The organism is Streptomyces sp. NPDC096046 (assembly GCF_040303285.1).
In the GTDB taxonomy this organism is placed as follows: Bacteria; Actinomycetota; Actinomycetes; order Streptomycetales; family Streptomycetaceae; genus Streptomyces.
The window spans coordinates 1-55,280 of sequence record NZ_JBEOSZ010000046.1 but is presented as its reverse complement, the minus strand read 5'-3'; the positions used below and the strand labels follow the sequence as shown (position 1 = coordinate 55,280).

The 55,280-nt window shown below is 70.7% G+C and carries 57 protein-coding genes, 1 tRNA gene, 2 pseudogenes and 1 riboswitch (1 of these 61 running past the window's edge); of the genes and pseudogenes, 37 read left to right on the top strand and 23 right to left on the bottom strand.

The genetic code is table 11. The features are described 5' to 3' along the window. The 5 genes from ABTX62_RS30310 to ABTX62_RS30290 all read left to right on the top strand — a co-directional run. Positions 1-1,156 carry the 3' portion of a xanthine dehydrogenase family protein molybdopterin-binding subunit gene (locus ABTX62_RS30310; protein ID WP_352119168.1) on the top strand. The gene continues 1,154 nt to the left of window position 1, outside the view, so the window shows 1,156 of its 2,310 coding nt (coding positions 1,155-2,310); the start codon falls outside the window, past its left edge; it ends in the stop codon at positions 1,154-1,156. A 410-nt stretch (positions 1,157-1,566) separates the two neighbouring features. Further along, a complete protein-coding gene (locus ABTX62_RS30305; protein ID WP_352119167.1) occupies positions 1,567-2,733 on the top strand; it encodes an SUKH-4 family immunity protein in 1,167 nt (388 codons plus the stop codon). Between the two features lie 373 nt (positions 2,734-3,106). Then, positions 3,107-4,906 carry a DEAD/DEAH box helicase gene (locus tag ABTX62_RS30300; protein ID WP_352119166.1) on the top strand — a complete coding sequence of 600 codons (1,800 nt, stop codon included), beginning with the start codon at positions 3,107-3,109 and terminating at the stop codon, positions 4,904-4,906. A 336-nt stretch (positions 4,907-5,242) separates the two neighbouring features. Next, positions 5,243-5,884: an IclR family transcriptional regulator gene (locus ABTX62_RS30295; protein WP_283972987.1), complete on the top strand. Its 642-nt coding sequence runs from the start codon at positions 5,243-5,245 to the stop codon at positions 5,882-5,884. A gap of 92 nt (positions 5,885-5,976) precedes the next feature. After that, the gene (locus ABTX62_RS30290) at positions 5,977-6,768 is read left to right on the top strand and encodes a S16 family serine protease (protein WP_352119165.1); all 792 of its coding nucleotides are present in this window, start codon (positions 5,977-5,979) and stop codon (positions 6,766-6,768) included. A 180-nt stretch (positions 6,769-6,948) separates the two neighbouring features. Here ABTX62_RS30290 and ABTX62_RS30285 read toward each other — a convergent pair whose 3' ends face one another. The 6 genes from ABTX62_RS30285 to ABTX62_RS30260 are packed head-to-tail and all read right to left on the bottom strand — an operon-like array spanning position 6,949 to position 11,729. Next, the gene (locus ABTX62_RS30285; RefSeq protein ID WP_352119164.1) at positions 6,949-7,524 is read right to left on the bottom strand and encodes an ArsR/SmtB family transcription factor; all 576 of its coding nucleotides are present in this window, start codon (positions 7,522-7,524) and stop codon (positions 6,949-6,951) included. A 51-nt stretch (positions 7,525-7,575) separates the two neighbouring features. Then, positions 7,576-8,541, bottom strand: coding sequence for a glycine betaine ABC transporter substrate-binding protein (locus ABTX62_RS30280; RefSeq protein WP_352119163.1), 966 nt, complete (start codon positions 8,539-8,541; stop codon positions 7,576-7,578). Next, on the bottom strand, positions 8,538-9,344 hold the full coding sequence (locus ABTX62_RS30275; RefSeq protein WP_502998038.1) for an ABC transporter permease: 807 nt from the start codon (positions 9,342-9,344) through the stop codon (positions 8,538-8,540). Before ABTX62_RS30275 ends, ABTX62_RS30280 begins: the two co-directional genes overlap by 4 nt. Beyond that, entirely contained in the window at positions 9,341-10,600 is a 1,260-nt protein-coding gene (locus ABTX62_RS30270) for a betaine/proline/choline family ABC transporter ATP-binding protein (RefSeq protein ID WP_352119162.1), read from the bottom strand. Before ABTX62_RS30270 ends, ABTX62_RS30275 begins: the two co-directional genes overlap by 4 nt. Further along, positions 10,593-11,240, bottom strand: a complete 648-nt coding sequence (locus ABTX62_RS30265; RefSeq protein WP_352119161.1) for an ABC transporter permease — start codon at positions 11,238-11,240, stop codon at positions 10,593-10,595. Before ABTX62_RS30265 ends, ABTX62_RS30270 begins: the two co-directional genes overlap by 8 nt. Positions 11,241-11,258: 18 nt before the next feature. Next, entirely contained in the window at positions 11,259-11,729 is a 471-nt protein-coding gene (locus ABTX62_RS30260; protein WP_352119160.1) for an Lrp/AsnC family transcriptional regulator, read from the bottom strand. Between the two features lie 123 nt (positions 11,730-11,852). On the opposite strand from ABTX62_RS30260, the gene hppD reads away from it, so the two are divergent. Next, positions 11,853-12,998: a 4-hydroxyphenylpyruvate dioxygenase gene (hppD, locus tag ABTX62_RS30255; protein ID WP_352119159.1), complete on the top strand. Its 1,146-nt coding sequence runs from the start codon at positions 11,853-11,855 to the stop codon at positions 12,996-12,998. Positions 12,999-13,049: 51 nt separating this feature from the next. Here the strand turns inward: hppD and ABTX62_RS30250 are convergent, their stop codons facing one another. Further along, complete coding sequence (locus ABTX62_RS30250; RefSeq protein WP_352119158.1) at positions 13,050-14,480, bottom strand: tetratricopeptide repeat protein; 1,431 nt, start codon at positions 14,478-14,480, stop codon at positions 13,050-13,052. Positions 14,481-14,572: 92 nt separating this feature from the next. Between ABTX62_RS30250 and ABTX62_RS30245 the strand changes: the two genes are divergently transcribed. Continuing rightward, positions 14,573-15,979, top strand: coding sequence for an FAD-binding oxidoreductase (locus ABTX62_RS30245; protein WP_502998037.1), 1,407 nt, complete (start codon positions 14,573-14,575; stop codon positions 15,977-15,979). A gap of 11 nt (positions 15,980-15,990) precedes the next feature. On the opposite strand, the gene ABTX62_RS30240 is transcribed toward ABTX62_RS30245, so the two are convergent. Then, positions 15,991-16,401 (bottom strand): SsgA family sporulation/cell division regulator, encoded by a 411-nt coding sequence (locus ABTX62_RS30240; protein WP_352119156.1) that lies wholly within the window; start codon positions 16,399-16,401, stop codon positions 15,991-15,993. Positions 16,402-16,644: 243 nt separating this feature from the next. Between ABTX62_RS30240 and ABTX62_RS30235 the strand changes: the two genes are divergently transcribed. Together ABTX62_RS30235 and ABTX62_RS30230 are read left to right on the top strand one after the other, a co-directional pair. Next, a complete protein-coding gene (locus ABTX62_RS30235; RefSeq protein WP_352119155.1) occupies positions 16,645-18,456 on the top strand; it encodes an RDD family protein in 1,812 nt (603 codons plus the stop codon). Positions 18,457-18,622: 166 nt separating this feature from the next. After that, complete coding sequence (locus tag ABTX62_RS30230) at positions 18,623-19,327, top strand: RDD family protein (RefSeq protein ID WP_352119154.1); 705 nt, start codon at positions 18,623-18,625, stop codon at positions 19,325-19,327. 39 nt (positions 19,328-19,366) lie between these two features. Here the strand turns inward: ABTX62_RS30230 and ABTX62_RS30225 are convergent, their stop codons facing one another. Next, positions 19,367-19,645: a hypothetical protein gene (locus ABTX62_RS30225; RefSeq protein ID WP_352119176.1), complete on the bottom strand. Its 279-nt coding sequence runs from the start codon at positions 19,643-19,645 to the stop codon at positions 19,367-19,369. Positions 19,646-20,048: 403 nt separating this feature from the next. Between ABTX62_RS30225 and ABTX62_RS30220 the strand changes: the two genes are divergently transcribed. Both ABTX62_RS30220 and ABTX62_RS30215 read left to right on the top strand, forming a co-directional pair. After that, complete coding sequence (locus tag ABTX62_RS30220) at positions 20,049-22,403, top strand: immune inhibitor A domain-containing protein (RefSeq protein WP_352119153.1); 2,355 nt, start codon at positions 20,049-20,051, stop codon at positions 22,401-22,403. Between the two features lie 122 nt (positions 22,404-22,525). Then, a complete protein-coding gene (locus ABTX62_RS30215) occupies positions 22,526-22,870 on the top strand; it encodes a hypothetical protein (protein ID WP_352119152.1) in 345 nt (114 codons plus the stop codon). A 98-nt stretch (positions 22,871-22,968) separates the two neighbouring features. On the opposite strand, the gene ABTX62_RS30210 is transcribed toward ABTX62_RS30215, so the two are convergent. Continuing rightward, positions 22,969-23,757: a hypothetical protein gene (locus tag ABTX62_RS30210; RefSeq protein WP_352119151.1), complete on the bottom strand. Its 789-nt coding sequence runs from the start codon at positions 23,755-23,757 to the stop codon at positions 22,969-22,971. Between the two features lie 18 nt (positions 23,758-23,775). Continuing rightward, positions 23,776-24,387 (bottom strand): zinc metalloprotease, encoded by a 612-nt coding sequence (locus ABTX62_RS30205; protein WP_352119150.1) that lies wholly within the window; start codon positions 24,385-24,387, stop codon positions 23,776-23,778. A 480-nt stretch (positions 24,388-24,867) separates the two neighbouring features. Between ABTX62_RS30205 and ABTX62_RS30200 the strand changes: the two are divergent. Beyond that, positions 24,868-25,494 (top strand): annotated as a pseudogene (locus tag ABTX62_RS30200) (transposase); the annotation flags it as partial. On the opposite strand, the gene ABTX62_RS30195 reads toward ABTX62_RS30200, so the two are convergent. Further along, positions 25,481-26,068, bottom strand: a complete 588-nt coding sequence (locus tag ABTX62_RS30195) for an isochorismatase family protein (RefSeq protein WP_352119149.1) — start codon at positions 26,066-26,068, stop codon at positions 25,481-25,483. The pseudogene ABTX62_RS30200 and the gene ABTX62_RS30195 overlap by 14 nt on opposite strands. 115 nt (positions 26,069-26,183) lie before the next feature. Next, positions 26,184-27,530 carry a nicotinate phosphoribosyltransferase gene (locus tag ABTX62_RS30190; protein ID WP_352119148.1) on the bottom strand — a complete coding sequence of 449 codons (1,347 nt, stop codon included), beginning with the start codon at positions 27,528-27,530 and terminating at the stop codon, positions 26,184-26,186. A 194-nt stretch (positions 27,531-27,724) separates the two neighbouring features. Here ABTX62_RS30190 and clpS point away from each other — a divergent pair, with 194 nt between their 5' ends. The 6 genes from clpS (at position 27,725) to ABTX62_RS30160 (ending at position 31,276) form a co-directional block, all read left to right on the top strand. Next, on the top strand, positions 27,725-28,042 hold the full coding sequence (gene clpS, locus ABTX62_RS30185; RefSeq protein ID WP_283973073.1) for an ATP-dependent Clp protease adapter ClpS: 318 nt from the start codon (positions 27,725-27,727) through the stop codon (positions 28,040-28,042). 32 nt (positions 28,043-28,074) lie between these two features. Beyond that, positions 28,075-28,683: a DUF2017 domain-containing protein gene (locus tag ABTX62_RS30180; RefSeq protein WP_352119147.1), complete on the top strand. Its 609-nt coding sequence runs from the start codon at positions 28,075-28,077 to the stop codon at positions 28,681-28,683. A 570-nt stretch (positions 28,684-29,253) separates the two neighbouring features. Next, positions 29,254-29,676 carry a M67 family metallopeptidase gene (locus ABTX62_RS30175; protein WP_352119146.1) on the top strand — a complete coding sequence of 141 codons (423 nt, stop codon included), beginning with the start codon at positions 29,254-29,256 and terminating at the stop codon, positions 29,674-29,676. Between the two features lie 98 nt (positions 29,677-29,774). Continuing rightward, positions 29,775-29,870: a putative leader peptide gene (locus ABTX62_RS30170; protein WP_311688247.1), complete on the top strand. Its 96-nt coding sequence runs from the start codon at positions 29,775-29,777 to the stop codon at positions 29,868-29,870. 116 nt (positions 29,871-29,986) lie between these two features. After that, positions 29,987-30,319, top strand: coding sequence for a MoaD/ThiS family protein (locus tag ABTX62_RS30165; RefSeq protein WP_352119145.1), 333 nt, complete (start codon positions 29,987-29,989; stop codon positions 30,317-30,319). Between the two features lie 6 nt (positions 30,320-30,325). Further along, positions 30,326-31,276 (top strand): PLP-dependent cysteine synthase family protein, encoded by a 951-nt coding sequence (locus ABTX62_RS30160; RefSeq protein WP_352119144.1) that lies wholly within the window; start codon positions 30,326-30,328, stop codon positions 31,274-31,276. 61 nt (positions 31,277-31,337) lie between these two features. Here the strand turns inward: ABTX62_RS30160 and ABTX62_RS30155 are convergent, their stop codons facing one another. After that, positions 31,338-31,844 (bottom strand): type II toxin-antitoxin system PemK/MazF family toxin, encoded by a 507-nt coding sequence (locus ABTX62_RS30155; protein ID WP_352119143.1) that lies wholly within the window; start codon positions 31,842-31,844, stop codon positions 31,338-31,340. A 212-nt stretch (positions 31,845-32,056) separates the two neighbouring features. Between ABTX62_RS30155 and ABTX62_RS30150 the strand changes: the two genes are divergently transcribed. Further along, on the top strand, positions 32,057-32,809 hold the full coding sequence (locus ABTX62_RS30150) for an MBL fold metallo-hydrolase (RefSeq protein WP_352119142.1): 753 nt from the start codon (positions 32,057-32,059) through the stop codon (positions 32,807-32,809). A gap of 88 nt (positions 32,810-32,897) precedes the next feature. Here the strand turns inward: ABTX62_RS30150 and ABTX62_RS30145 are convergent, their stop codons facing one another. Together ABTX62_RS30145 and ABTX62_RS37995 are read right to left on the bottom strand one after the other, a co-directional pair. Beyond that, the gene (locus tag ABTX62_RS30145; RefSeq protein ID WP_352119141.1) at positions 32,898-34,160 is read right to left on the bottom strand and encodes a PTS transporter subunit EIIC; all 1,263 of its coding nucleotides are present in this window, start codon (positions 34,158-34,160) and stop codon (positions 32,898-32,900) included. Between the two features lie 242 nt (positions 34,161-34,402). After that, positions 34,403-34,573, bottom strand: a pseudogene (locus ABTX62_RS37995) (PTS transporter subunit EIIC); the annotation flags it as partial. A 101-nt stretch (positions 34,574-34,674) separates the two neighbouring features. Between ABTX62_RS37995 and ABTX62_RS30140 the strand changes: the two are divergent. The 4 genes from ABTX62_RS30140 to rdgB all read left to right on the top strand — a co-directional run bounded on the left by ABTX62_RS30140 (position 34,675) and on the right by rdgB (position 37,028). After that, positions 34,675-34,908: a PTS sugar transporter subunit IIB gene (locus ABTX62_RS30140; protein WP_086602225.1), complete on the top strand. Its 234-nt coding sequence runs from the start codon at positions 34,675-34,677 to the stop codon at positions 34,906-34,908. A gap of 105 nt (positions 34,909-35,013) precedes the next feature. After that, a complete protein-coding gene (rph, locus tag ABTX62_RS30135; RefSeq protein ID WP_352119140.1) occupies positions 35,014-35,751 on the top strand; it encodes a ribonuclease PH in 738 nt (245 codons plus the stop codon). A 144-nt stretch (positions 35,752-35,895) separates the two neighbouring features. After that, positions 35,896-36,294, top strand: a complete 399-nt coding sequence (locus ABTX62_RS30130; protein ID WP_352119139.1) for a hypothetical protein — start codon at positions 35,896-35,898, stop codon at positions 36,292-36,294. A 131-nt stretch (positions 36,295-36,425) separates the two neighbouring features. After that, positions 36,426-37,028: an RdgB/HAM1 family non-canonical purine NTP pyrophosphatase gene (rdgB, locus tag ABTX62_RS30125; RefSeq protein ID WP_352119138.1), complete on the top strand. Its 603-nt coding sequence runs from the start codon at positions 36,426-36,428 to the stop codon at positions 37,026-37,028. Positions 37,029-37,064: 36 nt separating this feature from the next. Here the strand turns inward: rdgB and ABTX62_RS30120 are convergent. From ABTX62_RS30120 to bcp, 4 genes are all read right to left on the bottom strand, one after another. Next, a tRNA-Leu gene (locus ABTX62_RS30120) sits at positions 37,065-37,147 on the bottom strand. Beyond that, the gene (locus tag ABTX62_RS30115; protein ID WP_352119137.1) at positions 37,112-37,663 is read right to left on the bottom strand and encodes an HNH endonuclease; all 552 of its coding nucleotides are present in this window, start codon (positions 37,661-37,663) and stop codon (positions 37,112-37,114) included. Before ABTX62_RS30115 ends, ABTX62_RS30120 begins: the two co-directional genes overlap by 36 nt. Further along, positions 37,660-38,322: an HNH endonuclease signature motif containing protein gene (locus ABTX62_RS30110; protein ID WP_352119136.1), complete on the bottom strand. Its 663-nt coding sequence runs from the start codon at positions 38,320-38,322 to the stop codon at positions 37,660-37,662. The genes ABTX62_RS30115 and ABTX62_RS30110 overlap by 4 nt, the downstream gene beginning before the upstream one ends. A gap of 143 nt (positions 38,323-38,465) precedes the next feature. After that, positions 38,466-38,933, bottom strand: coding sequence for a thioredoxin-dependent thiol peroxidase (gene bcp, locus ABTX62_RS30105; protein ID WP_352119135.1), 468 nt, complete (start codon positions 38,931-38,933; stop codon positions 38,466-38,468). A gap of 95 nt (positions 38,934-39,028) precedes the next feature. On the opposite strand from bcp, the gene ABTX62_RS30100 reads away from it, so the two are divergent. Together ABTX62_RS30100 and ABTX62_RS30095 are read left to right on the top strand one after the other, a co-directional pair. Then, on the top strand, positions 39,029-39,358 hold the full coding sequence (locus ABTX62_RS30100; protein ID WP_352119134.1) for a DUF3618 domain-containing protein: 330 nt from the start codon (positions 39,029-39,031) through the stop codon (positions 39,356-39,358). A 44-nt stretch (positions 39,359-39,402) separates the two neighbouring features. Next, positions 39,403-39,759: a GroES family chaperonin gene (locus ABTX62_RS30095; protein ID WP_031140106.1), complete on the top strand. Its 357-nt coding sequence runs from the start codon at positions 39,403-39,405 to the stop codon at positions 39,757-39,759. Between the two features lie 72 nt (positions 39,760-39,831). Further along, a riboswitch (guanidine-III (ykkC-III) riboswitch) is annotated at positions 39,832-39,894 on the top strand. A gap of 40 nt (positions 39,895-39,934) precedes the next feature. Here ABTX62_RS30095 and ABTX62_RS30090 read toward each other — a convergent pair. Further along, on the bottom strand, positions 39,935-42,346 hold the full coding sequence (locus ABTX62_RS30090; protein ID WP_352119133.1) for a transglycosylase domain-containing protein: 2,412 nt from the start codon (positions 42,344-42,346) through the stop codon (positions 39,935-39,937). Between the two features lie 478 nt (positions 42,347-42,824). Between ABTX62_RS30090 and ABTX62_RS30085 the strand changes: the two genes are divergently transcribed. The 4 genes from ABTX62_RS30085 to ABTX62_RS30070 are packed head-to-tail and all read left to right on the top strand — an operon-like array spanning position 42,825 to position 46,186. Beyond that, positions 42,825-43,625, top strand: a complete 801-nt coding sequence (locus ABTX62_RS30085) for an ABC transporter permease (RefSeq protein ID WP_352119175.1) — start codon at positions 42,825-42,827, stop codon at positions 43,623-43,625. Then, entirely contained in the window at positions 43,618-44,439 is an 822-nt protein-coding gene (locus ABTX62_RS30080) for an ABC transporter permease (RefSeq protein ID WP_352119132.1), read from the top strand. Before ABTX62_RS30085 ends, ABTX62_RS30080 begins: the two co-directional genes overlap by 8 nt. Before the next feature lies 1 nt (position 44,440). Beyond that, on the top strand, positions 44,441-45,427 hold the full coding sequence (locus ABTX62_RS30075; protein WP_352119131.1) for an ABC transporter ATP-binding protein: 987 nt from the start codon (positions 44,441-44,443) through the stop codon (positions 45,425-45,427). Positions 45,428-45,460: 33 nt separating this feature from the next. Beyond that, entirely contained in the window at positions 45,461-46,186 is a 726-nt protein-coding gene (locus tag ABTX62_RS30070; RefSeq protein ID WP_352119130.1) for a DUF1707 SHOCT-like domain-containing protein, read from the top strand. Between the two features lie 74 nt (positions 46,187-46,260). Here ABTX62_RS30070 and ABTX62_RS30065 read toward each other — a convergent pair whose 3' ends face one another. Then, positions 46,261-47,595: an SGNH/GDSL hydrolase family protein gene (locus tag ABTX62_RS30065; protein WP_352119129.1), complete on the bottom strand. Its 1,335-nt coding sequence runs from the start codon at positions 47,593-47,595 to the stop codon at positions 46,261-46,263. Between the two features lie 164 nt (positions 47,596-47,759). Between ABTX62_RS30065 and ABTX62_RS30060 the strand changes: the two genes are divergently transcribed. Together ABTX62_RS30060 and ABTX62_RS30055 are read left to right on the top strand one after the other, a co-directional pair. Beyond that, the gene (locus tag ABTX62_RS30060) at positions 47,760-49,133 is read left to right on the top strand and encodes a DUF445 domain-containing protein (RefSeq protein ID WP_352119128.1); all 1,374 of its coding nucleotides are present in this window, start codon (positions 47,760-47,762) and stop codon (positions 49,131-49,133) included. Between the two features lie 73 nt (positions 49,134-49,206). Continuing rightward, entirely contained in the window at positions 49,207-50,688 is a 1,482-nt protein-coding gene (locus ABTX62_RS30055; RefSeq protein WP_352119127.1) for an MFS transporter, read from the top strand. Positions 50,689-51,060: 372 nt separating this feature from the next. On the opposite strand, the gene ABTX62_RS30050 is transcribed toward ABTX62_RS30055, so the two are convergent. Next, complete coding sequence (locus ABTX62_RS30050; RefSeq protein WP_283973096.1) at positions 51,061-51,369, bottom strand: hypothetical protein; 309 nt, start codon at positions 51,367-51,369, stop codon at positions 51,061-51,063. Between the two features lie 225 nt (positions 51,370-51,594). On the opposite strand from ABTX62_RS30050, the gene ABTX62_RS30045 reads away from it, so the two are divergent. The 6 genes from ABTX62_RS30045 (at position 51,595) to ABTX62_RS30020 (ending at position 55,123) form a co-directional block, all read left to right on the top strand. Further along, positions 51,595-52,017 (top strand): Hsp20/alpha crystallin family protein, encoded by a 423-nt coding sequence (locus ABTX62_RS30045; protein ID WP_352119126.1) that lies wholly within the window; start codon positions 51,595-51,597, stop codon positions 52,015-52,017. Positions 52,018-52,162: 145 nt separating this feature from the next. Continuing rightward, entirely contained in the window at positions 52,163-52,621 is a 459-nt protein-coding gene (locus ABTX62_RS30040; RefSeq protein ID WP_352119125.1) for a DUF2267 domain-containing protein, read from the top strand. Positions 52,622-52,748: 127 nt separating this feature from the next. Next, on the top strand, positions 52,749-53,552 hold the full coding sequence (locus tag ABTX62_RS30035) for an alpha/beta fold hydrolase (protein WP_352119124.1): 804 nt from the start codon (positions 52,749-52,751) through the stop codon (positions 53,550-53,552). An 18-nt stretch (positions 53,553-53,570) separates the two neighbouring features. Beyond that, on the top strand, positions 53,571-54,056 hold the full coding sequence (locus ABTX62_RS30030) for a winged helix DNA-binding protein (RefSeq protein ID WP_352119123.1): 486 nt from the start codon (positions 53,571-53,573) through the stop codon (positions 54,054-54,056). A 72-nt stretch (positions 54,057-54,128) separates the two neighbouring features. Further along, the gene (locus ABTX62_RS30025) at positions 54,129-54,515 is read left to right on the top strand and encodes a VOC family protein (RefSeq protein WP_352119122.1); all 387 of its coding nucleotides are present in this window, start codon (positions 54,129-54,131) and stop codon (positions 54,513-54,515) included. 254 nt (positions 54,516-54,769) lie between these two features. After that, complete coding sequence (locus ABTX62_RS30020; protein ID WP_352119121.1) at positions 54,770-55,123, top strand: hypothetical protein; 354 nt, start codon at positions 54,770-54,772, stop codon at positions 55,121-55,123. Positions 55,124-55,280: the final 157 nt, after the last annotated feature.

Sequence of the window (55,280 nt, the reverse complement as noted above, 5' to 3'; positions counted from 1 at the left end):
CATCGACCCCGCCGAGGTGCGGCTGCGCAACGCCCTGGCGACGGGCGACGTGCTGCCGACCGGCCAGACGGTGACCTGCCCCGCCCCCGTGGCCGAACTGCTCCAGGCCGTACGGGACTACCCGCTGCCGCCGCTGCCCAAGGACACGCCCGAGGACGAGTGGCTGCTGCCCGGCGGCCCCGAGGGCGCGGGCGAACCGGGTGCCGTGCGCCGGGGAGTGGGCTACGGCGTGGGTATGGTGCACATGCTCGGCGCGGAGGGCGCGGACGAGGTCTCCACGGCCACCGTGAAGGTCCACGACGGTGTCGCGACGGTCCTGTGCGCGGCCGTCGAGACCGGCCAGGGCTTCACCACCCTGGCCCGGCAGATCGTCCAGGAGACCCTCGGCATCGACGAGGTGCACGTGGCGCCGGTCGACACCGACCAGCCCCCGGCGGGCGCGGGCTGCCGCGGCCGGCACACCTGGGTCTCGGGCGGGGCGGTGGAGCGCGCGGCCAAGATGGTCCGCACCCAGCTCCTCCAGCCGCTCGCCCACAAGTTCGGCATGTCGACGGAGCTGCTCCAGATCACCGACGGCAAGATCACGTCGTACGACGGGGTGCTCTCCACGACCGTCACGGAGGCGCTGGACGGCAAGGAACTGTGGGCCACCGCCCAGTGCCGCCCGCACCCGACCGAGCCGCTGAACGAGACCGGCCAGGGCGACGCCTTCGTGGGCATGGCCTTCTGCGCGATCCGCGCGGTGGTGGACGTCGACATCGAGATCGGTTCCGTGCGGGTCGTGGAGCTGGCCGTCGCCCAGGACGTGGGCCGCGTCCTGAACCCGGCTCAGCTCACCGCCCGGATCGAGGGGGGCGTGACCCAGGGCGTGGGCATCGCGCTCACGGAGAACCTCCGCACGCCACGCGGTCTGATCCGGCACCCCGACCTGACCGGTTACGCCCTCCCGACCGCCCTCGACGCGCCCGACATCCGCATCGTCCGGCTGGTCGAGGAACGGGACGTGGTCGCTCCCTTCGGGGCGAAGGCGGTCAGCGCGGTGCCGGTGGTGACGTCCCCGGCGGCCGTGGCGTCCGCCGTCCGCGCCGCGACGGGCCGCCCGGTGAACCGCCTCCCGATCCGCCCCCAGGCCGCGGTGGTCACGGAACGGGTCTGAGGCCGCTTCGCCGCCGCCGGGCTGCCCGGAGCCGGACCGGCCGGGTTGCCCGGAGCCGGACCGGCCGGGTTGCCTGGAGCCGGACCGGCCGGGTTGCCCGGACCGGACCGTGCCCCGCCCCCCGGGGCGCCCGCAGGCCCACACCCCGCGCACCGGGCTCCGCTCCGCCCGCGTGGAACCGACGCGACGCCGGGGATGAAAGCGATTTCGGCGGAAAGGGAACGCGCGGGGGTGCTCTGAGCGTCTTGTGAGGTGACGCGGCGTGGTCGTCGGGCGCGCGTCGCTGTTCCGGGGCGTTGTCAGTGGTGGGGCGTACTGTTCTGGGCAGTGGGGAACGGCTGCCCAGGCTGGGCCGGGCGGTCTGCCGTGCTCCGTCAGGGGGCGGTGAGCAAGCACATGCGGGGGAGCCCATGAGTATGACCGACGCCGGTTGCGCGGTGATCACCCTGACCGAGTCCGAGCTGGACCCGTGGGTGACGCACGCGTCCACGCGGCACTGGCTGACCGGCCCCGGACTGCCCTGCGACAGCGGTGTGCTGAGCTTCGCGGAGCTGAGCCGCGAAGGCCTGCGCACGGTCGCCGACTCCACGGCCGGCCCGGACGACCGTCTCTCGGCGGAGTTGCGCGAGCAGTTGGTGATAGGCGGACTGCTCGGCCCCGGCGGCCTGGAGACGGAGTCGCTCCTGCTCGACGGCGCGACGGGCGAGATCTCGACGGCGTACGTCCTGCACGACCGCCCCGGTGTGATGGACCGCCGCCCCCTGGCCCCCTCCTTGCGGACGCTGGTCCGCTTCGCGGAGGCCACGGACGAACTGGCGGGCCTGCGTGGCCAGTTCGCCTCCTACGCGGGCCGCTACGGCCCCAAGGCGGTGGCGGAGGCCTCTCAGCACCTGCTGGCGGTGTTCCGCGACGGCGCGGACGGCGAACCGGCCCCGTTCTGGAAGATGGCCGCACTGATCCGCCCCCTGTCCCTGGTGGCGGGCCGTGGCGGCACGTCCGGCCTCTCCCTGGACCTCCCGCACCGCCTCCTGGGCCAGGAGTTCGGCCCCGGCAAGGTGGCGCGCTTCGAGGACGTCGACTTCCCCGCGACCCTCACGCACGAGCCGACCCGCCGGTTCCTGCGCGAGGTGGGCCTCCCGGAGGACGCCCACGTCTTCTCCCTGGACACGGACGTCCCCCTGGCGACCCTCGCCGAGTACTACGCCGACAGCGGGATCCCGGTCCGACTCCCCGCCGGAGCCCACCGCCTGATCCGCCTGGGTCACCTGGTCGAGGACAACAGCCTGGTCGTCGACGGCGCGACGGGCGCGGTCCTCAACTGGAGCGAACCCGAGGCGACGCTGTACCCGCTCAACACGGACGTGTCGACCCTCGCCTTCACGCTCTGGCTCCTGCACCGCGAGCGCGCGATAGACGCCCAGTCGTCCCACGAGCTGACGACCGACACCTACGACCAGCTCGCCATGACGATGCTTCAGGTCCTGTCGACGGTCGACCCGACGGGTGTGACCGCGGCCGGAACGGTCCGCCACTACTGGACGGTCGCGTTCCAGGACGAGGCAGGCGGGGTGCTCTGACGGCTCTGCCGTCAGGCGTCCTGGAGCAGGTCCGGGGCGGACGGCGGACGGCGGACGGCGTACGGCGTACGGCAGGCGGTGGACGGCACACGACGGCGGACGGGCCGTAGCCTCTGCGCAACGGCGTCGACCCGGCCGAGGTGGACCAGGAGGCGGCCTTCGCGCTGGTCGTCGACGTGGCCTCCGGGGCCGAGGCGGAGGTCGGGAGGATCGCGGGGCGCTTGCGGAGGCTGTGACGTCGGTCCCACACACCGGTGACCCGGCCCGGTCCGCGCATGGGTGGGCTCGGGGCGCCGGTAGGGTGGCCCGGTTGTCATACGTAGCCGAGCCGTCAGGCTCCCTCGAACGAGCCGCCCGACCCCCAACGGAGACCGTGACTACCACCGCCGGCACCAGCACTGCCTCGCACCACCTCTCCCCGGCGTTCCCCGGCCGCGCCCCCTGGGGTACCGCCGGCAAGCTCCGCGCCTGGCAGCAGGGTGCGATGGAGAGGTACATCCAGGAGCAGCCGCGGGACTTCCTGGCGGTCGCCACCCCCGGCGCCGGCAAGACGACCTTCGCGCTGACGCTGGCCTCCTGGCTGCTCCACCACCACGTCGTGCAGCAGGTGACCGTGGTGGCCCCGACCGAGCACCTGAAGAAGCAGTGGGCCGAGGCCGCCGCCCGGATAGGGATCAAGCTCGACCCGGAGTACAGCGCCGGGCCGCTCGGCCGGGAGTACCACGGGGTCGCCGTGACGTACGCCGGTGTCGGCGTCCGGCCCATGCTGCACCGCAACCGCGTCGAGCAGCGCAAGACCCTCGTCATCCTCGACGAGATCCACCACGCCGGTGACAGCAAGTCCTGGGGCGAAGCCTGCCTGGAGGCGTTCGAGCCCGCCACCCGCCGGCTCGCGCTGACCGGTACACCCTTCCGGTCCGACACCAACCCCATCCCCTTCGTCTCGTATGAGGAGGGCAACGACGGCATCCGGCGGTCGGCGGCCGACTACACCTACGGCTACGGCAACGCGCTCGCCGACAACGTCGTCCGGCCGGTCATCTTCCTGTCCTACAGCGGCAACATGCGCTGGCGCACCAAGGCCGGTGACGAGATCGCCGCCCGGCTCGGCGAACCCATGACCAAGGACGCCGTCAGCCAGGCCTGGCGGACCGCCCTCGACCCGCGCGGTGAGTGGATGCCCTCCGTGCTGCGGGCGGCCGACCAGCGGCTGACCGAGGTCAGGAAGGCCATCCCGGACGCCGGCGCCCTCGTCATCGCCTCCGACCAGGACTCGGCGCGCGCCTATGCCAAGCTCATCCGGGACATCACCGGCAGCAAGGCCACCCTCGTGCTGTCCGACGACTCCGGCGCCTCCGAGCGAATCGACGAATTCAGCGCGAACAACGACCGGTGGATGGTCGCGGTGCGGATGGTGTCCGAGGGCGTCGACGTACCGCGCCTGGCGGTGGGCGTGTACGCCACCACCATCTCCACACCGCTCTTCTTCGCGCAGGCCGTCGGGCGTTTCGTGCGGTCCCGGCGGCGCGGCGAGACCGCCTCGGTGTTCCTGCCGACCGTGCCCGACCTGCTCTCCTTCGCCAACGAGATGGAACGCGAGCGCGACCACGTCCTCGACAAGCCCAAGAAGGGGGGCGAGGAGGACCCGTACGCCGAGTCCGAGAAGGAGATGGACGAGGCGAACCGGGAGCAGGACGAGGACACCGGCGAGCAGGAGCAGTTCTCCTTCGAGGCCCTGGAGTCCGAGGCCGTCTTCGACCGGGTCATGTACAACGGCGCCGAGTTCGGCATGCAGGCCCACCCGGGCAGTGAGGAGGAGCAGGACTACCTCGGCATCCCGGGACTGCTGGAGCCCGACCAGGTGCAGCTGCTGCTGCAGAAGCGGCAGGCCCGGCAGATCGCGCACAGCCGCAAGAAGCCGGACGAGGAAGCCGACCTGCTCGAAGTGCCGGCCGAACGGCGACCGGTGGTCTCCCACAAGGAGATGATGGAGCTGCGGCGGCAGCTCAACACAATGGTCGGCGCGTACGTCCACCAGAGCGGCAAGCCGCACGGCGTGATCCACACCGAGCTGCGGCGCGTGTGCGGGGGGCCGCCGGCGGCGGAGGCGACGGCGGGGCAGTTGAAACAGCGGATCGCCAAGGTGCAGGAGTGGGCGACCCGGATGAAGTGACGCCCCTGTGGTGTCGTCCGCGGGTTGTGTGTGGCTGGTCGCGCAGTTCCCCGCGCCCCTTCGGGGCGCGCATACCGCCCCAAACAGAAGCACTCCACACCGGGCCGTGCCCGGATTCTGGACGGAGGCTTCCGCTGAGCGAACCTGCTTCGCTACTGTCCGGCTACGCACACGCCCCGTGGCAGCGCCGCCGCGGAGCGCAGCCGTGAAGCGACGGGGTCCGGACAGGCCGGGCCGCCGGCCGATCGGCGGCCTCTGAAGCGCGTGACCGACGGGACTCGGTGACGCATCCGCTGACCGAGGGGCTGCCGACCTCACCACTAAGGAGTGGGCGTCGTGACCGCGGAGACCTCTCAGACGCTCGACCGGGGACTGCGTGTCCTCAAGCTGCTCGCCGACACGGATCACGGGCTCACCGTGACCGAGCTCTCGCTCCGGCTCGGGGTGAACCGGACCGTCGTGTACCGGTTGCTCGCCACGCTGGAACAGCACGCCCTCATACGCCGTGACCTCGGAGGACGTGCCCGGGTCGGCCTCGGGGTGCTGCGGCTGGGGCGGCAGGTTCATCCGCTGGTGCGCGAAGCCGCGATGCCGGCGCTGCGATCGCTGGCCGAGGACATCGGCGCGACGGCGCATCTGACCCTGGTCGACGGCGCGGACGCGCTCGCGGTGGCCGTCGTGGAACCGACCTGGACGGACTATCACGTCGCCTACCGGGCCGGGTTCCGCCACCCGCTGGACCGGGGCGCCGCCGGCAAGGCGATCCTCGGGGCCCGGCAGCACCCGATGGCCGGCCCCGGTTACACCCTGACCCACGGGGAGCTGGAGGCGGGCGCGTGCGGGGCGGCGGCGCCGCTGCTGGGCGTGACGGGCGTCGAGGGCAGTGTGGGCGTGGTGATGCTGGCGGAGGCGGTGCCGGAGCGGGTGGGACCGCGGGTCGTCGACGCGGCCCGGGAGGTCGCGGAGGCGCTGCGCTGACGGACGCCGCTCGGCCGCCTGGCCGGGTCGCGGAAGAGGGCCTCCGACGCCCTGACCCCGGGCGTACCGCACGCCCGCGTTAGATTGATCCTGTGTTCTCTCGCCTCACGCGCCCCCGGGCCGTCGCCGTCTGCGCCCTGCCCGTCGTGGCCCTGTTCGCCACGGCGGTGTTGGCGCCGCTGCCGTTCTCGGTGGCGCAGCCGGGGCTGACGGCGAACGTGCTGGGCGAGAACAAGGGCACGGAGGTGATCACCATCTCCGGGGCGCCGGTCCGGGACACCCGGGGCCAGCTGCGGATGACCACCATCGAGGCGACCTCCCCGGGCACCCGCGTCTCGCTCCTCGACGTCGTCGACGGCTGGTTCCGCACCGACCAGGCGGTCATGCCGCGCGACTCCGTCTACCCGAGCGGGAACAGCGTCAAGGAGATCGAGCGGTACAACGAGAAGCAGATGAAGGAGTCCCAGGACGCGGCGACGCGGGCCGCGCTGGGGTACCTCGGTCTCGACGGCAAGGACATCGAGGTCAGCCTGAAGCTCGCGGACGTGGGCGGGCCCAGTGCGGGGTTGCTGTTCTCCCTCGGGATCATCGACAAGCTCGACGGCGACGGCACGGGCGGCGATCTCACGGGCGGCCGGGTCATCGCCGGTACGGGCACGATCGACGCGACCGGCCGGGTCGGTGCGGTGGGGGGCGTCGCCCTCAAGACGCAGGCCGCGAAGCGGGACGGTGCGACGGTGTTCCTGGTGCCGAAGGCGGAGTGCGGGGACGCGCGCGCCGAGCTGCCGAAGGGCCTGCGGCTGATTCCGGTGACCACCCTCAAGGGCACGGTGAGTTCCCTGGTGGCCCTGGAGACGGGCAAGGGTTCCGTGCCGAGTTGTTAGTGGGCGGTGGCCGTTCCGGGCCGGGCGGCGAGTCTTAACCCCATTTCCACGAGGGTCCAGCCCAGACGCGTACGAAGATCGGGACGGCGCGCCGGACGGGGTCCGGCCTCGGCGCGGAGTTCGGCGGCGCGGGCGTGGTGCAGGGTGAGGTGGATGTCCGGGTGCATGGGTGATGGCCTTTCACAACGTCGTCTGACTGGGGAAGACGTGCGTGTGGACGCGTACCGTTTCGGCGTCCGGTGTGCCTTCGGGCAGAGGGCGGTAGCTCTGGATGAGGTCGTGCATCTTGCCGACCAGCTCACGTGCGAGTTCGGGAGTGAGCCGCAGACTGAAGTCGCTGAGGTCCGTGGCGCCGTCCCATTCCTCGCCCCAGTCACTCGTGTTGCCGAGCCAGGTTGCGACCTCCCGGGTGTGCACGTTGGCGAGCTCGTACCGGAACAGGGCGACGGCTCCCCGCACGGCCGGGTCCGGGTCCTTGATCAGGGTCTCGTCGAGTTGCACGCCCTGGTCGACCGCCTTCCACCATCGCTCCCGCCCCTTGCCCCGCTCCGGGTCGTCGGCGACGAAACCGTGCGCGGCGAGTTGCCGTAGGTGGTAGCTGGTCGCACCGCTCGACTCGCCGAGTTTCTCCGCCAGGCCGGAGGCCGTGGCGGGACCGCCACGGCGCAGTGCGATCAGCAGCTGCATCCGCAGGGGATGAGCCAGGCCGCGCAGGGAGCGGGCGTCGAGGAGGCGGGGAGCCGGTTCGTCGGGCATGCATGCAAAGGTAGCGTTGCAAAGCTCTCTTTGCAACTACTTCTTTGTAACTCACCCCTCCCTGACGAACCCCTCCTCCACCAGCCAGTCCAGTGCCACCTGATGGGGGTCCTCCCCGTCCACGTCCACCTTCGCGTTCAGCGTCCGCGCCACGGAGTTGTTCAGCCTCGCCGTCACCGGGTTCAGCACGTCCGCGATCGCCGGCCACTCCTTCAGCGACTTGGCGTTGATCATCGGGGCGGCGTTGTAGTTGGGGAAGAACTTCTCGTCGTCGTCCATCACCACCAGGTTCATGGACTTGATCCGCCCGTCGGTGGTGAACACCTCCCCGAACGTGCAGTTGCCCTTCGCGGTCTGGGTGTAGATGATCCCGGTGTCCATCTGCGTGATGTTCCGGGCCGGCACGTTCATGCCGTAGGCCTTCTGCATGCCCGGCAACCCGTCCGCCCGGTTCGCGAACTCGACCTCCACGCACAGCTTCACGGCCTCCGGGTCGGACTTCGCCAGCTTCGCCACGTCGGACATGGTCTTCACGTCGTACTTCTTCGCGTTCCGCTGGTTCGTCGCCAGCGCGTACGTGTTGTCCAGTTCCGAGGGCGGCAGCCAGACCAGCCCGTTGCCCGCGTCCTCCTTCTTCACGGCCTCCCACTGCGCCTGCGGGTCGGCGATCGGCTCGCTGTGCCCGAGGTAGGTGATCCAGGCCGTGCCCGTGTACTCGTATCCGGCGTCCGCGTCGCCCTTGCGCACCGCCTCGCGACTGCCGAGGGAACCCTGGATACCGGTGCGGTCGATCACGTCGGCGCCGGCCGCCTCGAACGCGATGCCCATGATCGAGCCGAGGATGAGCTGCTCGGTGAACGACTTCGACGTCACCGTCAGCTGTGCGCCCTTCAGCGGCTCACCCCGGCCGATCGAGCCCGGCTCCACGTCGTCGGTCAGCGGAGACCCGCTGGTCAGGCCGCAGCCGGCCGCCGCCAGCAGCAGACCGGCCGCCGCCAGGCACGTACGCCACCTCATGGCCGCAGCCCGCGCGGCCGCAGCAACAGTTCGGCGATCGACGCCAGCCAGTCCACCAGCAGTGCCAGCACCACCGTGAGGACCGATCCCAGCACGAGCACCGGCATCCGCTGGTTGGTGATGCCGGTCGTGATCAGGACGCCGAGGCCGCCGCCCCCGCCGAAGACCGCCAGGGTCGCCGTACCGACGTTCAGGACGAGGGCCGTGCGCACACCCGCGAGGATCAGCGGGACGGCCAGGGGGAGTTCCACCCGTGCCAGCACGCCCAGCGGGGACATGCCGATGCCCCGGGCCGCCTCCAGCAGGGTCGGGTCGTTCGCCTTCAGGCCGGTGATCGTGTTGGAGAGCACGGGCAGGATGGCGTAGGCGATGATGCCGATCAGGGCGGCCCTGCGGCCGATGCCCAGCCAGATCACCAGGAGGGCCAGCAGGCCGATCGCCGGGGTCGCCTGACCCGTGTTGGCGAAGGCCATCGCCACCGGGGTGGCCCTGCTCACCGCCGCGCGGGTCAGCAGGATGCCCAGCGGGATCGCGATGACCAGCACGAAGAACGTGGAGATCACGGTCAGTTGAACGTGCTGCCAGAGCGCCTTGCTCACCTGGCCGCCCGACAGGGCGTTGCGGGTGAGCGCGTCCAGGTCGGCCTGCTGGAACCACAGCCAGGTGGCGAGCAGCACGGCGATCAGCACGACCGGCAGGAACGTCAGCTTCTGCCAGGTGAGGCGGGCGGGCCGGCGCTCCGGTGGGGGCGCCTCAGCCTCCTTTGGAGGCTCGGAGGTCTCCACGACCTCCGTGGCGGTCACCGTTCTCCTCCCGGGCCGCTCAAGGCCGCCGGGCCCGGGGCCCCCTCCTGCTCCGCGTGCGTCTGCGAGGCCCGCAGCGACTCCAGCTCGTGCTGGTGCTCCATCGCGTCGAGCCGGTCGGCCTCCAGCATCTCGTGCACGGAGTTCATGAGGGTCTCCATGTCGACGACGCCCGTGTACTCGCCGCGCCGCCCGGTCACCGCCACCCGCCCGGCGTTGTCGGTGAGCACGGCCTCCAGGGCGTCCCGCAGGGTCGCGTCCCGGGTGACGGTGTCGTGCACCAGGGTCCCGGCGCGGGCCAGCGAGCCCCGGGCCCGCACCAGATCCCCGCGCCGCAGCCACTTGTAGGGGCGTCCGCGCCGGTCGAGCAGCAGGATCTCGTTGGTGCCGCTGGTGCGCAGCCGGTTGAAGATCTGCTGCAACGGGTCGTCGACCGTGACCGTCGGATAGTCGGTGATCTCCACGTCCCGTACCCGGGTCAGGTTCAGCCGCTTCAGCGCCGCCCCGGCCCCCACGAACCCGGACACGAAGTCGTCCGCCGGGTTGGTCAGGATCGCCTCGGGGGTGTCGAACTGCGCGATGTGCGACCGCTCGCGCAGTACGGCGATCCGGTCGCCGATCTTGATCGCCTCGTCGAAGTCGTGGGTGACGAAGACGATCGTCTTGTGCAGCTCGTGCTGCAGCCGGATCAGCTCGTCCTGGAGGTGCTCCCGGGTGATGGGGTCCACCGCCCCGAACGGCTCGTCCATCAGCAGCACCGGGGGATCGGCGGCCAGCGCCCGGGCCACGCCCACGCGCTGCTGCTGCCCGCCGGACAGCTGGCGCGGGTAGCGGCCGCGGAACTCCCCGGGGTCCAGGCCCACGAGGTCGAGCAGCTCCTCCGTCCGCTGCTTGATCCGTGCCGTGGGCCAGCCGATCATCTTCGGGACGATCCCGATGTTCTGGGAGACCGTCATGTGCGGGAAGAGCCCGGCGGACTGGATGGCGTAGCCGACCTTGCGGCGCAGCTTGACGGGGTCCATGTCGGTGACGTCCTCGCCGCCGATGCGGATGCGGCCGCCGGTCGGCTCGATCAGGCGGTTGATCATCTTGAGGGTGGTCGACTTGCCGCAGCCCGAGGGGCCGACGAACACGACGACCTCGCCCGCTTTGATCTCCATGCTCACGTTGTCCACGGCCGGCCACGCACTGCCGGGGTAGCGCTTGGTCAGGCCCTCCAGCGCGATGGACGCGCCGTGGTCACCGGTCTCAGGCACGGATCCCCCTGGGAATGGTCAGCCGTCCGAGCAGGACGTACGCGGCGTCGAACAGCAGGGCCAGGACGATGATGCCGAGCGTGCCCGCGAGGACCTGGTTGAGCGCGTTGGCGCTGCCCAGCGAGGCCAGGCCGCGGAAGATGACGTTGCCGAGACCGGGCCCGGAGGCGTACGCCGCGATGGCGGCGATGCCCATCAGCATCTGGGTGGAGACCCGGATCCCGGTCAGGATCGGCGGCCAGGCCAGCGGCAGCTCGACCCGCAGCAGCCGGGCGGGCCGGGACATGCCGATGCCCGTGGCGGCGTCCACCAGTGTCGGGTCGACGCCGCGCAGCCCGACGATCGCGTTGCGCACGACCGGCAGCAGCCCGTACAGCGTCAGCGCGATCACGGTGGGCGGCACGCCGAGGCCCACGACGGGGATGAGCAGACCGATCAGGGCGAGCGCGGGCACGGTCAGGATGGTGGCGGTCGTCGTGGTCGCGAGGTTCCCGGCCCACTCGCTGCGGTAGCCGGCGATGCCGATCAGCACCCCGAGCACGGTCGCCACGACCATGCACTGGAAGACGGCGCTCGCATGCTGGTAGGCGTCCGTGAGCAGCTGCTGGTGCCGGTTGACCAGGTACTCCCAGAAGTTCACACGCGCTCACCCCACGACTCAGGTCTCCTCCGCGGCCTGCTCCACGAGCGGGATGATCCGCAGCGGAACGGGGTTCTCCATGACGATCGCCGTGGAGGCCCGGACGATGCCATCAAAACCGACGACCCGGTCGATCACACGCTGGAGATCGGCGTTCGAGCGGGCCACGAGCCGGCAGAGCATGTCCCCGGTGCCGGTGGTGGTGTGCAGCTCCAGCACCTCCGGCACGGTCGCCAAGTGGGCCCGTACGTCGGCCCCTTGCCCCTGCCGGATCTGCAGCGTCGCGAACGCCGTGACCGGGTAGCCGAGCGCGGCCGGATCCACCTGCGGACCGAACCCCCGGATGACTCCGTTCGACTGAAGCCGGTCCAGCCGGGCCTGCGCGGTGCCGCGGGCCACACCCAGCCGCCGGGACATCTCCAGCACCCCGATCCGCGGCTCCCTGGCCAGCAGCAGGATGATCCGGCCGTCCAGTTGATCGATCGCCACAGCAGCCTCCCGGCATGGTCATCGTGTACAGAAGGGTCGCCGATACGGCCGTCCTGCTGAACAGATTGCCCAGCCAAGACGCAAACTATTGCGCACCTTGCCGGTCGGGGAGACCCTGCGGCTATGACGCAGACCACACACCACACTCCCGACACCGCCCGGCAGGCCGACCCCTTCCCGGTCAAGGGAATGGACGCGGTCGTCTTCGCCGTGGGCAACGCCAAGCAGGCGGCGCACTACTACTCCACCGCCTTCGGCATGAAGCTGGTCGCCTACTCCGGACCGGAGAACGGCAGCCGCGAGACCGCGAGCTACGTGCTGGAGAACGGCTCCGCCCGCTTCGTCCTCACCTCGGTCATCAAGCCCTCCACCGAGTGGGGCCACTTCCTCGCCAAGCACGTGGCCGAGCACGGCGACGGCGTCGTCGACCTCGCCATCGAGGTCCCGGACGCGCGCGCCGCCTACGCCTACGCCCTGGAGCACGGCGCCCGCTCGGTCGCCGAGCCGTACGAGCGGAAGGACGAGCACGGCACGGTCGTCCTGGCCGCCATCGCCACCTACGGCGAGACCCGCCACACCCTCGTCGAGCGCTCCGGTTACGACGGCCCCTACCTGCCCGGCTACGTCGCGGCCCAGCCGATGGTCGAGCCGCCCGCCCAGCGCACCTTCCAGGCCATCGACCACTGCGTCGGCAACGTCGAACTCGGCCGCATGAACGAGTGGGTCGGCTTCTACAACAAGGTCATGGGCTTCACGAACATGAAGGAGTTCGTGGGCGACGACATCGCCACCGAGTACAGCGCGCTGATGTCCAAGGTCGTCGCCGACGGCACGCTCAAGGTCAAGTTCCCGATCAACGAGCCGGCCATCGCCAAGAAGAAGTCCCAGATCGACGAGTACCTGGAGTTCTACGGCGGCGCCGGTGTGCAGCACATCGCGCTCAACACCAACGACATCGTGCAGACGGTCCGCACCATGCGCGCGGCCGGCGTCGAGTTCCTCAACACGCCCGACTCCTACTACGACACGCTCGGGGAGTGGGTCGGCGAGACCCGCGTCCCCATCGACACCCTGCGCGAACTGAAGATCCTCGCCGACCGCGACGAGGACGGCTACCTGCTGCAGATCTTCACCAAGCCGGTCCAGGACCGTCCGACCGTCTTCTTCGAGATCATCGAGCGCCACGGCTCGATGGGCTTCGGCAAGGGCAACTTCAAGGCCCTGTTCGAGGCGATCGAGCGCGAGCAGGACCGCCGCGGCAACCTGTGACCCGATCGCCCCACCGAGCTCGTGCGGGTGTCACGGGGCACCCGCACGAACTCATGGCCCGGCCATCTCCGGAACGTCCTCGTCCGGCGGCTCCCCCAGCTCCCGCGCCGCCTCCCCGGCCGCACGCGCGTGCAGGGGAGAGAAGTGCGGGTTGATCCGCAGAGCCTCCGCGAGGTGCCGGCGGGCCGCGCCATAGCGCTCCAGCTCCCGCTCGATCACGCCCCGGTGGTACATGGACACCGCGTCGCGCACCCCGCCCCCGCGTTCGGAGTCCGTCGCCGCCAGCGCGAACCACAAGGCCTCCTCCGGCTTCCCGGCCCGGTACAGCGCCCAGCCCAGCGCGTCGGCGACCTCCGTCCCGGGCTGGCGCCGCCACTCCGCCCGCAACCGCCGCACCGCCGCCCGCGGATCGCCGTGGTCGGCCTCGAACCGCCCCAGCACCAGCTCCTCGTCCGCCCCACCCGCGGCGGCGGCCCGCACCCACTGCCGCAGCAGGTCGTACTGCGCCCGGGCCGCTTCCGGCATGCCCAGCGACTCGTACAACTCGCCGAGTTCCAGGGCGTACCGCGGGCACGGCTGCCGGGCGAGGGCCACCCGGTAGGCGTTCAGGGCCTCCGCAGTCCGGCCGAGGGCCGCCAGCGCCCGGCCCTGACCCGCCTGCGCGGCCCGCTGGTCGGGGTCGAGCCGGACCGCCTCCCGGAAATGCCGCAGCGCGACCTCGAGGTCCCCGCGCTCCCAGGCCAGCTGCCCGGCCCGCTCCAGATAGGCCGCCCGCTCGGCGGGGGCCCGCGCGCCCGCCGCCGCGTCCGCCAGCGAGGCCGCCGCGTCCTCCCGCCGGCCCCGGTCCCGGTACACGGCCGCGGCCCGCGCGAGTACGGCGGGGCCGGAGCGCAGCTCGGTCAGCCGGTCCAGCGTCCGCTTGACCGCCTCGTGCTCGCCGAGCCCGGTGTAGGCGTCGATGAGCAGCGGATACGTCGTCCACCGGCGCGGCTCCAGCTTCAGCGCCGCCTCGCCCCACCGGCGCGCGGCGCGGAAGTCCCGGCGGGCGTTCGACAGCGCGGCCAGCCCGGCCAGGGCCCGGGTGTTGCGCTGCGGGCGCACGGTCAGCGACCTCCGCAGCGCGTGCTCCGCGCGCGGGTAGTACGCCGGGTCGGCCACGCGCCGCCCCTGCTCCACGTAGGCCGCCCCGAGCACCGCCCAGGACGTCGCGTCGCGCGGACGTGCCCGCACGGCCTTCTCCTGCTCGTCGATCAGCTCCGCCAGGCCGGGCAGCGCGGCCGGCACCCCGTCGGCCACCGCGGCCATGGCCAGGGCCCCGGGCGACGGCGGGGCGGGCTCGGTCGCCCGCTCCCACGGCAGCGGCACCAGCACCCCGCCCAGCACGGCACACCCCGCGACGGAGGCGATCAGCACCGGGCGGGTGAGCACACGGCGCTTCGAGTCGCTCTTCCGCCGCACCGGACCCTGCTGCCGCTTCTCCATGCCGCTCACTGTGCGTCAGTACGACGACCCCACCCGGGCAGGTGAAGGGTGCCGCCGACGGGGTTCACACCGATGGCCCCGGATGCCAACCTGTGATCATGAGCCGTATCGAAGCGCCCGGCGACGAAACGACCTCCCACCTGGCCGACCTCCTGCTCGACGGCCTCCCCGCCGAGGCGGTCCTCACCGATCCCGACGTCACGGCCTCCTACGCCCACGACATGGCGAGCTTCTGCCCGGCCGGCACCCCGGCCGTCGTCGTACTGCCCCGCACCACCGAGCAGGTGCAGCACGTGATGCGCACCGCCACCGCCCTGCGCGTCCCGGTCGTCCCGCAGGGTGCCCGCACCGGCCTGTCCGGCGCCGCCAACGCCTCCGACGGCTGCATCGTGCTCTCCCTGACGAAGATGGACCGGATCCTGGAGATCAACCCGGTCGACCGCGTCGCCGTCGTCGAACCCGGCGTGATCAACGCCGCCCTGTCCCGGGCCGTCGGCGAACACGGCCTGTACTACCCGCCGGACCCCTCCAGCTGGGAGATGTGCACCATCGGCGGCAACATCGGCACCGCCTCCGGCGGCCTGTGCTGCGTGAAGTACGGGGTGACCGCCGAGTACGTCCTCGGCCTCGACGTCGTCCTCGCCGACGGCCGCCTGATGTCCACCGGCCGCCGCACCGCCAAGGGCGTCGCCGGGTACGACCTGACCCGCCTGTTCGTCGGCTCCGAGGGCTCGCTCGGCATCGTCGTCCGGGCCGTCCTCGGGCTGCGCCCCAAGCCGCCCGCGCAGCTGGTGCTGGCCGCCGAGTTCGCCTCCGCGGCAGCCGCGTGCGACGCCGTGTGCCGCGTCATGGAGGGCGGCCACGTCCCGTCACTCCTCGAACTCATGGACCGTACGACGGTCAAGGCCGTCAACGCCATGGCGCGGATGGGCCTCCCCGAGACCACCGAGGCCCTGCTGCTGGCCGCGTTCGACACCACCGCCCCGGCCGCCGACCTGGCCGCCGTCGGCGCGCTGTGCGAGGCGGCCGGCGCCACCCGGGTCGTCCCCGCAGACGACGTGGCCGAGTCCGAACTGCTCCTCCAGGCCCGGCGGTTGTCGCTCACCGCGCTGGAGGCGGTCAAGGGCGTGACGATGATCGACGACGTGTGCGTGCCGCGCTCCCGGCTCGCCGAGATGCTCGAAGGCGTCGACCGGATCGCCGAGAAGCACCAGCTCACCATCGGTGTCGTCGCCCACGCGGGCGACGGCAACACCCATCCGACGGTCTGCTTCGACCCCGCGGACCCCGACGAGTCCCGGCGCGCCCGTGAGTCCTTCGACGAGATCATGGCGCTCGGCCTGGAACTGGGCGGCACCATCACCGGCGAGCACGGTGTCGGCGTGCTGAAGAAGGAGTGGCTGGCGCGCGAGATCGGCCCCGTGGGCATGGAGATGCAGCGGGCCGTCAAGCAGGCCTTCGACCCGCTGAACATCCTGAACCCGGGCAAGCTCTTCTGAGGCCCGGGCCCTCACTGGGCGAGCAGCTGGGCCAGCTCGTCGTCGAGGCCGAGCTGCTCACCCTCCGTCCCCGGCGGGACCACCCGCAGCGTCCTTTCCAGCCAGGCCGACACCGCCGCCGCCGGGGCCTCCAGCAGGGCGTCCCCGTCGGGTGAGCTCAGCGCCATCAGCACGACGCCGCGCCCTTCGGTCTTCGTCGGCCACACCCGCACGTCCCCCTGCCCGCAGGGCCGGAAGACGCCCTCCACCAGCAGGTCCCGGGCGAACGTCCAGTACACGGGGTGCTCGGAGTCGACGTGGAAGGTGACGTGGACGGCGTAGGGGTCGTCGGTGAGATACCCGAGCCGGGCCGGCACCGGGATCCTGTGCTCCGGCGACAGGACGAGGTTCAGCTCCAGATCCCGCTCCACCACGGTGTGCATGGCGGTGTTCCCTTCTCCTGACGGCTGCCCGTGAGGGCCGGTCAGGGGGAGAGAGCGGGCAGGGGCCGCGGCATTACGCGTCTTGCCGGAAGTTTTTTCGCAGGGGACCCCCGGAGCGGTGCCGTGCGTAGCACATCGGTGCTCGAAAGGGGCGGGTCCCGTGGGAGCGGCGCTGGGGCTTGCGCTCGTCTGGTAGATGTGGAGGCCCCCATTTGGCCCCCGAGCAGATACGGGACGACGGACATGAGCGCCCCAACCCCGGCCCCCGGTGACGACAGGCCCCGCGAAGGGTATTACCCGGACCCGTCCATTCCTGGATATGTCCGGTACTGGAACGGCGCCTCCTGGGTGCCGGGCACCAGCCGTCCGGCGCCCAAGGACGGCGAGTCGTTCGCGCCGCCGCCCGGGGCGGGCGCGGCGCGGCCCGCCCCGGTGGAGGAGACCGGCCCGCACTTCTTCGACGAGGACCCGGTCGCGGAGCCGTCCGCCGCCGACGCCCAGCACGGCAGCCGTCCCGAGCCCGCGTCCGCCTGGGGCGCCGACCGCTCCCGCCAGTCCGGCTTCGGGAGCGACCAGGACCGCCGTGTGTCGTGGGGCGCACCGCAGGGGGCACAGGGGGGCCAGGGCGGGGCCCAGCAGGGGACGGACCCGAGGGTGCCGCACGCCGACCGGCAGCCGGACGGGGAGTCGGTCCGCGCCGACGGCAAGGTCCCGGCTTCGCCCGCGCAGGGGGGATCCCCGTCGCGGGCCGGTCAGGAGCCGAACGCGGCGGCCGACGGCACGTTCGTGTTCCGCCGCCCGACGGGGAAGTCCGGGGGAGGGGCCGCCGCGGACGCCCCCGACGAGGGCACGATGACGTTCCGGGCGGTGTCTCCGCGCGCGGGAGGCTCCGGCGGTGGCGCGAAGCCGCCGGGGTCCCCGGGTGGCGGGGCCGGCGGTTCCGGGGTCAACTCCGGGGCCGCGGGCTTCGGTTCCGTGGACCCGGGCATCGGCGCGCCCGCGGGGCCGTCCGGCCCCGCCGGCCACTCCGGTGCTTCGGGCTTCGGCCCGGCGGGACCCGCCTTCGGCGGCCAGGCCGGATCGGCGGCCTCCGGTGCCACCCCGTCGGGACCCGCCTTCGGCGCGCAGGGCGGCGCGGCGGGCTCCGGCGGCAACTCCGGGAGCCCGGGCTTCGGCTCGGACGGTCCGGCCGTGCCGGGTACCGGCCAGGCGGGGCCCGCCTTCGGCGCACAGCCCGGGGCGGCCGGTTCCGGCAGCGGTCCGGCCGGGCCCGGCTTCGGCGCCGGCAAGGCCGCCGCCCAGGCCGCCGCGCAGGGAGGTGCCCAGGCCCCGGCAGCGCTGTCGGGCCCCCAGGCGGCCCCCGTCCCCCCGCAGTCCGCCGGACCCGGCAGCCCCCAGCCCGCCGCCGCCTCCCCGGCCACGCCTCTGAGCGCCGGCCTTGGCGGCGGTCAGTCCTCCTGGGCGCAGCAGGTGCACCGGCTCGCCGGAGGCGGTGGCGGGGACGAGCAGCCCGTCGCGCCCTGGAAGCCGCCGGTCGAGGACGTGTTCCAGGCGGTCGCCCGGCGCCAGGCGTCGGCCCGCCCCGCAGGACTCGGCAAGCGGCTCGCCGCCCGTCTGCTGGACACCGTCGTCCTGGCCTGCCTCACCGCCGCGGCCGCCGTCCCGCTCGGCATGAAGGCCGTGGACCACGTCAACGAGAAGATCGACGAGGCCCGGCTCTCCGGCGAGACCGTCACGGTCTGGCTGCTCGACGGCACCACGTCGGTGTACCTCGGCATCATCGTGGCCGTCCTGCTGCTCGCCGGTGTCCTCTCCGAGGTGCTGCCCACCGCCAAGTGGGGCCGCACCCTCGGCAAGAAGCTGATGGGTCTCGACGTGCGGGACATCGAGGGCCACGACGTCCCGGGCTTCGGCGCGTCCCTGCGCCGCTGGATGGTCTACAGCGTGCCCGGGCTCCTCGTCATCGGGATCGTGGGCGTCGCCTGGTGCCTCTTCGACCGGCCGTGGCGCCAGTGCTGGCACGACAAGGTCGCGCACACGTTCGTGGCGGGCTGAGCGACGCCACCATCGGACAGGCGTGACGGTGGCCGTAAGGGCGTGTGCCCCGAAGCCGTACGCCGACTCCGGGAGGGCGGTGCGGCGCGGCGGCACCAGAAAATTTCGTACCTCGGACGGCCGTCTGCCGGATGCGGAGCCGGGAGGTTCGCGGTCGACTCGGGCCATGAGCAGTGAACCGCCCCCCGGCTCCGGTCAGCGACCCCCGGAAGACGACCCGTTCAGGAAGCGGCCCCCGAGCGAGCAGCCCGGCGAGGGCGCGGGTTCGCCGTACGGCAGCGAACCCCCGCCGTCGTACCCGGGCGGTGGTCCGGGCGGCCCGGGCGGTGACCCGTACGGCGGCGGTGCGGGCGGCTTCGGAGGCGGCCCCCCCGGCGGCGGCCCCTACGGCGGCGGTCCCTCCTCCTCCGACCCCCTCGCCGGAATGCCCCCGCTCGCCGACAGTGGCAAGCGCACGCTCGCCCGCATCATCGACATGATCCTGGTGGGCGTCGTCGTCTGGCTGCTCACCTGGGGCTTCGGCGTCAACGAGTACGACGTGGACAGCGACCGCATCGAGGTCGGCAAGTCCTTCGGGCAGTCGGCGGTCGCCGCCGTCCTCTACATCGCCTACGACACCGTCATGACCACCCGGACCGGTCAGACCCTGGGCAAGAGGCTGCTGAACCTGCGAGTGGCCAACCTCGACAACGGCGCGACGCCCTCCGTGCAGACCGCGCTGATGCGCGCGGCGGTGCTGTGGATCCCCTTCGCCTTCTGCTGCGCCTGCGTCTGGACCGCGATCTCGGGTGGCTGGAGCTTCTTCGACCGCCCCTACAAGCAGGGCCTGCACGACAAGGCAGCCAAAACGGTCGTGGTCAGCACCGTGTGAGGCAGGGTGGGATCACCGCATGGTGAGGCGGGCGGGTGGTCAGGAGACCGCCCGCTCGCGCACCGGTTCCGGGGCCGGCGCGGGAACCGTGGCCCGGACCGGCTCCCGCGGCGCGGGCTGTTCCACCGCCACCGGACGCTTCCGGGGCACCGGCACCGTCAGGGCGACCAGGAGCCCGAGGACGAGTGCCGCGACGGCGATGACCGCGATCCCCGCGGCTGAACTCGTCTGTGACAGCAGCAGCATGGCGAGGGTCGAGAAGATCACGGTGCACGAACCGTAGGCGAGCTGTGCGGCAGTCGGACGGGGCATGGCCATCATGTCCTCGAAAGTGGGGGTCCACGGGGGCGTCGGCCTGGCATTACGCGGGCTTCCGGCGTTCCGCCAAGCGACATTCTCACGGGCAGGCTGCCCGACCGGAACGGACGGTAAGCGTGACCTAATCAACAGGACCGGAGCACAGGGGGCGCACGGAGTCATGGCGTCCACGTAGTGGACATATGCACGCGCCCACTGCCGGATGGGCGTCCCGTTGGCTGTCCGTAAAGCGAACGCCGGCTCCGCATAGTGCACTTGACCTGTCCAAGTCAAGGTCTGTCTTTTCTGCTGAACCTCTAGTCAAATGTCGTCACTTGACTACACGCGTTGATCACGCGCGCGCGGAACCTTACCTGACCAGGACCCTTCCCTCCGCGCGCCCGAACGCGGGGGAGGAACTCAAGTGACCAGTAGATCCTGGACGTTCAGGGCGGCCGCCGTCGGCGTGACACTCGCAGCGGCCACTGCGACCGTCTCGGCGTACGGTGTGGCACAGGCCGACGCCAACACCTCCACCCCCAGGCCCACCACCGTGGACCGACACGACCCGGCGGAGCGCGACCACGCCGAGCATGACCTCGAAGGCCCGCTGAGCAAGACTCAGGAGGCCCAGCGCGAGGAAGCCCTGAAGCAGGTCATATCGGGCGATGCCACGGTCAAGAACCGTGACGGCTCGAAGGTCGTGCAGCTGAAGAGTAAGAAGGGCAAGAGTAAGTACGTCGAGCTCGGCCGCGAGAAGACCGACAAGATCTTCACGATCCTGGTGGAGTTCGGCGACCGGATCGACAGCCGCTACGGCGGCACCCCCGGTCCGCTGCACAACCGGATAGCCAAGCCGGACCGCACCAAGGACAACTCGACGGCCTGGCAGGCGGACTACAACCAGCAGCATTTCCAGGACCTGTACTTCGGCACCGGCAAGGGTGTCGAGTCGATGAAGAAGTACTACGAGAAGCAGTCCTCGGGCCGCTACTCGATCGAGGGCGAGGTCTCGGACTGGGTCAAGGTTCCCTACAACGAGGCCCGTTACGGCTCCAACAAGTGCGAGCCCGACAACTGCGCCTGGTATGCGGTCGCCGACGGCGTGAGCGCCTGGGTCTCCCAGCAGAAGGCGGCTGGGAAGACCGACGCCGAGATCAAGGCCAAGCTCGCCGAGTACGACCAGTGGGACCGCTACGACTACGACAGTGACGGCGACTTCAACGAGCGCGACGGCTACATCGACCACTTCCAGGTCGTGCACGCCGGCGAGGACGAGTCCGCCGGTGGCGGCGCCCAGGGCGAGGACGCGATCTGGGCCCACCGCTGGTACGCGTTCGGCACCGACGCCGGTGCCACCGGCCCTGACGACAACAAGCTCGGCGGCACCCCGATCGGCGACACCGGCATCTGGGTCGGCGACTACACCATCCAGCCGGAGAACGGCGGACTCGGCGTCTTCGCCCACGAGTACGGCCACGACCTCGGCCTGCCGGATCACTACGACACCAACGGCGGCGAGAACTCCACCGGCTTCTGGACCCTGATGTCCTCAGGCTCCTGGCTCGGCACCGGCGAGGACACCATCGGTGACCTGCCCGGCGACATGACCGCCTGGGACAAGCTGCAGCTGGGCTGGCTCGACTACGCCACCGCCAAGGCCGCGGCGAAGTCGAAGCACAAGCTGGGCGTCGCCGAGTACAACACGAAGAACAAGCAGGCCCTCGTGGTCGAGCTGCCCAACAAGCGGGTCACCACCGAGATCGTGGCGCCCGCGCAGGGCGCGAACCAGTGGTGGAGCGGTAGCGGCAACGATCTGGCCAACACGCTGACCCGCTCCGTCGACCTCACCGGCAAGGCGTCGGCCGCCCTCACCCTCGACGGCTGGTACGACATCGAGGCCGACTACGACTACCTCTATGCCGAGGTCTCGACCGACGGCGGCGCCAACTGGACGGCCCTCGACGGCACCGTGGACGGGCAGCCGCTCCCGCGCGACGGCAGTGACAAGCCCGCCCTGACCGGCTCGGCGGACGCCCACAAGAAGCTGGCATACCCCCTCGACGCCTACGCCGGCAAGAAGGTCGACCTGCGCTTCCGCTACCAGACCGACGGCGGTCTGGCGCTGAAGGGCTTCACGGCCGACCGGATCTCCGTCACTGCCGACGGCACCGCCCTCTTCTTGGACGACGCCGAGAGCGCGGACGCGGCCTGGACAGCGAAGGGCTTCTCCCGTATCGGCGCGGCGATCACGGGTGACTACGCCCAGTACTACATCGCCGAGAACCGCCAGTACGTGTCGTACGACAAGACCCTCAAGGTCGGCCCGTACAACTACGGTTTCCTGACCACGCGTCCGTCCTGGGTGGAGCACTTCCCGTACCAGAACGGCCTGCTGATCTGGAAGTGGGACACCTCCCAGAAGGACAACAACACCAGCCAGCACCCGGGTCAGGGGCTGCTCCTCCCGATCGACTCCCACCCGACGGCGCTGAAGTGGTCCGACGGCACGCTCATGCGCAACCGCATCCAGTCCTACGACTCGCCGTTCAGCCGGTACCGCACGGACGGGATCACGCTGCACAACGCGGACGTCGCGACGAAGATCCCATCCTCCAAGGGGGTCCCGGTCTTCAACGACCGCACGAGCACGTACTACGACGAGTCCAACCCCCGCGCCGGCGTCAAGATCACTGACACCAACACCAAGATCAAGATCGTCAAGGAGGCCAAGAACGGCTCGACGATCGAGCTGGAGGTCGGCCCCGCGGGTAGGTAATTCGCATCCTTGCAGGTCAGAGCGTGATCGACGGTGACCCACTGGCGGGTCACCGTCGATCCGTGTTTAGGTGCGTCCTGTGGCTCTCTTATTGACACCGACTGACACGGGGGAATGAACGCATGGCCGCAGGAGGCTTCTGCAAGCTACCGAACGGCACGGTGGTGGTGGCACTGAACCTGCCCAGCCCCGCTGCCGACGGCCCCGGCGCCGTCCGTGTCCTCGTCCACTCCGTGAACCGCGCCCGGGCCCTGACCAGGCTCCGCAACCTGGGCCTGCGCTCGGTCTACCTGCGCGGCAACGCGGCCCCGCCGACCCCGGACGAGATCACTGCGGTCCTCCACCACCCGGACGGGCTGATATGGCGCACGGCACCCGACAACGGTGTCGTGGGCAGCCCCGAGCTGGTCCTGGAGCTGTGGCGCCCGATCAGGGCACTGCTGAGGCGCCCGGCGGCGCAGACGTAGCGACGCCGGCGCGGGCCACCGCGACTGTGGCGGTGACCCGCGTCCGGGTTGCTCCCAGGCCGGCCGATGCCGACGCTCTCGCCGACGCCGCGCCCGCGCTACTTCTTGCGCTCCTTGGCGGCGGCCACCGCGGCCGCCTTCTTCAGGTCGGTGACGGTCGTGGTGAACTTGCCCGGGCGGGGCCCGCCCGAGTTCTTGCGCACCTTCTCGGCCTCTGCGGCGGTCAGTGCCACGATGTTGGAAGAGGCTGGCTGGACGGTGCCCTTGCCGAGGACGAACACGCCCTGGTTCCCACCGACGGGGATCCAGAACGTGGGCACCGAGGTGATGCCCGGGTGGTCCCCCGCGGTGAGCTGCGTCAGGTAGAGGGCGTACTGCTTGCCCACGCTGATCGGCGTGGTGCCCTCCATCGACACGGCGTCGGTGTCGATGTTGCCGACGACGATCTCGTCACCCTCACTGACGCCGAAGCCGCGCTTCATCATTCCCGAGACTCGCACCTTCAGGAACACCATCGGCATGCACTGCGCGTCGTCCGGAGGGTCGCCCGCGATCCCGGACGGAGTCGCCGTGGGGTCGGGCACACTGCTGGCCGACGGGTCGGGGTTGGTGTCGACATTGTCCGCCGCGGTCGGGTCGATGGCCGGCTCGGTGGTGGTCTCGCCGCCCTCGTCGCACTCCTTGGTCTGCACGCTCAGCACGGCGCCCGTGATGGCGATGTCCGAGACGGTGGTGACCTCCTCGGCGCTGGCATACTGGGCGTAGTCCGCCTCCACGTGGTCCCGGCCGGCGCCCTGGGACGACGACGACCCGGGACCCGAGCAGGCGGTGAGGCAGGCGAGGGTCAGGCCGACGGCTGCGGCGGGCACGCGCATGGTCTTCTTCATGGTTTTCCTCGCTCGCCGTCAGTACTTCGCCTTGACGCCCTGGACATCGTCGTACCAGGGCCCGTCGCCGCCGCAGCCGAACTTCCCGGTGCCCTGACGCATGACGGCGGGACCGGGGTTGGAACAGGTGAGAGAGACGTGGTTGAGGCCGTAGGCGTGGCCCAGTTCGTGCTCGGCCACGATCTTCTTCTCGCGGGCGGACAGGCCCCCCATGGTGCGGGTGTTGAAGGAGATCTGGATCTCGTCGTAGAGCCAGTAGCCGGCGGTGCAGCCCTTCCATGTGGCGCGCGCCCAGTCGCTCCAGGCGTAGGACTTGTCGCGTACCTCGATCTGGGGGTCGCCGTTGCTCTTCTCGTACCGGAAGAAGCCGGGGGCGCTGGTGTTGTCCCAGCGTCCCTGGGCGCTGTTGAAGGCGTTGTAATAAGTGCTGCTTATGTTGTAGTAGCGGTATGAGATCGGGTCGTTCCCGCCCACGCCCCAGAATGAGCCGCACAGGTGGGTGTACGCCTGCGCGGGAGCGGCTGTGGTGAAGTGCGCGGCGAGAAAGCCGGTGCACAGCAGGAAGACCTGCAGCGGGCGTATGTATGCCGATCGTCTGCGCTTCCCGCGCGTCCGTAGAGCTGTCGCCATCGATGTGACTCCTGAACAGTCCTCGAAGGAACCGGTGTGTTGCGGATGTGAATGCTCGAGGAACGGCGCCTTTTCGGGCGCGCCTGTAGAAGCCGGATTTCTCGTATGGCTGACGATCTTCCCCCGTCCCCCTGGCTGCGCAGATAGTACACAGCTCTTTCAGCCTACGGCCATGGATCATTCAGGAAGAAGTCACGATGGTCCGGGATCGAGAGTGATACGGAATGCAACTTGTCCACTTGTAAAGATGGGGCAATAAGGCTTCGCGAAAGTGGGTGAAAGTCCAGAACAATGCATAAAAAAGCCCGGGCAAGGCGCACTGAGACGCCTTGCCTGGTCGGCCGGTGAACGGCCTGGAAGGCTTGCTGAAAATCTCGGGTTCTGGCCCCGACTCGGTGGGGTTTGGGGCCAGTCTTGTAGGGATGCAGGGGGAATGGGCCGGGGAGCCGGTTGGGCCGGATGTGTGGGAGACCTGCTGGGAGTGTGTTCGCGTTTCTTGCCGAGCATCGCGAGGTGCTGTCTCCATCAGGGATGTTCACCGACATGTACCCCTCGTCCAACGGCCGTCCGAGTCTGCCGTCGCAGGTCCTGGCCGCGGCGGTGGTGCTGCAGAGCCTGCACGGGCTGTCGGATTTTGAGACCGTGCAGGAACTGCGGTGTGACCTGCGCTGGAAGGCCGCCTGCGGGCTCGGCCTGTACGACACCGCTTTCGATCCCTCGCTGCTGACGTACTTCCGGCGCCGTTTGCGTCACTCGGCAGATGCGACGCGGATCTTCACCAAGGTCAAGGAGGTCGTGGCCGCGACCGGGGTACTCGAAGGCGAGCAGCGGCGAGCGCTGGATTCGACTGTGCTGGACGACGCGGTGGCCACCCGGGACACCGTCACCCAGATCATCTCCGCGATCCGCCGGGTTGTCCGCGAGGTCCCCGCAGGCGAGGAGAGCGCGGCGCGGTGGTGCCACGCGCACGACTACACCGACCCGGGCAAGCCGAGAATCGCCTGGGACGACGAGGCCGCCCGCGCCACGCTGGTCGACGCGCTGGTCACCGACGCGGTCAACCTGCTCGGGCACTTGCCCGAGCAGCAGCCTTCTAGACGGCGGGCTTGCCGGAAAGTTCGACCCCGGCCTTGCGCATCTCCTCGACAGCCCGCTCGGTGCTCTCCGGGGCCACCCCGGCCGTCAGGTCCAGCAGGACCTGCGTACGGAAGCCCTCCCGGGCGGCGTCCAGGGCCGTGGCGCGCACGCAGTGGTCGGTGGCGATGCCGACCACGTCCACCTCGGTGACATCGCGGGAGCGCAGCCAGTCGGCCAGCGGCGTGCCGCTCTCGTCGATGCCCTCGAAACCGCTGTACGCCGCCGAGTACGCCCCCTTGTCGAAGACGGCGTCGACCGAGCCGGAGGCGACCGCCGGGGCGAAGTTCGGGTGGAAGCCGACGCCCTCCGTGCCGGCCACGCAGTGCGCGGGCCAGGAGCGCGCGTAGTCCGGGTTGGTGGAGAAGTGGCCGCCGGGGGCGATGTGGTGGTCGCGGGTGGCCACCACGTGCTGGTAGCCGGACCCGGCCGCCTGCCCGATCAGCTCCGTGACGGCGGCGGCCACATCGGCACCGCCGGCCACCGCGAGGCTGCCTCCCTCGCAGAAGTCGTTCTGCACATCGACGACGATCAAGGCGCGGCGCATGGTCGGTGTCCTTCGGCTATGAGGTGGGCAAGCCCGGCCGGTGCACTTCCGAGCCTATGACCGGAGGAGAGCGGACGGGAGGGGGCACGGGTCGGCGCGTCACGGCACACCGCAATTAGCTACCCGGGGTCTCGTGCAGGTACTCCGTGGGCAGGACGGGCTCCCCGCGCGAGAGCTGCGTGGCCGACATCGGGAGACCCGCGCGCGCCCTCGTGTGCCGCTCGCGCGCCGCGTCCAGCGGCTCGCGCGCCACGACCTCGCCGCCCTTGACCAACTCCACCAGCAACTGCCGGTCCACGAGCTCGGCCGGCACCGGACCGGTGCCGATCACCTCGGCCTCGGCGACCCCATGGGCGTCCACCCGCCGCGCGGCCCACTTGCGTCCGCCGACGGACGTCTTGCCGCCGGTGGACTTCTTGGCGACCGGCACCAGCGGCGCCTTCGGGGCGGCGGACTCGGCCCGCGCGACCAGCTTGTAGACCATCGAGGAGGTGGGATGCCCGGAGCCGGTCACCAGCTGCGTCCCGACGCCGTAGGCGTCCACCGGCGCCGCGGCAAGCGAGGCGATCGCGTATTCGTCCAGGTCCGAGGTCACGACGATCTTCGTTCCCGTCGCGCCCAGCTCGTCCAGCTGCTGCCGCACCCGGTGCGCCACCAGCAGCAGGTCGCCGGAGTCGATCCGCACCGCGCCCAGCTCTGTCCCGGCGACCTCGACGGCCGTACGGACCGCCTCGGCGACGTCGTAGGTGTCCACCAGCAGCGTCGTGCCCCGCCCCAGCGTGTGCACCTGGGCCTGGAAGGCGTCCCGCTCGCTGTCGTGCAGCAGGGTGAAGGCGTGCGCGGAGGTGCCGACGGTGGGGATGCCGTAGCGGAAGCCGGCCGCCAGGTCGGAGGTGGTCGCGAAGCCGCCGACGTAGGCGGCCCGGGAGGCCGCCACCGCCGCGAGCTCGTGCGTGCGCCGGGCGCCCATCTCGATCAGCGGCCGGTCACCCGCGGCCGCCGCCATGCGCGAGGCGGCCGCGGCGATCGCCGAGTCGTGGTTGAGGATCGACAGGATCACGGTCTCCAGCAGCACGCACTCGGCGAAGGTGCCCTCGACCCGCATGATCGGCGAGCCCGGGAAGTACACCTCGCCCTCGGGATAGCCCCAGATGTCCCCGCTGAAGCGGTAGCCGGACAGCCACTCCAGCGTCTCCTCGTCGACGATCCCCCGCTCGCGCAGGAAGCCCAGGACGCCCGCCTCGAAACGGAAGTTCTCCACCGCGTCCAGCACCCGCCCGGTGCCCGCCACGACGCCGTAGCGGCGCCCCTCCGGCAGCCGCCGGGTGAAGACCTCGAACACGCTCCGCCGCTCGGCCGTGCCCGAGGAGAGGGCGGCCCGCAGCATCGTCAGCTCGTACTGGTCCGTGAAGAGCGCCGTCGAGGGAACCTCCACCGGCAGCCCAAGGTCCGCTACGTCCACTGAAGCTCTCCTTTGATGTCTCGCCGGGCCCCATGTCGGCCGGGGTCCGGGGGATCGCCCCCGGCGGTGCCGCATGGCGTGGATCGTACCCCCATTTCGTCAGTCTGACGATTGCAGTTCCCGGGCGACGGTCGGGCGACGCGATCCCCGTATACCCAGGCCCATTTGTGCGTCCACCCCCCTCGGGTGGCAGCATGGGCTGTGTGACGTCACCCGCGCCCCTGGAGATCGAACGCACCGAGTCGGCGGAGGAGGTCTTCGCCGTACCCGAGCCGGACCTGCCGTGGGTCACGATCGTCCACAACGACCCGGTCAACCTCATGAGCTACGTGACGTACGTCTTCCAGTCGTACTTCGGCTACTCCAAGGACAAGGCCACCAAGCTCATGCTCGACGTCCACCACAAGGGCCGGGCGGTCGTCTCCAGCGGCAGCCGCGAGGAGATGGAACGCGACGTGCAGGCCATGCACGGCTACGGCCTGTGGGCCACCCTCCAGCAGGACCGCAAGTAGCCAGCTCCCCGCCCAGCAGTGAAAAGGCGTTCATGCCCGGAACCTTCGAACCGCTCCCCGGCGGCGGCGCGGCCGTCGCGCTCGACGACGTCGAGATCTCCATCATCCGGTCGCTGGCCGTCCAGCTCCTGGAGCTCATCGGCCCCGGCCCCGCCGAGGACGCCTCCGGCGACCCGCTCGCCGAGTTGTTCGCCGAGGGCCCGAGCGAGCCGCCCGGCGACCCGGTGCTCAGGCGGCTCTTCCCGGACGCCTACAGCGACCCCGAGCAGCCCGCCTCGTCGCGCGACGCCGAGGAGCAGCGGGCGCATTCCGCGGAGTTCCGCCGCTACACGGAGAACGACCTGCGGGCCGGCAAGCGGGACAACGCGCTCGCGGTGATCCGCTCCCTCGACGCGCTCTCCTCGGCGTCGGCCGGTGAAGGCGGCGCGGTGCTGAAGCTGTCGCCGGCGGAGTCGCAGCAGTGGCTGGGGGCCCTGAACGACCTGCGGCTCGCGATCGGCTCGCGGCTGGAGATCACCGCCGACGAGGACACCGACCTCCTCTACCGCCTTCCGGACGACGATCCGCGCAAGCCGATGGTGATGGCCTACCTGTGGCTGGGGGGCCTCCAGGAGACGCTGGTCGAAACCCTTATGGCCTGATCGGTGCGGGTTCGCGCCATCGCCGGGTGAGCGGTCGGTGTTCGCTCAGAGGACACTCAAATCCGGATAACGATCCCGTCACCGCGCCCGGCGCCTATGGCCTCTTCGAAAGCATTTTGTCCGCTTTTCCCGTGCGGTGCGCCACATTTCCATGCCTGTGATCGGTGTTGCGGCGTGATAAATCTTCACGTCCGCCCGGTCAGAACACCACCCGAATGTTCGGCCGGGTGCGCCACCGAGCCGGTGACCGCCGGCCAGGCACGAGCGGGCTTGCGGGCCCGCTCAGCTCCATCATTCCGGGGGGATCGAAACCCGATCCGAGGCCGACGAGAGGGCCCGGGTCGGCATGGAGAAAGGCGCACCACACATGACCTCTGCGCAGCCGCGACCCGCGGCTCACCGAGCGCCCCGACGCGGAGTTCGAGAAGGTCGGCTGACCACCCCACAGGACGTCCAGCCGCAGGGAGTACTCGTGGCACCCTCTGCGGCTGCCGCTCAGGGCGTCCGGCATATGGGCCGTTCCGTACCAGTCCTCGGTACGGAACGGCCCTTCTGCTTATCCTTGCCGGCATGCTGACCATCACCCAGGCCCTCGTCGACCAGATCGTCGCCCACGCGCGCAAGGACCACCCCGACGAGGCGTGCGGCGTCGTCGCAGGACCGGAGGGCTCGGACCGCCCCGAGCGCTTCATCCCCATGCTCAACGCGGCCATGTCGCCCACGTTCTACGAGTTCGACTCCGGCGACCTGCTCAAGCTCTACCGTGAGATGGACGACCGCGACGAGGAGCCGGTCGTCATCTACCACTCCCACACCGCGACCGAGGCCTACCCCTCACGCACCGACATCTCCTACGCCAACGAGCCCGGCGCGCACTACGTCCTCGTCTCCACCGCCGACACCGACGGGGCCGGTGAGTTCCAGTTCCGCTCCTTCCGGATCGTCGAGGGCGAGGTCACGGAGGAAGAGGTCCAGGTCGTCGAGGCCTACTGAGGCCACCTGAACAGCACGGTCTCACTCCCTGGCCCGAAAGCGTCCGCCATGTGGGATCACATTCCAGGACCCGGACCGGGAATCGATACGATGAGCCCATGGTTTTCCACGACGTGAGCGAAAAGACGCCGGGCGATCTGCTCGTGGCGCGGCTGCACGTCGACCTGTGCAGGCTCGCCAGCGCCATCTGTTGACGCCGGACCCTGCCGCCGTACGGCCGTCAGCCGCGGCGCCGCACACACGCACCACCCCGCTGTTCCTGCGCTGCCGCGCGCCCCGACCGACTACTCCCGACAGGAGCCCTGAAGCCATGGCCATCGAGGTCCGCATCCCGACCATCCTCCGCACCTACACCGACGGTCAGAAGGCGGTGGAGGGCAAGGGAGACACCCTCGCCGAGCTGTTCGCCGACCTCGAGACCCGGCACGCCGGCATCCAGGCCCGCATCGTGGACGACGGTCAGCTGCGCCGCTTCGTCAACGTGTACCTGAACGACGAGGACGTCCGCTTCCTCGACGGCATCAACACCAAGCTGTCGGACGGCGACAACGTCACGATCCTGCCGGCCGTGGCAGGAGGTTCTGCCGCGGCGAAGCCGCGTCCGGCTGGGGTGGCGGCCGGGCGGCGGGCGGGAATGGTCTGATCACCCATGCGTTACGACTCCCCCCTGGCCGCGGTCGGCAACACCCCCCTGGTGCGCCTGCCGCGGCTGTCGCCGTCCGCCGACGTCCGCATCTGGGCGAAGCTGGAGGACCGCAACCCGACGGGGTCGGTCAAGGACCGTCCGGCCCTGCACATGATCGAGCAGGCGGAGAAGGACGGCCGCCTGACCCCGGGCTGCACCATCCTCGAGCCGACGTCGGGCAACACCGGCATCTCCCTGGCCATGGCGGCGAAGCTCAAGGGCTACCGCATCGTCTGCGTGATGCCGGAGAACACCTCGCAGGAACGCCGGGACCTGCTGGGCATGTGGGGCGCGGAGATCATCTCCTCCCCGGCGGCGGGCGGCTCCAACACCGCCGTGCGCGTCGCCAAGGAGCTCTCGGCCGAGCACCCGGACTGGGTGATGCTCTACCAGTACGGCAACCCGGACAACGCGGGCGCCCACTACGCCACGACCGGCCCCGAGATCCTCGCCGACCTGCCGTCGATCACGCACTTCGTGGCCGGTCTCGGCACCACCGGCACCCTCATGGGCGTGGGCCGCTTCCTGCGCGAGCACAAGCCGGACGTCCAGATCGTCGCGGCCGAACCGCGCTACGACGACCTGGTCTACGGCCTGCGCAACCTGGACGAGGGCTTCGTGCCCGAGCTGTACGACGCGTCCGTCCTCACCACCCGCTTCTCGGTCGGCTCGGCGGACGCGGTCACCCGCACCCGCGAGCTGCTCCAGCAGGAGGGCATCTTCGCCGGCGTCTCCACGGGCGCCGCGCTGCACGCCGCGATCGGTGTCGGCAAGAAGGCCGTCAAGGCCGGGGAGCCGGCCGACATCGCCTTCGTCGTCGCCGACGGCGGCTGGAAGTACCTCTCCACGGGCGTCTACACGGCGGCCACCACGGAGGAGGCCATCGACACGCTCCAGGGCCAGCTCTGGGCGTAGCCGACGCGACGAACCAGCGCGAAGGGGGCCGGAGTCCGCGACTCCGGTCCCTTCGCGCTGTTCAGCCCGCCAGGTACCGCACCTGGTCCCACAACGCCGGATCCACCACGCCGACCCGCCGCCGGAAGCCCCACACCGGGACCTCGCGCAGCTCGCCCGTCTCCAGGAAGCTCGGGCGGCCCCGGGCGTCGTCGACCGACCCCGGGGGCAGCGGGATCACCCCGGCGCGTTCGTCACGGACCCGGGTGGTGATCTTCGCGACCGTCGCCCGCTCCCCGCGCACCGCCAGCACCAGGCAGGGCCGGTCCTTCGCCCGCCCGTCGTCCGTCACCGCCCTGCCTGACGCACTGCGCCGCGCGGCCCCCTCTGATTCCGCTTCGTCCTCGTAGGGCACCAGCGCCCACCAGATCTCCGCCGGCTGCGGCCGGCCCTCCGGCGCGAGCACCGGCGCCGCCGTCCGGCCCCGTGGGACCGACGGGCGCCGTCCCCGGCCCCAGCCGTCTACGAGCGTGGCGACGAGCGCGAGGAGCACCACCGCGGCGAGCGCCAGCCACCAGGACGTGTCCATACTGAGACGTTACCGGCGCCACCCGCGCCACGCGCCCCCCTCGCGAGGATCACCCGCGGGCCTGCCAGCCGAACCGGTGACAGCACAGGTGAGTTCGCCCACAACAGGCCTTTGTGGAGGAGCTACCGGAGGTTTCGCGCCTTACGCTCGACGGACCGCACGACCCCCCGACGCCCCTCTCAGACATTCCCGCCAGCGGAGGTTTCTGCTTCATGAAGCTCACCGTCGTCGGCTGCTCGGGGTCGTTCCCGTCCGCGGAATCGGCCTGCTCGAGCTACCTCGTCGAGGCCGACGGCTTCCGGCTGCTTCTCGACCTGGGCAACGGTGCCCTGGGCGAGCTGCAGCGCCACTGCGGTCTCTACGACCTCGACGCGATCTTCCTCAGCCACCTGCACGCCGACCACTGCATCGACATGTGCGCGTACTTCGTCGCGCGCTACTACCGCCACGACGGCGGCCGCTGCGATCCCCTGCCCGTCTTCGGCCCCGAAGGCACGGAACACCGGCTGACCACCGCCTACGCGGACACCCCCTCCGCCTCCTCCATGAGCGAGGTCTTCGACTTCCACACGGTCAAGCCGTCCACCTTCGACATCGGCCCGTTCACCGTGCACACCGAGCGGGTGGCCCACCCCGTGGAGGCGTACGGCATCCGCATCGAGCACGGCGGCCGGACGCTGGCGTACTCCGGCGACACCGGCGTGAGCCCCGCGCTGGACGAACTCGCCCGGGACGCCGACCTGTTCCTGTGCGAGGCGGCGTTCACGCACGGCAAGGAGAACATCCCCGACCTGCACCTCAACGGCCGCGAGGCGGGTGAGACGGCGGCCCGGGCCGGTGCCCGCCGCCTGGTCCTCACCCACATCCCGCCGTGGACGGACCCCCAGGTCAACCTCGCCGACGCCCGCGAGGTCTACGACGGCCGGGTGGACCTGGCCGCGCCGCGGCAGACGTACGAGATATAGCGTCCCCCGCGTCCGGACCCCGGAACACGCGCGTAGGCCCCGGAACCGCTCTGGCGGTTCCGGGGCCTACGCGCGTGAGGCGGGTTCCCTACTTCGCCTCGGCCTTCTGCAGCTCGGCGAGTTCCTCGTCGGACTCGCGGCCCGGCGTCGGCAGGTTGAACTTGGTGATCGCGAAGCGGAAGACCGCGTAGTAGACCGCCGCGAAGCACAGACCGACCAGGGCCAGGCCCCACGGGTTGGTCGCGATGCCCAGGTTGAGGAAGAAGTCCACCGCGCCGGCCGAGAAGCCGAAGCCGTCCTTCATGCCCAGCGCCCAGGTCAGCGCCATCGAGACACCGGTGAGCACGGCGTGGATCGCGTACAGCACCGGGGCGATGAACATGAAGGTGAACTCGATCGGCTCGGTGACGCCCGTGACGAACGAGGTCAGCGCGAGCGACAGCATCATGCCGCCGACTATCTTGCGGCGCTCGGGCCGGGCGCAGTGCACGATCGCGAGGCAGGCGGCCGGCAGGGCGAACATCATGATCGGGAAGAAGCCGGTCATGAACTGCCCGGCACTCGGGTCACCCGCCAGGAACCGGGCGATGTCGCCGCTCTTGCCCTCGTAGGTGCCGGCCTGGAACCAGGGGAAGGAGTTCAGCAGGTGGTGCATGCCGATCGGGATCAGCGCACGGTTGGCGACACCGAAGATGCCCGCGCCGACCGCCCCGGAGCCGACCAGCCACTCGCCGAAGTTGTGCAGAGCCGTGCCGAGGACGGGCCAGATGTATCCGAAGACGATGCCGATGACCAGGCCCGCGAAGGCCGACAGGATCGGCACCAGACGGCGTCCGCCGAAGAAGCCCGCCCAGTCGGGCAGCTTGGTCCGGTAGAACTTCTGGTAGAGCAGGGCCACGACGATGCCCATGACCACACCGCCGAGGACCTTGGCGTCCACGGGAGCGTCGACCATGACGACCTTGCCGTCGACCGCCGTGGCGACCTTCGGCAGGTTCTTGTCGGTGAACGTGGCCAGCACGTTCTTGAAGACGAGGTAGCCGACGACGGCCGCCAGCGCGGTGGAGCCGTCCGACTTCTTGGCGAAGCCGATCGCGATGCCCACGGCGAACAGCAGCGCCATGTTGTCGAGGATCGCGTTGCCGCCGGCCGCCATGAAGCCGGCGATCTTGGTGATGAAGGCGGGGAACGACTCGCGCCCGAGCATGTCGGTGTTGCCGAGTCGGACGAGCAGGGCGGCGGCGGGCAGGACGGCGACGGGGAGCATCAGGCTGCGGCCGATGCGCTGCATCACCGCCATCACCGCCGACCCCCTCTTCGGGCTCGCGGGCGCGGCTGTGGCTGTGGACATGAACTTCCTCCAGGGGGCACGGCGCCGCCCAGGAAGAGTTCGACGGGGGCCGGCGGCGTCTCAAAGAAAGGGGAACGCGGTCATCACCGCGTGACCTCCACCACTGAGTGGTGTAGACCAGTTGTAGCACGGTAGGCCGAACGAGTGGAACCCGCCAATTCCGCCCGTCCATGACGGTCACGCCTTGACGCCGCCCTCGACGTCCTCCTCGGGCCCGCGCCCCGGAATGGCCGGATCGAACCTCCTGATGCCCCGAACACGTCCGGCTGCCCCAGCCGGCTGAGGAGCCCCGCGGCCGGCGGCACCACGATCGGCCGCCGAAGGCATCCCGCCCCCTCGGCCGAGACGCTTCCGGCGAGAGACTTTGTCGAGAGGCACGCTCGTGGTGTAGACCAGTCGTTCGACGGTCGCACGAACGTGACGCCATCATTCGGCACACACGACTTGGCCGCTCGCGAAGAGGGGCCGGCTGTGGGTTACTGCGACAAAGCGGTTCGGATCAGGGAGAACGAACATGGCCACCAAGGCTGAGAAGATCGTTGCCGGGCTCGGCGGCATCGACAACATCGAAGAGGTCGAAGGCTGCATCACCCGCCTGCGGACCGAAGTCGTGGACCCCGCCAAGGTCGACGAGACCGCCCTGAAGGCCGCCGGCGCCCACGGCGTCGTCAAAATGGGCACCGCGATCCAGGTCGTCATCGGCACCGACGCCGACCCCATCGCAGCGGAGATCGAAGACATGATGTGAAGGGCGGGGATCGTCCCGGGCTTCACCCCCTGACACCCAGCCCCACCGGGGCCCCGTCCCACCGCGGAAGGGGCCCCTTCCGCACGTACGGATAGGCTCAGCCGCATGTCTCGAATCGACGGCCGCACCCCCCAGCAGCTCCGCCCCATCACCATCGAGCGCGGCTGGAGCAAGCACGCCGAAGGCTCCGTCCTCGTCTCCTTCGGCGACACCAAGGTCTTCTGCACCGCCTCCGTCACCGAAGGCGTCCCGCGCTGGCGCAAGGGCAGCGGCGAAGGCTGGGTCACCGCCGAATACTCCATGCTGCCCCGCGCCACCAACACCCGCGGCGACCGCGAGTCCGTCAAGGGCCGCATCGGCGGCCGCACCCACGAGATCAGCCGCCTCATCGGCCGCTCCCTGCGCGCCGTCATCGACTACAAGGCCCTCGGCGAGAACACCGTCGTCCTCGACTGCGACGTCCTCCAGGCCGACGGCGGCACCCGCACCGCGGCCATCACCGGCGCCTACGTGGCACTGGCCGACGCCGTCGCCTGGGCCCAGCGCAAGAAGCTCATCAAGGCCGGCCGTCAGCCCCTGACCGGCACCGTCTCCGCCGTCTCCGTCGGCATCGTCGGCGGCGTCCCCCTCCTCGACCTCTGCTACGAGGAAGACGTCAAGGCCGACACCGACATGAACGTCGTCTGCACCGGCGACGGCCGCTTCGTCGAGGTCCAGGGCACCGCCGAGGCCGAACCCTTCGCCCGCGAGGAACTGAACGCCCTCCTCGACCTCGCCGTCGCCGGCTGCGGCGAACTCGCCGCCCACCAGCGCACCGCGCTTGATACCGTCCTCGAAAAGTAAAGGGCACACCAAGAAGGCCGCTCGGTGCGGGCAACCGCGCCGAGCGCCCGCGCGTCTGAAGGAGTACGGGCGCACGGCTCATCCCTGTGCGCCCGGCCAGCCGCGCGGGCCCGACCGGCCCCGCCGAACGAGAGGGACCGCTCCATGGCCGCGAGCCGCCGACGCCGCACCCCAGCCGTCGCCGCCACCCTGGCGGCCGTCGCGCTGACCGCCGGACTCACCACCGGCTGCGCCGCCGTCGACAAGGCGCTGGACTGCGTCCAGACCGCCGACGCCATCGCCGACAGCGTCACCGAACTCCAGCAGGCCGTCGACAGCGCGGCGAACGACCCCACGCAGCTCGACGAGTCCCTCGACTCCATCGACAAGAACCTCGGCGACATCGGCGACAAGACCGACAACGCGGACGTCGGCAAGGCCGTCGACGACCTCAACAAGGCCGTGGACAACGTCCGTACGTCGATCAGGAACGGCGACGAGACACCCGACATCAGCCCCGTCACGGACGCGGCGGGCGAACTGACGAAGGTCTGCACGCCGTAACGCCGCACCGGCTTGGCGGGGCTCCTCATGTGCCGGGTTTCGACGGCGGTCGGGTGCGGGTCCGCGGGGGCCGGTCGCGCGGTTCCCCGCGCCCCTGAGGGAGCGCGATCCCGCCCGGCGATACTGGGGGCATGAGTCGCCTGATCCTCGCCACCCGTAACGCCGGGAAGATCACCGAACTTCGCGCGATCCTCGCCGAAGCCGGGCTGCCCCACGAACTCGTCGGCGCCGACGCCTATCCGGACATCCCCGACGTCAAGGAAACGGGCGTGACGTTCGCCGAGAACGCCCTCCTCAAGGCCCACGCCCTGGCCCAGGCGACGGGCCTGCCCGCCGTCGCCGACGACTCGGGCCTCTGCGTCGACGTGTTGAACGGCGCCCCCGGCATCTTCTCCGCCCGCTGGTCCGGCCGCCACGGCGACGACAAGGCCAACCTGGACCTCCTCCTCGCCCAGCTCTCCGACATCGCCGACGAACACCGGGGAGCCCACTTCGCCTGCGCCGCCGCACTCGCCCTGCCCGACGGCACGGAGCGGGTGGTCGAGGGGCGGCTACGGGGCGTCCTGCGCCACCGGCCCGTCGGCACGGGCGGCTTCGGCTACGACCCGATCCTCCAGCCGGAGGGGGAGACGCGGACCTGCGCGGAGTTGACTCCGCAGGAGAAGAACGCGATCAGCCACCGGGGGAAGGCGTTCCGGGCACTGGTGCCGGTGGTTCGGGAGCTGTTGGGCTGAGTAGGGGCCGTCAACACGGACGGCCCCCTTCAGTCGTGCGGCCGGTGGGAGTCGAACCCACATGGGCAAACGCCCCGAGGCACCTAAAACCTCTGCTTATACCGTTCAGCAACGGCCGCGTGCGAGGCCATGCTACCGGGGAAGCGTAGGCCGTCTATGCGCGTCTCGCCTCCCCGGCACCAGGTGCTGGTGACCGCGTGGCAGTTGGGACACAGCAACCACAGGTTTTCGCGTCGGTCGTCACTCCAGTCCCCGTTGATGTGATCCACCTCCAGCGTCATGGGTTTGCCGAGCCACTCGGGGCCGATGCCGCACCGCACGCACTGCTGGGATACACCGACGCTGCTGAGCGCTCGGCGCAACAGCGTGGTCGCGGTCCTGTGCTTGCTGTCATGACGGACCAGGATCTCCTCGGGGCGCTTGGCCGGGACGGTGCCCGGCTTGCCCCGGTTGTGTGCCTGGCCGAGGAAGTGCGCCGTGTCGAGGCGCTCCTGTGCGATGAGTCGACGCAACGCCAACCGCTGTCCGCCGTTGTCCGGCCGTCCCAGCCGGCGCAGCACCTCGGCGAGCGATAAGGACGCGGCGACCGCGACGCGCAGTTCTTCGGGCGTGGGCCAGGCACGCCGCCCGCTCATGAGGCCCGCCTCCGCACGCGTCCCCTGCCACGCCCTCGGTAACTGTCCGTCGTCGAGTGACAGTTGGGGCAGAGGAACCGAACGTTCTCCACCCGATTGTTGCGCCAGTCGCCGTCGATGTGGTCGACCTCCAAGGACAGCGGCTCCCCCTGCCAGACGACTCCGATACCGCACATCGTGCAGCGCTCCTCGACGCCCAGCTCGCGCATCGCCCTCTTGAGGCGGGCGCTCGGAACCCGTCTGGGGTGCGTGGAGGTGTCCTCGACGAGGATCTCCTCTGCCGTGCGGCGGCGCTGGTTGTGCCTCATCTTCTCCGTGCGGACCACAGGTACGAAGTGCGACGTGTCGATGCCGTATGCCTTGATGCGGCGGCTGATGTGAGTGTGGTGTCCCCCCACCAGCTCAAGCCCGACGTGCCGCAGCACGTCGTTCATGCTGGTCGAGGCGGACACGGCCGCTTGCAGAACTTTTCGGGTCCACCTGCTCCCCTCCCGCTCGAAGTGAGCGGTGTCCACCCCCAGCTTCTTCATTCGCTGTCGGATGTAGTCCCGCCTGGAACTCCGAGGATCCACCCCCAACCTCTCCAGTGCCTCCGTCAACGACCTCGCCCCCCGGGCCGCCTCCTCCAGTCGCTCCCTGCTGTACGCACTGACCCCCATGAAAAGCCCTCCGTCCCCGATCACCCGTTCGTGATCCCGTACGGAGTAACGAACCGCTTATCGGACCGTCACGCCCGAAATGCGGAGCGGCTCGTACCGGATCTCCCCGGTACGAGCCGCTCGCGGAAGAAGAACAGCGGGTCTCAGACCCCCAGGTCCTTGATGATCTTCGCCACGTGGCCCGTCGCCTTGACGTTGTACAGGGCGCGTTCGACCCGGCCCTCCTCGTCCACCACGATCGTGGAGCGGATGACGCCGACGACCGTCTTGCCGTACAGCTTCTTCTCGCCGAAGGCGCCGTAGGACTCCAGGACCCGCTTGTCCGGGTCGGCCAGCAGCGTGACCTTCAGGGACTCCTTGTCGCGGAACTTGGCCAGCTTCTCCGGCTTGTCGGGGGAGATGCCGATGACGTCGTAGCCCGCGCCCGCCAGCAGCGCCAGGTTGTCCGTGAAGTCGCAGGCCTGCTTGGTGCAGCCGGGGGTGAGGGCCGCCGGGTAGAAGTACACGATGACCTTGCGGCCCTTGTGGTCGGACAGGGACACCTCGGTGCCGTCGGCGTCGGGGAGGGTGAAGGCGGGGGCCACATCGCCCGGCTGGAGTCGCTCGCTCATCGGGCCAGGGTAACCGGGGGTGCTGACAGTGTGATGAGCCGTGGAGCTGACAGACTGTCCCGCACAGGCTTCACACCGACTTCGGAGGCGACACGGTGGCGGACACGGCGGACACCAGGACCCCGGCGCAGATCGAGGCGGACATCAGGCGCCGCCGCGCGACCCTGGCCGAGACCCTCGACGAGATCGGGGTGCGAGTGCACCCGAAGACGATCGTCGGGGATGCCAAGGCCAAGGTCGCGTCGAATATCGATCACACCCTCGGACGGGCCTACGTGGGGGTCAACCAGGCCGTCACGGACGTGCGGGCCCGGTTCGTGGACGAGGACGGCGCGCCGCGGCTGGAGCGGGTCGTGCCGGTCGCGCTCGTCGTGGTGGGCGTGGCCGGGCTGCTCGTGCTCGGCACGCGGCGGCGCAAGGGCTGACCCGACTGCGTACGTTCGCGGGGAAGACAGGTAGGTTTCAGGGCGTGAGCGCCAAGAGAAACGAGCACAGTACCCATCCGGACAAGCTGCCCATCCGGATGCTGCACGACCGCGTACTCGTGCGGCAGGACACCAGCGAGGGCGAGCGGCGTTCCGGCGGCGGCATCCTGATCCCCGCCACGGCGGCGGTCGGCCGGCGGCTGGCCTGGGCCGAAGTCGTCGCGGTGGGTCAGAACGTGCGGACCGTGGAGGCGGGTGACCGGGTTCTGTTCGACCCGGAGGACCGGGCCGAGGTGGAGGTGCGGGGGATCGCGTACGTGCTCATGCGCGAGCGTGATCTGCACGCCGTGGCCGCGGACCGCTTCGAGGGGGCCGAGGACTCGACGGGCCTGTACCTGTAGGACCGGCGCCAGCGGTGCGGAAAGGGGCCGGTGACCCTGGTCACCGGCCCCTTCGGCATGTCGTGCGGCCTTGCTGCGTTGGAGAGACCCCCGACGAGACGCGCCGTACCGGGATCAAGGCAAAGACGACGCACCGACACCGTCAGCCCGTCCCGGAGGTGCCCGTCATGCGTGGCTACTCGCGGCGGGCGCCCTGCGGGACGACGCCCCAGCCGGGGCGGGTCGGGCCGCCCGTCGCGTCGCCGTCGCCCGCGTCGCCGCCGCCCTCCGTCGTGCCGCCGTCGGTGGTGGCGCCGTCGGTCGTCGCGCCGTCGGTGGTTCCGCCGTCCGTGGTTCCGCCGCCGCTGGGGGACTGGCCGCCGGTGCCGCCGTCGGTGGCGCCCCCGTCGGTCTGGCCCTCGGTCTGCCCCGCGGGGGCGCTGGGGGACTGCTGGGGCGTCTGGGTGCCGGTGTCCTCGCCGCCGGTGGTCGTGCCGCCGCCGTCGGTGGTGCCGCCGGTGGTGGGGTCGGCCGGGGCGTCGCTGCTGGGGGCCTGCGGGACGTCGGCGCCGGGCTGGAGCCTGAGGTCGAAGTCCTTGACGGGCTTGCCCTTGAGGGCGTCCTGGGTGTACTGCGTCCAGATCTCCGTGGGCGCCCCGCCGCCGTTGATGCGCGGCAGGCCCATGGCGCCGTACAGCGACTTGTGGGCGGCGGTGACGGGGTCCTGTCCCATGACGGCGACGACGGTGGCGAGGTCGGGGGTGTAGCCCGCGAACCAGGCCGCCGTGTCCTCCTCGGCGGTGCCGGTCTTGCCGGCGACGGGGCGGCCCGCGCCCTGGGCGGCGGAGGCGGTGCCGTTCTGGACGACGCTGCGCAGCATCGAGGTGGTGGTGTCGGCGGCCTCGCGGCTCACGGCTTGCCGGGTGCGCCGATCGGGCAGTTCGACGGGTGTGCCCTCCTTGGTGACCTTCTCGACCATCGTGTAGGTGCCGTGCCGGCCGTGGTTGGCGAGGGTGGCGTAGGCCTCCGCCATGTCGAGGACGCTGGCGGTGGCGGTGCCGAGCGCGATGGCGGGGCCGTCGGCGAGGTCGGGGGTGGTCTCCGGGATGCCCAGGTCGATCGCGGTCTGCTTGACCTTCGCGGGGCCGACGTCGGCGGCCATCTGCGCGTAGACCGAGTTCACGGAACTGTCGGTGGCCTCGGTGACGGTGATGTCGCCGTAGGAGCGCTGGTCCTCGTTCTCGGGGGCGTAGGGCTGGCCGGTCCAGCCCTGGACGGGGCGTTTGTTGGTGCCGTCGTAGATGGTGTTCGGGGTGATGACGCGGCCGTCCTGGGTCTCCGAGTGGTTCTCGACGGCCGAGGTGAACACGAACGGCTTGAAGGTGGAGCCGACCTGGAAGTCCCTGCGGGTGGCGTTGGGGGTGTACTGCTTGACGTAGTCGATGCCGTTGTACATCGCCACGACCTTGCCGGTCTTGGGGTCGACGGAGGCGCCGCCCGCGCGGACGTAGGTGTCGACCTTGTTGTTCTTCTTGTCGAGCTTGGACATCAGCTTGTCGTTGACGGCCTTCACGAACGCGTCCTGCTTGCCCTTCTGCAGGGTGGTCGTGATGCGGTAGCCGCCGGCGTCGAGCCGCCGCTCGTCGACGATCTCGTTCTGGACGAGGTAGTCCTTGACGATCCGGACGATGTAGCCGCGCTGTCCGGACATGCCGGTGGAGAGGGTGGACTCCTTCGGCATGGGGAACGTCATGCCGGTGCGCTCGGACTCGGCGAGCCAGCCCTTCTTGACCATGCCGTCCAGCACGTAGTTCCAGCGGGACTCGGCGGCCTCGCGGTTCTCGGGGTGGGCGACGACGTCGTACTGGCTGGGGGCGTTGACGAGCGCGGCGAGGTAGGCGGCGCGGGCCGGGTCGAGGTCCTTGGCGTCCTTGCCGTAGTAGGCCTGGGCGGCGGCCTGGATGCCGTAGGCGTTGCGGCCGAAGTAGCTGGTGTTGAGGTAGCCCTCGAGGATGTGGCCCTTGCTCACCTCGCGGTCCAGCTTGATCGCGATGAAGAACTCCTTGGCCTTGCGCGTGACGGTCTGGTCCTGGCGCAGGTAGTAGTTCTTCACGTACTGCTGGGTGATGGTGGAGCCGGACTGCTTGCCCTTGCCGAGGGCGGTGTTCCAGGCGGCGCGGACCATGGCCTGGGGGTCGACGGCGGACTCGGTGTAGAAGTCGCGGTCCTCGGCGGCCAGGATGGCGTGCTGGGCGTCCTTGGAGATCTGGGCGAGGGTGACGTTCTCCCGGTTGACCTCGCCGTCGCGGGCGATCACGGAGCCGTCCGCGTAGAGGTAGACGTTGGCCTGCTTGGTGGCGAGCGCGTTGGCCGGGGGGATCTTCACGAGGGAGTAGCCCAGGAAGAAGCCGCCGACCAGCAGCAGCACGACGATGACGAAGGCGCTGAGCGTCATGCGCCAGGTGGGGATGATCCGGCGCCAGCCGGTCCGCTTCGGTTTCCCGGCCGCCATGGCCTCGGGCGTGCCCGGGGTGCCGTCGGCGTCCGCCTGCGGCTCTCTCGGTGGCCGGCCCGGATTCGGCCGCTGCGGCTGAGGCTCGTCACTCATGTCGTGCACGGACTCCTGTTTCGCGTCGTACGTCGTTCCCGTACGTCTCTGCTCGCTCTTGCGCCCCTGTGGTGAAGACTGTCCCATCCTTTGATCAGTTCCCTGATCGGGGGCCGGGCTGTGAGCCGTCCGGTGAGGCGGGCCGGGTGCGGGTGAGCACGCGGGTGGGCACGGGGTGAAGCGCGCTGTTCCGCACGTCGGCCGCATCGCGATCTCGCCTGTGCGACATTCGCCCGAAGGGGGACCCGACCGTGGATCGTGACGGCTCGTACGCTCCGTCCGGCCGGCACCGCCGCCACGCTGCTAGCCCCGGGCACGGACGCCCGGGCCCGTGCGGACGCAACGGATCGTACCGTCTGGGCCGGTGCGCGCTCGCCTCACGCCACCTCAGTCGCTCCCCGAAAACGCGTGGCATGCCCCATCAGGGGGCCACTAGGCTCCTGCGCTTCGGTGCCGGGCGGCGAGGAGGGCGGTGGATGTGGGCTCGGGGCGGTTGTACGCGGCCGTCGCGGCGGGCGGTTTCCGGCGGTACGCGACGTATCGGGCGGCCACGGTGGCCGGGGTGTTCACCAACACGGTCTTCGGCGTCATCCTCGTCTACACGTATCTGGCGCTGTGGGAGGAGAGGCCCCATCTCGGCGGGTACGACCAGGCGCAGGCCGTGACCTATGTGTGGCTGGGGCAGTGTCTCTTCGCGACGCTGGCGATCCAGGGCGGGGGCGCGGAGAAGGACCTGATGGAGCGCATCCGCACCGGTGAGATCGCGGTCGATCTGTACCGGCCGGCGGATCTGCAGGTGTGGTGGCTGGCGGGTGACGTGGGGCGGGCGCTGTTCCAGATGCTGGGGCGGGGGGTGGTCCCGTTCGTGTTCGGCGCGGTCTTCTTCCCGATGGCGCTGCCCGCGGACGTCACCCGGTGGGCGGCTTTCGCGGTGACGCTGCTGCTGGCGACGGTCGTGAGCTTCGCGATCCGCTATCTGGCGGCCCTGAGCGTGTTCTGGCTGATGGACGGTATGGGCGTCAGCCAGGTTCTGATGGTCACGGGGGTCTTCTTCTCGGGCATGGTGCTGCCGTTGAACGCGTTCCCGGGTGTGCTCGGTGAGGTGGTGCGGGTGCTGCCGTGGGCGGCGCAGATCCAGATGCCGGCGGACGTGCTGATGGGGGAGACCGACCCGCTGCGGGCGTTCGCCTTCCAGGCGGCGTGGGCGGTGGCGCTGCTGGCGGCGGGGCGGCTGGTGCAGTCGGCCGCGACGCGGCGGGTGGTGGTGCAGGGTGGGTGAGCGCGGTGCCCTGGCCGAGGGGGTGCGGGCCTATCGGCTGATCGCCGGGATGTGGGTGCGGTCCAGCATGACGTACCGGACCTCCTTCGTCGTCACGGTGATCGGGAACCTGGCGGTGACCGGCCTGGACTTCGTGGGGATCCTGCTGATGTTCTCGCAGGTCGACTCGCTGGGCGGCTGGTCACTGTCCGAAGTGGCGTTCCTGTACGGGCTGTCGGTGACGTCGTTCGGGATCGCCGATCTGGCGCTCGGTTCGATGGACGTGCTGGGTGCCCGGATGCGTGACGGCTCGTTCGACACGCTGCTGGTGCGGCCGGCGCCGGTGCTCGCCCAGGTCGGGGCCGACCGGTTCGCGCTGCGCCGGCTGGGCCGGATCGTCCAGGGCACGGTGGTGCTGGGCTGGGCGCTGGTGTCGGTGGACGTCGACTGGAACGCGGCCAGGGTGCTGCTGGTACCGGTGATGGTGGTCAGCGGCGCGGCGATCTTCTCGGCGGTGTTCGTGGCGGGTGCGGCCTTCCAGATCTACGCGCAGGACGCCGCCGAGGTGCAGAACGCGTTCACCTACGGCGGGACGACGCTGTTGCAGTATCCGCCGACGGTGTTCGGCAAGGACCTGGTGCGGGGCGTGACCTTCATGGTGCCGCTGGCCTTCGTCAACTGGGTGCCCGCCACCCATGTGCTGGGGCGGCCGTATCCGGTCGGGCTGCCGGGGTGGGCGGCCTTCGCCTCGCCGCTGGTGGCGGTGGTCTGCTGCGGACTGGCCGGGATGGCGTGGCGTACGGGGCTTCGTTCGTACCGGAGTACAGGGAGTTGACGTGACCGGGTCGGAAAGCGGGTTCATCGAACTCGACGGTGTGGAGAAGGTCTTCGAGGTGCGCAAGAGGACCGGCTTCATGAAGCGGGAGCGGCGGCGGGTGCGGGCGGTCGACTCGATCTCCTTCCGCGTGGCGCGCGGCGAGATGGTCGGGTACATCGGGCCGAACGGCGCCGGCAAGTCCACCACGATCAAGATGCTGACCGGCATCCTCACCCCGAGCGCGGGCCGGCTCCGGGTGGCCGGGATCAATCCCTCCGAGGAGCGGACGCGGCTCGCGCACCGTATCGGCGTGGTGTTCGGGCAGCGTACGACGCTGTGGTGGGACCTGCCGCTGATCGACTCCTACCGGCTGATGCACCGCATGTACCGGATCCCGGACGCCCGTTACCGGGAGAACCTCGGCCGCCTGGTCGAACTCCTCGATCTGGGCGACCTGCTGGACGTGCCGGTGCGCCAGCTCTCCCTGGGGCAGCGGATGCGGGGGGACGTCGTGGCGGCGCTGCTGCACGACCCGGAGGTCCTGTACCTGGACGAGCCGACCATCGGGCTGGACGTCGTGTCCAAGTCCAAGGTGCGGGAGTTCCTGCGGGAGTTGAACGCCGAGCGCGGTACGACGGTGCTGCTGACCACGCACGACCTCCAGGATATCGAGCAGTTGTGCAAGCGGGTGATGGTCATCGACCACGGGCGCCTGATGTACGACGGTCCGCTCGCCGGGCTGCACGAGGCGGGGGAGAGCGAGCGGATCCTGGTGGTGGACCTGGAGCGGGAGCTGCCGCCGATCGAGGCACCGGCGCCCGCGCGGGTGGTCCGTGTGGACGGGCCGAGGCAGTGGCTGGCGTTCCCGGCGGGGCAGTCGGCGGCGCCGCTCGTGGCGCGGATCGCGGCCGACCACCCGCTGGTGGACCTGTCGGTGCGGGAGCCGGACATCGAGGCGGTGATCGCGAAGATGTACGCGGACCGGGCCGAGCGGGCGATCTCGTAGCCCCCGGCGGGGCGAACTCGTAGTCTGCTGTGTATGACCGACGACGCAGTCCCGGACCTCCGCGCCTCCGACGCCGACCGTGACCGGGTCGCCGGCATCCTGAGGGACGCCGTCGCGGAGGGACGCCTCGACATGGAGGAGTTCGAGGAGCGGCTGGAGGCCACCTACAAGGCGCGGACGTACGGGGAGCTGGCGCCCCTCACCCGGGATCTGCCGGCCGAGGGCGTCACGGTGCCGGTGGTGTCCCTGACGAAGGACCCGGCCGCCGGCCCGGGGTGGTCCGGGCGGATCGTCGGTGGCGAGGGGTCCTCGAACTGGGCCGTCGCCGTGATGTCCGGCTTCCAGCGCAAGGGGCGCTGGACGATGCCCCGGCGGTTCACCTGCTTCGCCCTGTGCGGTGGCGGGGAGATCGATCTGCGCGAGGCGAACTTCGCGGACCGCGAGGTCGAGATCAACGCGATCGCGGTCATGGGCGGGGTGGATGTGATCGTGCCGTCCGGGGTCGAGGTCGTCGTCCGCGGCATCGGCATCATGGGCGGCTTCGACCACCGCGAGGAGGGCGTGCCGGGGGAGCCGGGCGCGCCGCGGGTGATCGTGACCGGGTTCGCGCTGTGGGGCGGCGTCGGGGTCCAGCGGAAGCCGACCCGGGCGGAGAAGCTGCGGATCCGGGAGGAGCGGCGCCAGGAGAAGCTGGAGCGCCGGGCGGGGCGGCGGGAGTTGGACGAGCCGCGCCGGCGCAGAGGGCACGGGGAGCACTGAGCGCCGGCAGCGGTGTGCCCGCCGCCTGCGGACGGGCGACGGGCACGGAGCGGGACGGGGGGGCCGGGGCGGTGCTACAGCTCCGCCGGCGCCGACCCCTTCAGCGTCTCCAGGTCGAAGGACTCCGCCATCCGCGCGTACCCCTTGTCGCTGGGGTGCAGATGGTCCCCCGAGTCGTAGTCGGACCGCAGCCGCCGGGGGTCGTACGGATCGCGCAGCGCCCGGTCGAAGTCGGCCACGGCGTCGTACACCCGCCCGGCGCGGATCTCCGCGTTGATCGTCTGGCGTACCGCCTCACGCGCGTCGGTGTATCCGCGGTGCCCGTGGAACGGCATCAGGGTCGCCCCGACCACCTTCACTCCGCGTGCGTGTGCCTGCCCCACCAGGGTGCGCAGCCCGTCGAGGATCGCGTTCGGGTCGGCCAGGCGCGGGTTGCGCAGGATGTCGTTGACGCCGAGGTCGATGACGACGACCTTCACGTTCGGCCGCTCCAGCACGTCCCGCTGGAAGCGGTTCAGGGCGCTGGGATTGTCCGCGGGGCGGCCGAGGCCGTCGGTGAGGACCTGGTTGCCGCTGATGCCCTGGTTGACGACGCTGTAGCGGGGCAGGTCCCGCCCGGCCGCGATCTGGGCGCGCAGCCGGTCGGAAAGCACGTCGGTCCACCGGTTGTTGGCGCCCGGGGTGGAGGTGATGCCGTCGGTCAGCGAGTCGCCGAGGGCCACGATCGTGCCGTCGGACTCGTTGCTCAGCACGTCCAGCGCGGTCAGGTAGCGCCAGGAGACGCTCCGCTCGGTGTAGGGCGTGCCCGTCGCGTCCCGCGCGTGGTCGCCCTGGGCGACGTAGGAGGTCTGGCGGGCGTGCGGGTGGTACGTCACGGGGCCGGAGCCGGTCGGCGTGTACGTGGTGACCAGGACGTCGGAGTCGGGCGGGACGACGACCCGGACCGCGTCGCTCATCACCTGCCGGCCGGGCGGGACGACCACCTTGGGGCCGCCGCCGAAGGTCAGCTGCCGCATGGTGTCCGCGAGCGCCGCGGCCGTACCGCCGCCCGCGGAGACGGCGATGGTCGCCCGCGTGATGTTCAGCGGGGACTGGCCGTAGAGATTGGACAGCGTCACGCGGGCACTCGTACCGCCGACGCTGGTGTGGACGACGTTGCGCACCGATCGGTCCGCCATGGCCGTCGTCTCGGTGCCGGGCTCGGCCGCGGCCGGGGACGTGGACCAGGTGCCGACCCAGGTGCCGGTGGAGGCCGGGGCGGCCGAGTTGCGCGGGACGCGGCCCTGGCCGACCGCGTTCCCGTCGGGTGTGCCGTTGTCGGACGCCACTCCGACGTACAGGGCGGTGGAAAGGGCCATGATCGCTGCGACGACCATGCCCAGGAGGGCGTAACCACGTCCTCGGGTCATGCTGTGATGTTCTCCTCGGGCGATGGGAGCCCAAGGCTCCGATCTGATGTGCCCATGATGCGTCATGGACCGGGGGAAGCTCACAGGACCCCGTGGCAATACCCCCTCCCGACAGACGCCGGGAACTCCTGCTCCGTTCCAGGAGTCGGTCAGCAAGGGACAATGTGTGCGGGATCACCGAGCGGGTGGAGCGGATGAATCGGACGAGAACAGAACAAAGCGGTGCCGGTGTCGGAGGGCAGCATGCCCGGCCCGGTGCCGCCGTGAACCGTGCGATGACGACCTTCAGCCCGGCGGACGAGGAGAAACAGCGCGGCGTGCGGCAGATGAAGCTCACCGCCACCGGGCTGCTGTTGTTCGTGGCCGTGGTCTACGTCCTCGCCAAGTGGGCGCAGAACTCCGGCGCCGGCCCCTGGGCGGGCTATGTCGCCGCGGCCTCCGAGGCGGGCATGGTCGGCGCGCTCGCCGACTGGTTCGCCGTCACCGCCCTCTTCCGGCACCCCCTCGGCATCCCCATCCCGCACACCGCGATCATCCCCACCAAGAAGGACCAGCTCGGCGTCTCCCTGGGCGAGTTCGTCGGCGAGAACTTCCTCTCCGAGGACGTCGTACGACAGCGGCTGCGTGCCGTCGGCATCGGCAGCCGCCTCGGCGCCTGGCTCGCGGTCCCCGAACACGCCGATCGGGTCACCGCCGAGCTGTCCACCGCCCTGCGCGGCGCCCTGACGGTCCTGCGCGACTCCGACGTCCAGGCCGTGGTCGGCGAGGCCATCACCCGCCGGGCGGCCGCCCAGGAGATCGGGCCCGGCATCGGCAAGATGCTGGAGAAGGTCGTCGCCGACGGCGGCCACAAACGGGTCGTCGACCTCGTCGTCAACCGCGCCCACGACTGGCTGGTGCTGCACCGCGACGAGGTCATGGACGCCGTGGAGGGCGGCGCCCCCGGCTGGACGCCGAAGTTCGTCGACCGCAAGGTCGGCGAGCGGGTCTACCGGGAGCTGCTGCGTTTCACCACCGAGATGCGCGACATGCCAGGCCATCCCGCGCGCGGCGCCCTCGACCGCTTCCTCACCGACTTCGCCTCCGACCTCCAGTCCGACACCGACACCCGCGCCCGCGTCGAGCGGCTCAAGGGTGAGGTGCTGGGCCGCGACGAGGTCCAGGACCTCATCGCCAGCGCCTGGACGGCCGTGCGATCCATGATCGTCGCGGCGGCGGAGGACGAGCGCAGCGAACTGCGGCTGCGGGTCCGCGCGTCCCTGCTGTCGCTCGGCTCCCGGATGGCGGCCGAGCGCAAGGTGCAGGACAAGGTCGACCAGTGGGTGGAGGACGCGGCCGTCTACGTCGTCACCGCCTACCGCAAGGAGATCACCTCCCTGATCACCGACACCGTGGCGAGCTGGGACGCCGAGCACACCACACGGAAGATCGAGGCCAACATCGGCCGCGACCTGCAGTTCATCCGCATCAACGGCACGGTGGTCGGCTCACTGGCCGGCCTGCTCATCTACACGGTGTCCCACGCTCTCGGGGCGTGACGAAGGCAACTCAGGGCGTAAGGAAAGCCGCTCAGGGCACTCGCACCGGGTTCACTCGACGAGGAGGGAGCCCATGGGCACCGCGCAGGCCGAAAGAGGCCGGACCATCACCACCGACATCCCCGCCCGCCTCGACCGCCTCCCGTGGTCGCGCTGGCACTGGACGATCGTGATCGGCCTCGGCACCGTGTGGATTCTCGACGGACTCGAAGTCACCGTCGTGGGCAACATCGCCGGCCGCCTGTCGGAACCGGGCAGCGGCCTGCCCATCACGTCCGGGGAGGTCACCGGCATCGCGGCCGCCCTGTACGTGGCGGGAGCCTGCCTGGGCGCCCTGTTCTGGGGCCGCCTGACCGACAAATGGGGGCGCAAAAAACTCTTCATGATCACCCTGGCGGTGTATCTGGCGGCCACCGCCTTCACCGCCGTCGCCTTCGACACCTGGTGGTTCTTCCTCTTCCGCTTCCTCACCGGCTTCGGCATCGGCGGCGAGTACGCGGCGATCAACTCCGCGATCGACGAGCTGATCCCCAAGGAGTACCGCGGCCGCGTCGACCTGATGATCAACGGCAGCTTCTGGCTCGGCGCGGTCTTCGGCTCGCTGCTGTCGATCGTCGCGCTGGACACGGACATCTTCGCGGCGAACGTCGGCTGGCGCCTCACCTTCGCGCTCGGCGCGGTCCTCGCCCTGGTGATCCTCCTCGTGCGCCGGCACGTCCCGGAGAGCCCGCGCTGGATGCTCATCCACGGCCGCGACGACGAGGCGGAACGCATCGTCTCCTCCATCGAGCGCACGATCGAGGAAGAGCGGAACGAACCCCTGCCGCGCCCCGAGGGCGAGATCACCATCCACCAGCGCCGCAGCGTCTCCTTCCTGGAGATCGGCCGCACGGTCTTCTCCGACTACCGCAAGCGCGCCGTCCTCGGCTTCTCCCTCTTCATCGGCCAGGCGTTCCTCTACAACGCGATCACCTTCGGCTTCGGCGCGATCCTCACGCAGTTCTTCGACGTCCCGAGCGGCAACACCGGCTACTACTTCGCCGTCATCGCCATCGGCAACTTCTGCGGCCCGCTGCTCCTGGGCAAGCTCTTCGACACGGTCGGGCGCCGCATCATGATCTCCGGCACGTACATCCTGTCCGGCCTTCTCCTCTTCGGCACGGCCTGGCTCTTCGACCAGGGCTCGCTGAGCGCGACCACGATGACGGCCTGCTGGTGCGCGGTCCTCTTCTTCGCCTCCGCGGGCGCCTCCAGCGCCTACCTGACGGTCTCCGAGGTCTTCCCGATGGAGACCAGGGCGATGTCCATCGCCTTCTTCTACGCCATCGGCACCGCGGCCGGCGGCATCAGCGGCCCGCTCCTCTTCGCCAAGCTCACCGAAACCGGTGTCGTCGGCGACACGGTCCTCGCCTTCTCGATCGGCGCGACACTGATGTGCCTGGCGGGCCTGGTCGCGGCGCTCCTCGCGGTCAACGCGGAACGCCGCTCCCTGGAGGACATCGCCAAGCCGCTGACGGCGGCGGAGAAGAGCGCGAGCACCGTCAGCGCAAGGTAGGAAGCCGGGGGTCCGTACCTCGGGCCGTGTGTCGGGGGCGTATGGGAAACCGCATACGCCCCCGCGACGGCTCCCCCTCCGCGGTCAAGTCGCCGCACCCGCGGCGGCCGGTGAGGAGACGACCGGACGGCGAAGGGGGCGGCCGGTCGGCGAAGGGGACGACAGAACTGCGCTATAGTTGATCTGCATCCGCTCGCCGGACTCCGGCAGACGGACGATGCGTTGGTGGTCCAAGGAAAGACGCCCCACTTCCTGTGGGGAGATGCAGGTGCAAGGCCTGCCCGGCGCTCTGACAAGAACCCCGGCCCTGTTCTCAGGGCCGGGGTTCTTCGTTGTAGCCACCGGCATCGGCCGGTCGGGTCGGTCAGCCGGTCAGCCGCGCCGATCCGCCACCACCCACGACGCCAGCCCCACGGCCCCCGCCACCCCGAACACGGCCGGCCAGGCACCCACCTTCTTCGCCAGCGGATGAGACCCGGCGAAGGCGGCGACGTACGCGGCCGACAACGCCCCCGCGGCCACCCCGCCGGCCTGCTGCCGCCACTGCCGCGCGGCCGTCACCCCGGCCGCGGCGAGCACGACCCCGCCGAGCGGCCGCTGCCTGGTCCAGCGGGCCACGCCGTACCCGCCCACGAGCCCGCTCGCCGCGACGACCGCACTGGGAACCCGAACCTTCGCCATCCCTGCCTCCTCCTGCGTCCTGAGCCCTGCGCCGCGCCCTTTCCTCCGGGCCCCGCACGATCTTGAGGCTAGCCCCCTCCCCGGCGGGGCATCCGCGCCAAGGGCACAGCGGCGAGGCCTCCAACATGAGCGGGGGCTTGTCAACTTTCCTCCTCCGAGCTATATAAGAAGACGCAGACCGTAGGGCATCGCACCGACTGCACCCGAAGAGAGGAGTGACCAGTGATGCTCATGCGCACGGACCCCTTCCGTGAACTCGACCGGCTCACCCAGCAGGTTCTGGGCTCCGCCACCCGCCCGTCCGCGATGGCCATGGACGCCTACCGCTCCGGGGACGATTTCTTCGTCCACTTCGACCTCCCCGGCATCGACCCCGAGACGATCGAGCTGGACGTCGAGCGCAACGTCCTCAACGTACGAGCCGAGCGCAGGTCCCCCGCCCCCGAGGGCGCGGAACCGCTGGTCGCCGAGCGTCCCACCGGCACCTTCACCCGCCAGCTGTTCCTCGGCGACACGCTCGACACGGAGCGCATCGACGCCTCGTACGAGGCCGGCGTCCTGACCCTGCGCATCCCGGTGGCCGAGCAGGCCAAGCCCCGCCGCATCCAGATCTCGGGCGGCGACACGCGCAAGCAGATCAGCGGCTGACCCCCGCGGCACCGCGGCAGCCGCCCGTACACAGGTCGCGCCGCCGGCACGATCCACCCGGCGGCGCGACACGCGCTCTCGACCGACCCTCGCACCAGGCACGCACGTACCCACCCGCGCACGCACCCGGAGGAAAACCCCACACATGAGCACGACGACGGTGCCCCGTGTGACGACAAGAAGCGCCGCCCACCCCGACGACGGCGACGGCTGGCCCCGGCTGATCGAAGCGGTCCGCGAGTCGGGCCTGTACCCCACCCGGTCGAAGGCGGAACAGGTCACCCGTACCGTCCTGGCCGCCCTCGGCACCCACGTCACCGGCGACGAACGGGTCGACCTGGCCCGCGCCCTGCCCCGGGAGGCCGCCCGGCTGATCGCCTCCCAGGTCCCGGCCACGCACCGGCTGACGGCCGCCGAGTTCGTCGACTCGGTCGCGGCCCGGACACCGGCAGCCACCCCGGCCACGGCCCGCTGGGACGTCAGCTCGGTCCTCGGCGTGCTGCCGTCCCTCGTCGGCGACGACCTGGTCACCCGCATCCTGGCCCAACTCCCGGCGGGTTACGCCCTCCTGTTCGGCCGAGCCGACCTGACCCCGGCACCGTAGACTCCCGGACTCCTGAAGCCGTAGGCTCCTGGGTTCCTGAAGCGCGTACGACGGCCACCCCATGACGCCCAGGGCGGCCGTCGGCGCGGCCGGCCGAGCCGACGACAACGGGGGCCCCTTGACCCGCATGACGTCCGGAACCCTCACCACCCCCGACGGCACGCACATCGCCCACAGGACTCACCACCCCCCGGGCGAGCCCGCGACCACATTTCTCCTCCTGCACGGCCTGGCGGGCCACCAGGGCGAGTGGGACACCCTCGCCGGGCAACTGCAGGCCGACGGCCACCGCGTGGTGACGTACGACGCCCGGGGCCACGGTGCCAGCACCCGTACCCCGGCGACCACGACCCGCGAGGCCCACGTCCGGGACGCCGTCACCCTGATCCAGGAACTGGCCCCGGCTCCCGTGATCCTGCTCGGCCAGTCCCTGGGCGGCCACACGGCGATGCTGCTGGCCGCGTCCCACCCCCACCTGGTGGAGGCCCTGATCCTGATCGAGACCGGTCCGGCGGGCCCGGGCCCCGACCTCCCGGCACAGATCGCGACCTGGCTGGACGGCTGGCCCACCCCCTTCCAGTCCCTGGGGGAGGCGGAAGCCTTCCTGGGCCACGAGGCATGGACAAGAACCCTGGAACGACGGGACGACGGCTGGTACCCGGGATGGGACCGCACCACGATCATCGACACCATCGCCGAACTGGCCACCACCGCCTACTGGGAGGAGTGGTCCCGCATCACCCGCCCCACGCTCCTCATCCAGGGCGAACACGGCACGATGCGCCCCGACGAACCGGCCACGATGCTCGCCCACCGCCCGGACACCAGGACGGTCCGCATCCCCGAGGCGGCGCACGACGTCCACCTGGACCAGCCGGCCCGCCTCCACGCGGAGATCCGCGCCTTCCTCCTTGACCTCAAGCTCGCTTGAGGTCCTACGTTGACCGGCATGAGCGCACCGACCGAGAACCTCGAGGAGTACTCCCACGAGGAACTGGCCGCCCAGCCCATCGGGGCATGGACCGGCCAGGCCTACCGCAGGGTCGTAGGGGCCATACGAGACCAACTCGCCGTGGAGAACCTCACCCAGCCCCACTGGTGGACCCTGAACCACGCCTCCGGCGCCCCGGGCACCTGGACCCGCGCCACCCTCACCGACCGCCTGACCCCCTACGACGACCAGAACACCGACTTCGACGCGATCTACGACGACCTCATCGCCCGGGGCTGGCTCACGGAGGACGCGACGGGCGGCATGAACCTCACCGAGGAGGGCGAGGCCGGCCGCCTCCGCGCCCGGGAACGCAACCTCCGCGTCCACCACCAGACCCACGAGGGCATCCCCGAGGCCGACTTCGTCACCACGATCAACGTCCTGCGCCGCATGGTCGCCAACCTGGGCGGCGACGGGAACCTTCCCGAGGACCCGAAATAGATCGACAAGGCCCGGCCTTCCCACGCATCCTGCGACAACGCACCTGGCGCAGACCTCTCAGGGAGACAGGCGTTGAACCCGACCATCCGCCACATCACCTTCGACTGCACGGGCGAGCCTTACGAACTGGCTCGCTTCTGGTCCGAGTTCCTGGGCCACCCGATCTCCGAGATGGACAAGCCCGGCGACGACGAGGTCCTGGTCGAACTCCCGGACGGCGCGCCCGGCCTCCTCTTCGTCAGAGTCGAGGAGGCCAAGACGACGAAGAACCGCATCCACTTCGACATGGGCCCCACGGGCCGCACCCGTGCCGATGAGGTCGAACGCGCCGTGGCCATGGGCGCCAGCATCCTCACGGACCGCACCCTCCCGAATGGCAGAGGCTGGGTCGTGATGGCGGACCCGGAGGGCAACGAGTTCTGTGTCGAACGGGGAGAGCTGGATCGAGCGGAGGACTGAATGCCCCGGGGCCGACGACGGCGCCCTTCAGCCCGAACCCGTCACTCGGCAACGCAAGCGGCACCCGACTCACGTCCTCCGCCGCCCCACCCTCGCCCCGGAACCGCCAACCTCAATAGAACCTGGGCCGTGAGTTCGTCCTGGCCAACCAGTGGCCCATCGCCCGGAAGAAGACGGCCGAGGCAATAACACGATGCGCAAGCACGTGGCGGCCCTTACGGTCGGTACCCGCTGAACTGAATCAGGAGGGGTACGTGCCACCAGGAGAAGGGGAGCCACGGGTGTACGAGATCCGCATCCACGGATGCCCCAACATCGAGGAGACGCTCGCACTTCAGGACCCGATCACACGCCTCCTCTGCCCGGACCCCGACCACACGCCCCCGTGCGACGTCCCCTGGAGCTTCGCCCTCGCCGCCGACGAGACCGACGACGACTCCACGACCCTCGTATTGGGCGTGTATACGACCAAGGGGCAGGCCACACAGGCGGCAAACCGAGTGCGCACCCTCGCGCTCGGGGCCCGACTCATCGCCGTGAGCGAGGGTGATGCCGGGGAGTGGGAGGAGCTGGTCGAGCAGCATCGTTTGGAGAGAGGGCTGCGCTAGTAGATTGTCGCGGCTTAATTTCGCTGTGTGGTTGGGTAGAGGTGGCGCAGCTTCACACGTGCGTCGTCGGTGGTGAAGTGCCAGTCGACTTGGCGCTGGTTGCTGTTGGTCTGTTGCTGCCAGGCGGCGAGTTCGGTGTTGAGCACGGCGATATCGT

Bases quoted from the DNA above. Each gene is read 5' to 3' on its own strand.
- ABTX62_RS30305 (WP_352119167.1), top strand. From the start codon at position 1,567: ATGAGTATGACCGACGCCGGTTGCGCGGTGATCACCCTGACCGAGTCC.
- ABTX62_RS30285 (WP_352119164.1), bottom strand. From the start codon at position 7,524: ATGCCCGACGAACCGGCTCCCCGCCTCCTCGACGCCCGCTCCCTGCGC.
- ABTX62_RS30280 (WP_352119163.1), bottom strand. From the start codon at position 8,541: ATGAGGTGGCGTACGTGCCTGGCGGCGGCCGGTCTGCTGCTGGCGGCG.
- hppD (WP_352119159.1), top strand. From the start codon at position 11,853: ATGACGCAGACCACACACCACACTCCCGACACCGCCCGGCAGGCCGAC.
- ABTX62_RS30250 (WP_352119158.1), bottom strand. From the start codon at position 14,480: ATGGAGAAGCGGCAGCAGGGTCCGGTGCGGCGGAAGAGCGACTCGAAG.
- ABTX62_RS30240 (WP_352119156.1), bottom strand. From the start codon at position 16,401: ATGCACACCGTGGTGGAGCGGGATCTGGAGCTGAACCTCGTCCTGTCG.
- ABTX62_RS30235 (WP_352119155.1), top strand. From the start codon at position 16,645: ATGAGCGCCCCAACCCCGGCCCCCGGTGACGACAGGCCCCGCGAAGGG.
- ABTX62_RS30230 (WP_352119154.1), top strand. From the start codon at position 18,623: ATGAGCAGTGAACCGCCCCCCGGCTCCGGTCAGCGACCCCCGGAAGAC.
- ABTX62_RS30225 (WP_352119176.1), bottom strand. From the start codon at position 19,645: ATGGCCATGCCCCGTCCGACTGCCGCACAGCTCGCCTACGGTTCGTGC.
- ABTX62_RS30215 (WP_352119152.1), top strand. From the start codon at position 22,526: ATGGCCGCAGGAGGCTTCTGCAAGCTACCGAACGGCACGGTGGTGGTG.
- ABTX62_RS30210 (WP_352119151.1), bottom strand. From the start codon at position 23,757: ATGAAGAAGACCATGCGCGTGCCCGCCGCAGCCGTCGGCCTGACCCTC.
- ABTX62_RS30205 (WP_352119150.1), bottom strand. From the start codon at position 24,387: ATGGCGACAGCTCTACGGACGCGCGGGAAGCGCAGACGATCGGCATAC.
- ABTX62_RS30195 (WP_352119149.1), bottom strand. From the start codon at position 26,068: ATGCGCCGCGCCTTGATCGTCGTCGATGTGCAGAACGACTTCTGCGAG.
- clpS (WP_283973073.1), top strand. From the start codon at position 27,725: ATGGGCTGTGTGACGTCACCCGCGCCCCTGGAGATCGAACGCACCGAG.
- ABTX62_RS30180 (WP_352119147.1), top strand. From the start codon at position 28,075: ATGCCCGGAACCTTCGAACCGCTCCCCGGCGGCGGCGCGGCCGTCGCG.
- ABTX62_RS30175 (WP_352119146.1), top strand. From the start codon at position 29,254: ATGCTGACCATCACCCAGGCCCTCGTCGACCAGATCGTCGCCCACGCG.
- ABTX62_RS30170 (WP_311688247.1), top strand. From the start codon at position 29,775: ATGGTTTTCCACGACGTGAGCGAAAAGACGCCGGGCGATCTGCTCGTG.
- ABTX62_RS30165 (WP_352119145.1), top strand. From the start codon at position 29,987: ATGGCCATCGAGGTCCGCATCCCGACCATCCTCCGCACCTACACCGAC.
- ABTX62_RS30160 (WP_352119144.1), top strand. From the start codon at position 30,326: ATGCGTTACGACTCCCCCCTGGCCGCGGTCGGCAACACCCCCCTGGTG.
- ABTX62_RS30155 (WP_352119143.1), bottom strand. From the start codon at position 31,844: ATGGACACGTCCTGGTGGCTGGCGCTCGCCGCGGTGGTGCTCCTCGCG.
- ABTX62_RS30150 (WP_352119142.1), top strand. From the start codon at position 32,057: ATGAAGCTCACCGTCGTCGGCTGCTCGGGGTCGTTCCCGTCCGCGGAA.
- ABTX62_RS30145 (WP_352119141.1), bottom strand. From the start codon at position 34,160: ATGTCCACAGCCACAGCCGCGCCCGCGAGCCCGAAGAGGGGGTCGGCG.
- ABTX62_RS30140 (WP_086602225.1), top strand. From the start codon at position 34,675: ATGGCCACCAAGGCTGAGAAGATCGTTGCCGGGCTCGGCGGCATCGAC.
- rph (WP_352119140.1), top strand. From the start codon at position 35,014: ATGTCTCGAATCGACGGCCGCACCCCCCAGCAGCTCCGCCCCATCACC.
- ABTX62_RS30130 (WP_352119139.1), top strand. From the start codon at position 35,896: ATGGCCGCGAGCCGCCGACGCCGCACCCCAGCCGTCGCCGCCACCCTG.
- rdgB (WP_352119138.1), top strand. From the start codon at position 36,426: ATGAGTCGCCTGATCCTCGCCACCCGTAACGCCGGGAAGATCACCGAA.
- ABTX62_RS30115 (WP_352119137.1), bottom strand. From the start codon at position 37,663: ATGAGCGGGCGGCGTGCCTGGCCCACGCCCGAAGAACTGCGCGTCGCG.
- ABTX62_RS30110 (WP_352119136.1), bottom strand. From the start codon at position 38,322: ATGGGGGTCAGTGCGTACAGCAGGGAGCGACTGGAGGAGGCGGCCCGG.
- bcp (WP_352119135.1), bottom strand. From the start codon at position 38,933: ATGAGCGAGCGACTCCAGCCGGGCGATGTGGCCCCCGCCTTCACCCTC.
- ABTX62_RS30090 (WP_352119133.1), bottom strand. From the start codon at position 42,346: ATGAGTGACGAGCCTCAGCCGCAGCGGCCGAATCCGGGCCGGCCACCG.
- ABTX62_RS30070 (WP_352119130.1), top strand. From the start codon at position 45,461: ATGACCGACGACGCAGTCCCGGACCTCCGCGCCTCCGACGCCGACCGT.
- ABTX62_RS30065 (WP_352119129.1), bottom strand. From the start codon at position 47,595: ATGACCCGAGGACGTGGTTACGCCCTCCTGGGCATGGTCGTCGCAGCG.
- ABTX62_RS30055 (WP_352119127.1), top strand. From the start codon at position 49,207: ATGGGCACCGCGCAGGCCGAAAGAGGCCGGACCATCACCACCGACATC.
- ABTX62_RS30050 (WP_283973096.1), bottom strand. From the start codon at position 51,369: ATGGCGAAGGTTCGGGTTCCCAGTGCGGTCGTCGCGGCGAGCGGGCTC.
- ABTX62_RS30045 (WP_352119126.1), top strand. From the start codon at position 51,595: ATGCTCATGCGCACGGACCCCTTCCGTGAACTCGACCGGCTCACCCAG.
- ABTX62_RS30040 (WP_352119125.1), top strand. From the start codon at position 52,163: ATGAGCACGACGACGGTGCCCCGTGTGACGACAAGAAGCGCCGCCCAC.
- ABTX62_RS30035 (WP_352119124.1), top strand. From the start codon at position 52,749: ATGACGTCCGGAACCCTCACCACCCCCGACGGCACGCACATCGCCCAC.
- ABTX62_RS30030 (WP_352119123.1), top strand. From the start codon at position 53,571: ATGAGCGCACCGACCGAGAACCTCGAGGAGTACTCCCACGAGGAACTG.